Origin of the sequence: Pseudomonas sp. AF03-9, from assembly GCF_020515815.1 — a bacterium.
Classification (GTDB): domain Bacteria; phylum Pseudomonadota; class Gammaproteobacteria; order Pseudomonadales; family Pseudomonadaceae; genus Aquipseudomonas.
Genome location: NZ_JAHPJF010000022.1, coordinates 1 through 57,671, shown reverse-complemented (window position 1 = coordinate 57,671; position 57,671 = coordinate 1). Strand labels below are relative to the sequence as shown.

The 57,671-nt window shown below is 63.9% G+C and carries 45 protein-coding genes and 3 pseudogenes (1 of these 48 running past the window's edge); 16 read left to right on the top strand and 32 right to left on the bottom strand.

Annotated elements, in window-relative coordinates; genetic code table 11:
• From LIY36_RS23810 to gspG, 12 genes and pseudogenes are all read right to left on the bottom strand, one after another.
• Positions 1 to 534, bottom strand: the start of a protein-coding gene (locus LIY36_RS23810; RefSeq protein ID WP_226457391.1) for a DUF2341 domain-containing protein. Its footprint begins 1,266 nt before the window's first position; 534 of the gene's 1,800 nt are visible here — the first part of the coding sequence; its start codon is at positions 532 to 534; its stop codon lies beyond the left edge, outside the window.
• A gap of 24 nt (positions 535 to 558) precedes the next feature.
• On the bottom strand, positions 559 to 2,142 hold the full coding sequence (locus LIY36_RS23805; protein WP_226457390.1) for a ShlB/FhaC/HecB family hemolysin secretion/activation protein: 1,584 nt from the start codon (positions 2,140 to 2,142) through the stop codon (positions 559 to 561).
• Positions 2,143 to 2,407: 265 nt separating this feature from the next.
• A pseudogene (locus LIY36_RS27965) lies at positions 2,408 to 2,504 on the bottom strand (transposase); the annotation flags it as partial.
• A gap of 686 nt (positions 2,505 to 3,190) precedes the next feature.
• Complete coding sequence (locus LIY36_RS23795) at positions 3,191 to 15,766, bottom strand: filamentous haemagglutinin family protein (protein WP_226457389.1); 12,576 nt, start codon at positions 15,764 to 15,766, stop codon at positions 3,191 to 3,193.
• A 182-nt stretch (positions 15,767 to 15,948) separates the two neighbouring features.
• Complete coding sequence (locus LIY36_RS23790; protein ID WP_226457388.1) at positions 15,949 to 17,124, bottom strand: substrate-binding domain-containing protein; 1,176 nt, start codon at positions 17,122 to 17,124, stop codon at positions 15,949 to 15,951.
• 473 nt (positions 17,125 to 17,597) lie between these two features.
• Complete coding sequence (gene gspF, locus LIY36_RS23785) at positions 17,598 to 18,806, bottom strand: type II secretion system inner membrane protein GspF (RefSeq protein ID WP_192301113.1); 1,209 nt, start codon at positions 18,804 to 18,806, stop codon at positions 17,598 to 17,600.
• Positions 18,806 to 20,224, bottom strand: a complete 1,419-nt coding sequence (gene gspE / locus LIY36_RS23780; RefSeq protein WP_226457387.1) for a type II secretion system ATPase GspE — start codon at positions 20,222 to 20,224, stop codon at positions 18,806 to 18,808. Before gspE ends, gspF begins: the two co-directional genes overlap by 1 nt.
• 442 nt (positions 20,225 to 20,666) lie before the next feature.
• Entirely contained in the window at positions 20,667 to 22,958 is a 2,292-nt protein-coding gene (gene gspD / locus LIY36_RS23775; RefSeq protein WP_226457386.1) for a type II secretion system secretin GspD, read from the bottom strand.
• Entirely contained in the window at positions 22,955 to 23,458 is a 504-nt protein-coding gene (gspM, locus tag LIY36_RS23770) for a type II secretion system protein GspM (RefSeq protein ID WP_192300942.1), read from the bottom strand. The genes gspD and gspM overlap by 4 nt, the downstream gene beginning before the upstream one ends.
• On the bottom strand, positions 23,451 to 24,497 hold the full coding sequence (gene gspL / locus LIY36_RS23765; RefSeq protein WP_226457385.1) for a type II secretion system protein GspL: 1,047 nt from the start codon (positions 24,495 to 24,497) through the stop codon (positions 23,451 to 23,453). The genes gspM and gspL overlap by 8 nt, the downstream gene beginning before the upstream one ends.
• The gene (gene gspK / locus LIY36_RS23760) at positions 24,494 to 25,363 is read right to left on the bottom strand and encodes a type II secretion system minor pseudopilin GspK (RefSeq protein WP_226457384.1); all 870 of its coding nucleotides are present in this window, start codon (positions 25,361 to 25,363) and stop codon (positions 24,494 to 24,496) included. Before gspK ends, gspL begins: the two co-directional genes overlap by 4 nt.
• Positions 25,364 to 25,371: 8 nt before the next feature.
• On the bottom strand, positions 25,372 to 25,821 hold the full coding sequence (gene gspG, locus LIY36_RS23755) for a type II secretion system major pseudopilin GspG (protein WP_226457383.1): 450 nt from the start codon (positions 25,819 to 25,821) through the stop codon (positions 25,372 to 25,374).
• A 149-nt stretch (positions 25,822 to 25,970) separates the two neighbouring features.
• Here gspG and gspI point away from each other — a divergent pair, with 149 nt between their 5' ends.
• A complete protein-coding gene (gene gspI, locus LIY36_RS23750) occupies positions 25,971 to 26,336 on the top strand; it encodes a type II secretion system minor pseudopilin GspI (protein ID WP_192300938.1) in 366 nt (121 codons plus the stop codon).
• Here the strand turns inward: gspI and LIY36_RS23745 are convergent.
• Complete coding sequence (locus tag LIY36_RS23745; protein ID WP_226457382.1) at positions 26,323 to 26,754, bottom strand: type II secretion system protein N; 432 nt, start codon at positions 26,752 to 26,754, stop codon at positions 26,323 to 26,325. The two genes, gspI and LIY36_RS23745, sit on opposite strands and share 14 nt — an antisense overlap.
• Before the next feature lie 91 nt (positions 26,755 to 26,845).
• Here LIY36_RS23745 and gspH point away from each other — a divergent pair, with 91 nt between their 5' ends.
• Positions 26,846 to 27,298: a type II secretion system minor pseudopilin GspH gene (gene gspH / locus LIY36_RS23740; RefSeq protein WP_192300936.1), complete on the top strand. Its 453-nt coding sequence runs from the start codon at positions 26,846 to 26,848 to the stop codon at positions 27,296 to 27,298.
• Complete coding sequence (locus LIY36_RS23735) at positions 27,295 to 28,020, top strand: type II secretion system protein GspJ (protein WP_226457381.1); 726 nt, start codon at positions 27,295 to 27,297, stop codon at positions 28,018 to 28,020. The genes gspH and LIY36_RS23735 overlap by 4 nt, the downstream gene beginning before the upstream one ends.
• 6 nt (positions 28,021 to 28,026) lie before the next feature.
• On the opposite strand, the gene LIY36_RS23730 is transcribed toward LIY36_RS23735, so the two are convergent.
• From LIY36_RS23730 to LIY36_RS23720, 3 genes are read right to left on the bottom strand one after another with little or no spacing between them, the layout of a single operon-like run.
• Positions 28,027 to 28,953: a FecR family protein gene (locus tag LIY36_RS23730; protein ID WP_192300934.1), complete on the bottom strand. Its 927-nt coding sequence runs from the start codon at positions 28,951 to 28,953 to the stop codon at positions 28,027 to 28,029.
• A gap of 37 nt (positions 28,954 to 28,990) precedes the next feature.
• On the bottom strand, positions 28,991 to 29,536 hold the full coding sequence (locus LIY36_RS23725; RefSeq protein WP_192300946.1) for an RNA polymerase sigma factor: 546 nt from the start codon (positions 29,534 to 29,536) through the stop codon (positions 28,991 to 28,993).
• On the bottom strand, positions 29,533 to 30,159 hold the full coding sequence (locus tag LIY36_RS23720) for a secretin and TonB N-terminal domain-containing protein (RefSeq protein ID WP_226457418.1): 627 nt from the start codon (positions 30,157 to 30,159) through the stop codon (positions 29,533 to 29,535). The genes LIY36_RS23725 and LIY36_RS23720 overlap by 4 nt, the downstream gene beginning before the upstream one ends.
• A 216-nt stretch (positions 30,160 to 30,375) precedes the next feature.
• Between LIY36_RS23720 and LIY36_RS23715 the strand changes: the two genes are divergently transcribed.
• Both LIY36_RS23715 and LIY36_RS27960 read left to right on the top strand, forming a co-directional pair.
• A complete protein-coding gene (locus LIY36_RS23715) occupies positions 30,376 to 30,687 on the top strand; it encodes a hypothetical protein (RefSeq protein WP_226457380.1) in 312 nt (103 codons plus the stop codon).
• Between the two features lie 156 nt (positions 30,688 to 30,843).
• Positions 30,844 to 30,951, top strand: a pseudogene (locus tag LIY36_RS27960) (manganese efflux pump); the annotation flags it as partial.
• A 159-nt stretch (positions 30,952 to 31,110) separates the two neighbouring features.
• Here LIY36_RS27960 and LIY36_RS23705 read toward each other — a convergent pair.
• A complete protein-coding gene (locus LIY36_RS23705) occupies positions 31,111 to 32,178 on the bottom strand; it encodes an NAD(P)-dependent alcohol dehydrogenase (RefSeq protein ID WP_226457379.1) in 1,068 nt (355 codons plus the stop codon).
• Positions 32,179 to 32,325: 147 nt separating this feature from the next.
• Here LIY36_RS23705 and LIY36_RS23700 point away from each other — a divergent pair, with 147 nt between their 5' ends.
• Entirely contained in the window at positions 32,326 to 33,144 is an 819-nt protein-coding gene (locus LIY36_RS23700) for an alpha/beta fold hydrolase (protein ID WP_192300930.1), read from the top strand.
• Positions 33,145 to 33,203: 59 nt separating this feature from the next.
• Here the strand turns inward: LIY36_RS23700 and LIY36_RS23695 are convergent, their stop codons facing one another.
• Both LIY36_RS23695 and LIY36_RS23690 read right to left on the bottom strand, forming a co-directional pair.
• Positions 33,204 to 33,599 carry a DoxX family protein gene (locus tag LIY36_RS23695; RefSeq protein ID WP_226457378.1) on the bottom strand — a complete coding sequence of 132 codons (396 nt, stop codon included), beginning with the start codon at positions 33,597 to 33,599 and terminating at the stop codon, positions 33,204 to 33,206.
• A gap of 83 nt (positions 33,600 to 33,682) precedes the next feature.
• Complete coding sequence (locus tag LIY36_RS23690) at positions 33,683 to 34,558, bottom strand: LysR family transcriptional regulator (RefSeq protein ID WP_192300928.1); 876 nt, start codon at positions 34,556 to 34,558, stop codon at positions 33,683 to 33,685.
• 112 nt (positions 34,559 to 34,670) lie between these two features.
• On the opposite strand from LIY36_RS23690, the gene LIY36_RS23685 reads away from it, so the two are divergent.
• Together LIY36_RS23685 and LIY36_RS23680 are read left to right on the top strand one after the other, a co-directional pair.
• A complete protein-coding gene (locus LIY36_RS23685; RefSeq protein ID WP_226457377.1) occupies positions 34,671 to 35,903 on the top strand; it encodes a YbfB/YjiJ family MFS transporter in 1,233 nt (410 codons plus the stop codon).
• Positions 35,900 to 36,886, top strand: coding sequence for an NAD(P)H-quinone oxidoreductase (locus LIY36_RS23680; protein ID WP_226457376.1), 987 nt, complete (start codon positions 35,900 to 35,902; stop codon positions 36,884 to 36,886). The genes LIY36_RS23685 and LIY36_RS23680 overlap by 4 nt, the downstream gene beginning before the upstream one ends.
• Before the next feature lie 183 nt (positions 36,887 to 37,069).
• Here LIY36_RS23680 and LIY36_RS23675 read toward each other — a convergent pair whose 3' ends face one another.
• Together LIY36_RS23675 and LIY36_RS23670 are read right to left on the bottom strand one after the other, a co-directional pair.
• Positions 37,070 to 38,191, bottom strand: coding sequence for an alkene reductase (locus LIY36_RS23675; RefSeq protein WP_226457375.1), 1,122 nt, complete (start codon positions 38,189 to 38,191; stop codon positions 37,070 to 37,072).
• A 79-nt stretch (positions 38,192 to 38,270) separates the two neighbouring features.
• The gene (locus LIY36_RS23670; protein ID WP_226457374.1) at positions 38,271 to 38,948 is read right to left on the bottom strand and encodes a type 1 glutamine amidotransferase domain-containing protein; all 678 of its coding nucleotides are present in this window, start codon (positions 38,946 to 38,948) and stop codon (positions 38,271 to 38,273) included.
• 157 nt (positions 38,949 to 39,105) lie between these two features.
• Here LIY36_RS23670 and LIY36_RS23665 point away from each other — a divergent pair, with 157 nt between their 5' ends.
• Positions 39,106 to 40,050 (top strand): GlxA family transcriptional regulator, encoded by a 945-nt coding sequence (locus LIY36_RS23665; RefSeq protein WP_226457373.1) that lies wholly within the window; start codon positions 39,106 to 39,108, stop codon positions 40,048 to 40,050.
• Here LIY36_RS23665 and LIY36_RS23660 read toward each other — a convergent pair.
• The gene (locus LIY36_RS23660; RefSeq protein WP_192300922.1) at positions 40,028 to 40,534 is read right to left on the bottom strand and encodes a GNAT family N-acetyltransferase; all 507 of its coding nucleotides are present in this window, start codon (positions 40,532 to 40,534) and stop codon (positions 40,028 to 40,030) included. The two genes, LIY36_RS23665 and LIY36_RS23660, sit on opposite strands and share 23 nt — an antisense overlap.
• Before the next feature lie 178 nt (positions 40,535 to 40,712).
• On the opposite strand from LIY36_RS23660, the gene LIY36_RS23655 reads away from it, so the two are divergent.
• Complete coding sequence (locus LIY36_RS23655; protein ID WP_226457372.1) at positions 40,713 to 41,585, top strand: undecaprenyl-diphosphate phosphatase; 873 nt, start codon at positions 40,713 to 40,715, stop codon at positions 41,583 to 41,585.
• Between the two features lie 150 nt (positions 41,586 to 41,735).
• On the opposite strand, the gene LIY36_RS23650 is transcribed toward LIY36_RS23655, so the two are convergent.
• From LIY36_RS23650 to LIY36_RS23630, 5 genes are all read right to left on the bottom strand, one after another.
• Complete coding sequence (locus LIY36_RS23650) at positions 41,736 to 42,698, bottom strand: Dyp-type peroxidase (protein ID WP_226457371.1); 963 nt, start codon at positions 42,696 to 42,698, stop codon at positions 41,736 to 41,738.
• A 50-nt stretch (positions 42,699 to 42,748) separates the two neighbouring features.
• Positions 42,749 to 43,567 carry a sugar phosphate isomerase/epimerase family protein gene (locus LIY36_RS23645; RefSeq protein WP_226457370.1) on the bottom strand — a complete coding sequence of 273 codons (819 nt, stop codon included), beginning with the start codon at positions 43,565 to 43,567 and terminating at the stop codon, positions 42,749 to 42,751.
• A 1-nt stretch (position 43,568) separates the two neighbouring features.
• Positions 43,569 to 44,768, bottom strand: a complete 1,200-nt coding sequence (locus tag LIY36_RS23640; protein ID WP_226457369.1) for an NAD(P)/FAD-dependent oxidoreductase — start codon at positions 44,766 to 44,768, stop codon at positions 43,569 to 43,571.
• 2 nt (positions 44,769 to 44,770) lie between these two features.
• Positions 44,771 to 45,091 carry a MocE family 2Fe-2S type ferredoxin gene (locus tag LIY36_RS23635; protein WP_017735293.1) on the bottom strand — a complete coding sequence of 107 codons (321 nt, stop codon included), beginning with the start codon at positions 45,089 to 45,091 and terminating at the stop codon, positions 44,771 to 44,773.
• Between the two features lie 75 nt (positions 45,092 to 45,166).
• A complete protein-coding gene (locus tag LIY36_RS23630; protein WP_226457368.1) occupies positions 45,167 to 46,300 on the bottom strand; it encodes a fatty acid desaturase family protein in 1,134 nt (377 codons plus the stop codon).
• 161 nt (positions 46,301 to 46,461) lie between these two features.
• On the opposite strand from LIY36_RS23630, the gene LIY36_RS23625 reads away from it, so the two are divergent.
• Positions 46,462 to 47,511, top strand: a complete 1,050-nt coding sequence (locus LIY36_RS23625; protein WP_226457367.1) for a LacI family DNA-binding transcriptional regulator — start codon at positions 46,462 to 46,464, stop codon at positions 47,509 to 47,511.
• Positions 47,512 to 47,535: 24 nt separating this feature from the next.
• On the opposite strand, the gene LIY36_RS23620 is transcribed toward LIY36_RS23625, so the two are convergent.
• A complete protein-coding gene (locus LIY36_RS23620; protein WP_226457366.1) occupies positions 47,536 to 49,497 on the bottom strand; it encodes a sigma-54 interaction domain-containing protein in 1,962 nt (653 codons plus the stop codon).
• A gap of 186 nt (positions 49,498 to 49,683) precedes the next feature.
• Between LIY36_RS23620 and LIY36_RS23615 the strand changes: the two genes are divergently transcribed.
• From LIY36_RS23615 to LIY36_RS23605, 3 genes are read left to right on the top strand one after another with little or no spacing between them, the layout of a single operon-like run.
• Positions 49,684 to 50,688 (top strand): Gfo/Idh/MocA family oxidoreductase, encoded by a 1,005-nt coding sequence (locus LIY36_RS23615; protein ID WP_226457365.1) that lies wholly within the window; start codon positions 49,684 to 49,686, stop codon positions 50,686 to 50,688.
• Positions 50,685 to 51,464, top strand: coding sequence for a TIM barrel protein (locus LIY36_RS23610; RefSeq protein WP_192300914.1), 780 nt, complete (start codon positions 50,685 to 50,687; stop codon positions 51,462 to 51,464). Before LIY36_RS23615 ends, LIY36_RS23610 begins: the two co-directional genes overlap by 4 nt.
• A gap of 19 nt (positions 51,465 to 51,483) precedes the next feature.
• Positions 51,484 to 52,410, top strand: coding sequence for a sugar ABC transporter substrate-binding protein (locus LIY36_RS23605; protein ID WP_192300913.1), 927 nt, complete (start codon positions 51,484 to 51,486; stop codon positions 52,408 to 52,410).
• Between the two features lie 157 nt (positions 52,411 to 52,567).
• Here LIY36_RS23605 and yghU read toward each other — a convergent pair whose 3' ends face one another.
• Complete coding sequence (gene yghU, locus LIY36_RS23600) at positions 52,568 to 53,401, bottom strand: glutathione-dependent disulfide-bond oxidoreductase (protein WP_192300912.1); 834 nt, start codon at positions 53,399 to 53,401, stop codon at positions 52,568 to 52,570.
• Positions 53,402 to 53,533: 132 nt separating this feature from the next.
• On the opposite strand from yghU, the gene LIY36_RS23595 reads away from it, so the two are divergent.
• On the top strand, positions 53,534 to 54,130 hold the full coding sequence (locus LIY36_RS23595; RefSeq protein ID WP_226457364.1) for a glutathione S-transferase family protein: 597 nt from the start codon (positions 53,534 to 53,536) through the stop codon (positions 54,128 to 54,130).
• A gap of 152 nt (positions 54,131 to 54,282) precedes the next feature.
• Here the strand turns inward: LIY36_RS23595 and LIY36_RS23590 are convergent, their stop codons facing one another.
• Entirely contained in the window at positions 54,283 to 55,050 is a 768-nt protein-coding gene (locus LIY36_RS23590; protein WP_226457363.1) for an SDR family NAD(P)-dependent oxidoreductase, read from the bottom strand.
• A 137-nt stretch (positions 55,051 to 55,187) separates the two neighbouring features.
• Between LIY36_RS23590 and LIY36_RS23585 the strand changes: the two genes are divergently transcribed.
• Positions 55,188 to 56,336 carry an aldose epimerase family protein gene (locus LIY36_RS23585; protein WP_192300909.1) on the top strand — a complete coding sequence of 383 codons (1,149 nt, stop codon included), beginning with the start codon at positions 55,188 to 55,190 and terminating at the stop codon, positions 56,334 to 56,336.
• A 116-nt stretch (positions 56,337 to 56,452) separates the two neighbouring features.
• On the opposite strand, the gene araH is transcribed toward LIY36_RS23585, so the two are convergent.
• The gene (araH, locus tag LIY36_RS23580; protein WP_192300908.1) at positions 56,453 to 57,421 is read right to left on the bottom strand and encodes an L-arabinose ABC transporter permease AraH; all 969 of its coding nucleotides are present in this window, start codon (positions 57,419 to 57,421) and stop codon (positions 56,453 to 56,455) included.
• A 9-nt stretch (positions 57,422 to 57,430) separates the two neighbouring features.
• A pseudogene (gene araG, locus LIY36_RS23575) lies at positions 57,431 to 57,671 on the bottom strand (L-arabinose ABC transporter ATP-binding protein AraG); the annotation flags it as partial.

Here is a 57,671-nt window from a genome sequence, read left to right as displayed (position 1 = left end):
GCGGCCGATCACGCCATCGATGCTCGCGCCGGTGGCGTTCAGCGCGGTGTTGGCATAGGCCGTGGTGTCACGGGCCGGGGTGCCGTTGGCATCGTCGAAGTGGTAGAGCGCGGTGTAGTTGGGGTCGAACGCCAGTTGGCCGTTGCTGGTAGCCGCAGCTTTCTGGTTGCCGTAGTACATCCACAGGTCCTGGCGCTGGCCGCCTTCAACCTTGGGCACATCGACCCAGATCAGGGCCATGCCCATCAGCGGGTCGAAGCTCTCGATCTGGTGGTTGAGCACGGTCTTGTCATCGGCGCTGACAAAGCGCAGGTCGGCGCCGTCGTCCTTCACCCCGTCAAAGGTGAAGTTGCCGGTGTGCAGGCGCACCAGCAGCGCGGTGCGGCCCAGGGCCTGGCTGATCGCGGCGCCTTGGGCGGTGGTGTCCACGGAAATCTGTTTGCGGTAGTGCCAATCGTCTTGCCACCAGGCATGGGCAGTGGCCGGGAGCGCGAGGCCCAGGCAGATCAACAGGCTCAGGAATAGGCGTTGCATGGGTGGAGTCTCCGGAAGAAAAAGTCAGAAAGTCGCCTGCACACTGAAGTGCAGTCGCGAGTCCTGTTTCTGGGTGTTCGGTCCATCGAGCAGCGGGTAGCCCCAATCCAGGCTGCCGGACAACCATTTGCTCAAACTGGCGCGGGTGCCGAGGCCGACGCTGGCCAGGCTGTATTCGTCTTCTTGCTCGGGCATCGGGTCGTGCAGACGCAGGCGTGCGCCTTCGGCAAACGCGTAGAAGCGCCAGTCCTTGACGTAGCTGCCGACGTACTTGGCCAGGGACGGCGTGCGCAGCTCCTGGGAGAGCAAGTAGCCCTCGTCCCCAGTGCGCTCCGCTGCCAGATAACCGCGCACCGAGGTGGCGCCGCCGGCCGAATATTGCTCGTTCGACACCAGCGGCCCCGAGGCCAGCTGGAACGCGGCCTTGGACGCCGACTGCCAATCGCCAGTAAAGGTGTAGGTGTAATTCAGGTCGCCCTTGAGCACGGCGAAACTGGGGCTGGCTTTGTAGCGCTTGTAGTCGAACGCTTCGGCATCGCTGCCATAGCCGAAGAACGCGCGGGTGCCCACCACCAGGTTCAAACCCAGGCCGAGCTGGGATTGCTCGGTGTAGCGATAGCCGTTGTAGCCGAGGGTGAACGGCGCGTACTTGAGCGGCACCTGGTCGCTGCTGGCGCCGAATTTCATTTCTTCGTCGAAGTCTTTGAAGTCGATACCCACCGACAACGAATTGGCCCAGACGCCCGCGCCCGGAAAGCTGTAGATCGCCGACACGCCATAGGAATGCCCCTTGCCCAGCACGTTGCTGCCGCCGAGGGTGGCGATATTGCTATCGGACTGGTAGCCGGAGAACTGCAACGCCCAGCGATCATCCAGCGGCGCAGTGTAGGAGCCCGACCAGACCTTGGCGTTGGCGCTGTCCTGGGGCGCGGTGAAGTAGGTCAGGGAAATCGCGTGGCCCAGTTGCCAGAGGTTGTCGTAACTCAGGGTGGCGACCGAGCGCAGCTTTTCAGTGTCGGCGCTGTAGTCGTTGTTCAGGCCGATGCTGGCGTGCCAGGGATTCTGGTCTTCCACCTGCAAGTCCACATCCATGGTGCCCGGACGCTGGCCCTCGCGTACCAGTGGCGTGACCTGACGTCCGACGCCACGGTTCAGCCCGGCGAGCTGGGTTTGCACGGTGGCGAAGTCCGGCACCGCACCTTCCTTGAGCGCCGACACTTCGTCGCGGATTTCCACTGGCGAGTAATGCTTGGCACCGACCACGCGTACGCGGCCGATCTTGGTTTCGCTGACTTGCAGGTAGACGATGCCGTCATCGACCTTCTGCTCCGGCAGCTCGACAAACACCGACTGGTAGCCCCGTGCCTGGTAGATCTTTTGCAGCGCGTCGCGGGCGCCTTCGATGTCGCCCAAGGTTTTTTGCGGGCCGAGAAACGGGTACACCGCCTCTTCAATCGCCGCCGCATCGAGCACGGTGTTGCCGCGCACGAAGTACTCATTGACGTCGACCCGGCGTGCTGCGCCCTCCTCCTCGGCCTGCGCAGGCTGGGCTTGGGCCCACAGCGTCAGGCAGCACAGCGCCAGCGTTGACTTGAACAGATGCTCCACACCGCCCCCTAACTTTCCAAGTTTTTGCACCGTCGCCGTTTGCACGGCGTTTGGCCTGCTCAATTGCTGGTTGTCGAAAGATGGCTGTGCCGGGCCAGCCAGGTGTGCAGCAAGGCGAAATTCAGCGAGAACTCCGGCATGTGCAGCAAGGCGCCACAAAACACGTCACCGATGATGGTCTGGATCAACTGCACCGCCCGCGGGTTGCCCAGCACGCTGGCGATGTCCCGTTGCAGGACGTGAATGCCCCACACCTTCTGGTTCAGGTCGAGGCCGACGAACCAACGGAACAGCAGGTTGTAATTGAGCTGCTCGTGCAGTTGCTGCTCGCTGGGCACCGAATACAGCAGTTGCAACAGGAGGATGTGCACCACGGTGTGCGGCGCAATCAGCATGCCCGGCTCGGGCTGGAGCCAGTCGCGATGGCTGTCGAGCACCTCATCGATCTGCGGGCGCAGCAACACCAGCGAATGCCCTGCCGGGATAAAGCTGGACACTTCCTTCAAGGCGCCCTGCCAATCGTCCTGGGAGACGATCCACACCCACGGCGCGCCATAGCGGTACACCGAAACCGGCTTCTTGCGCGCGGCTTCGACGATCTTCGACAGGCGCTGATCGAGCTCCTGCATGCCGACTTTCGAGTAACGTTCCATAGTTCCCATTGCCCCACTCCTGGCGTCCTGCTGACGGCTTCGACAACGACTTTTGATCGTATCCAGCGCGTTACATAGGACAGACAGGCGCGGGTGGGAGCTACCGAACTTTTGTCATGAAAGCTTCATTTGGGATTGATTCGCAGGCAATTTTCGGGACCGGGCACGGCAGGACATGTGTGCATGGGTTCTGTGGGAGCGGGCTTGCTCGCGAATGCGGTGTATCAGTTGATGCATGTGCTGACTGACCCACCGCATTCGCGAGCAAGCCCGCTCCCACACAAGCCCGCTCCCACATCTGGATCTGCGCCCACCCTCTTGCTTCACATCGCCCACAAAAAAACGGGGCGATCAGTGATCGCCCCAAAGGTACATCGAGAGGTCCTTCAAAAAGTCTACAAACTGATCTGCTTGCGCTCCTCATCCGTCAAGCGCGCCCGCGCCTGGTCGCTCAGGGGGCCGGCGCCCAGCACCTGCACGGGGCTGTTGGGGTTGTAGCCGCTGGTTTTCGGCGCGTCTTCGGGGCCGCGTTCTACCGGCTCGGTGCCAAAGCTCAGCACCTCCACGGTGACGATGGACGGCCGCCCTTGCTTGGCCGCCGCCTGCTGGCTGCGCGCCGCCTCTTGCGCCGCCTGGGACGCCGCCGCTCCGGCCGCGCTGGCCGAACTCATGGCGCCGGTGTTGACCGCCGCCGCCACCGGCACCCCGGACGACTTGCCCTGGGTCTGGATGTTCGCCGCGTTCACCACGCGCAACGCGGCGATGTTGACGTTGCCCGACACCCGAATGCCCGCCTCGCCCGCATCGATGGTGCCCAGCGGTGCGATCAGGTCGATGTCCCCCGCCGGTATTTCCGGGATCGGGTTGAGCGTGGCGATCCCCGCGCCGGTACTCGGCACGGACGGCGACAGGCTGACGTTACCCCAGTTGTCATAGACACGCTTGGGCGGCGTGTACACCACGGTGGTCTTGGAACCGCGCCCGGCGTTGATGTCGCCCTCGGCGGTCCAGCCCATGATCGAGCCACCAAAAGTGGTCATGATGCGGCTCTGGCCGAGCAGGATGCTGCCCATGGAATACAGCTGGATATCGCCAGCACCCTGGGTGATCACCCCCGCCGTGGACGGTGGCGCCTCGCCTTCGATACCGAAGGTCTGGCTGCCGCCTGGGGTGAGCATCTGGATCGCGCCACCGAAGTTGGTGTGCACGCCCGAACTGCCGAACAGGGTGATGTCGCCCTTGTAGGTGATCGGGTTGCCGGCCACGTCCTTGTCCGGGAACAGCGCGGCGATGGCGGCACGCCCACGCAAGTAGCTGCCCTGGCGCACGCTGCCATCGGTGTTGTACTCGCGGCCGGCGGCCTTGAGTTCGGCGAAGTACACGTCACGGGCGAACACCCGTTGTTGCTCCGCAGGCAGCGCCTTGTAATAGGCCAACGCCTGCGTGCTATCGCCGACAAAACCGAAGCGCTCGGCGAGCCAGGTGACCAACTCGTTTTCGTAGGTCTTGGCCACCTTGGCGCCCTGGATCGACTCGCCGGCTTGCGCCAGATTGACGGGGTCCAGGTAGGGCTCGACGAAACGCAGGTAATCCGGGCCATTGGGGCCGACACCGGCTTGCATCACGATGCTTGCGCCTGGACGGTTATCGCCTGCCACGACTGCTCCGAGGCTGGTGACACTGACCTCGCCACCTGTCGCCGCATCCCGCCCGGACATCAGGATATTGCCGCCCGCCGTCACCTCCAGCAGACCAGGACCGGCGACCTGGAAGTTGCTGTAGAGAATGTCGCGGCCGGCGGAGACGATGGAAATATCGTTGGGGTTGTTGTGGATGAACAGGTTGCCGGTTTGCCGCTCCGAGTCCGGTCCCCTGGTGTTGTTGAACGCGCTGCCGCTGCTGACGACATCGCGCCCGGCCATCATCCACACCGCTCCGTTGCCCTCGTACCAGACCTGCCCCGCATTGCGCGTTCCAGCCGTCGTGGAGAAAGTAATCACCCTGCCGCTGCTGACGCCAATCAGGTCACCGCTCAACGCGTAGAAGCGCGCCGGGGCACTCGGCACATACCCCGCCGCAGAGGCCGTCGGGGCTCCAAAGGTGAACAAGGGACGCGGAATACTACCGATAACGCTACCCCCCGACACCAGGCCGCTGCTGTCGGAGATATTGTGGCTATCGGCGTCTGTCTGGCCGTTGATCGTGCCGACGAATGCCGGCCGCCAAGGGGTGGCCATGATGCCGGGGTTGGCCGCAGACGGCGTGACGAACATGCCGCCCGCGTAAATCGAATCGCTGGCCAGGAACTGCAACTCGCCATTGGCGCCTGGGGCGAGCAGAAGGCTAGAGAGGTAGCCAGCATCAATCGAGGATTCTCGCACCGCTCGTCCATAGTAGAGACTGCCACCGGCGGCGGTTGCTCGAAGGATCGAGGGATACACGATTGCCAGATCAGAAGGAGTGCCGCTGACATTCGGCGTCACATTGCCGCCAGCCGAAAAAAGATCAATCGCGGTGTGATCCGTCCATAACGTGAACCAGCTGTCCCCTACACCCCGCTCGGCTCCCCGTGTAAACGCGGACTTGTTCGCCACCGAGCCCCGGCCCGGGTCGAGCACATTCTGCACCACCAGATCGCCGGCCGCCGCCAGGTTGAACGTGGCGTCACCCGGCACCAGGGTAATTGCGCCCAACGGCAAGCCACGGGTGGCCTTTAACGGATCGTATGCGCGCGTTTCGCCAGGGCTGTGCTGTGTGGTCGTGCTGCCGTAAGTCAGATTGATACCACCCACCGCGCCGCTTTGCACCTGTGCATTGCCACGCACGTTGACCAGCACCCCGTTGCGCAAATCCGTCGTCTGCACCCCAACCGGGTTGAGCGTGCCGCCGACACGCAACCGCAAGTCGCCCCCGCCGTTCAGCACCAGGCTGCCGTCGTTGGCCATCCGGCCGGTGCTGCCCACCGCCAATACCAGGCCTTGGGTACGCGGGTTCAAACCGGGATCAAGCGCGCTGTTGGTCCGGCTGTCCAGCAACCCGGCGTTACCGCGCACGTTGACATCCAGGTCACCGCCGCCAAGGGTGCCAAAGCCGGTGAAGCCGAGCATCTGATCGACCGAAGGGGTGCTGGCATAGGTGCCGAAGTTGATCCACCAGGCCGTGGGTTGGGCCTGCCCGCCGGTGGCCACATCGGCACTGCCTTGACGCCACAACCAGTTGCCGACGCTGGCGGAATCGTAGCCACGGTCCTTGGGATCAGGCCGCCCGGCGATGCCCTCGGAGATACCGGTGATATTGCCCGTCAGGTTCCCGCCGACGTTCAGCGTGAGGTTGCCGCCGGCATCGGGATACCAGGCGCGGTACAGGCTGTCGGCAGAACCATTGACAAACTTTTCGTAGGCGCTGGCAGGATCGGCCAGGACGGTGTTAGTGCGGCCCAGGGTCCGCGCTTGATTGTAGGGATCGCCCGCCTGGGTCGCGACGGAGGACGTGCCTGCGGTATAGACCCCATAAAGTGAGTCCATGCTCAGGTCGCCAGCAGTCAACAGCTCCAGGTCGCCCGTGCCGGTACGCAGCACACTGAAGCGGGTACTGGACGGTGTCGAGGCATACTGCTTGCCGCCTTGGGCGAGGCAGTAGGCGGGCGAGCCCCCGCAGAATTCGTCTACGGAAGGTATGCCGAACAGGTCCAGGATGCTTTGCTCGATCACGGTACCCACCGTCACGACCACGCCGTTGGCGGCCAAGTCTTGGACCGCATATTCGGTCCAGACGTAGCTGACCTTGATCTTGCAATAATTCGGGGAGCTCGCGCAGAAATCGGCAATCGCTCCCAACTGGAAATCATCCAGGATCTTCTGGTCGATCGGGTCGCCTTCCTTGACGATCACGCCGTTGGCAGCCAAGTCCTGGACCGCAAACGCGGTCCAGGTCTGCACCCCGGTAGCTGGCAGTTCCTTGGCGAACATGCCGTAGTGACTGTCCGCCAGGCGCAAGTCGCCACTGCGCGGATGGGCTTGCAGGATACGGCTGTCCGCCGCGTCGGTGTCGGCGCCTGCCACCAGACGCAGTGACCAGGATTGCGAACCCTCGGCCAGCATCGGTGCGATGGCCCAGAGCTTGCCCTGGCGCCCCGCCACTTGCGGACGTAACTGGATCGAGTCCACCCCGCTCGGCAACTTGACGTTGGTGCCAGCGGGAATCAACGCCCCGCGTGGCAAGGCGCGAGCGCCGTCCAGCAACACGATGCTGCTGGTCAGCGAGCCCTGGTGAACCTGGGGTAATGGCACGCCTTTAGGCCAGACCATGCTCATCAATTGCGTGCCCTGGCTGAGCAACGTACCGGCGTCCAGTTGAGTACCGGCTTGCAATGTGATCGTCGCGCCAAGCAGGGTGCCAGCGGCAAACAGCACATTGCCCGAAGCGTCCCGTACAGCGGCCGCCAACACCGTGCCCGCCGGCAAGACCAGGTCCTGATTGAGTACGGCGCTGACCGGCAAGCGCGTGCCGGCTGCCACCGTCAGGCCCTTGATCGGCAGGTCGTAGTTCAACGTACTGCCCGCCGGGAACGCCGTGCCATCGGCCAGGGTCACGCCGTTGCCCGGCACGACGATATCGCCGCCGCTGAAGTCTTTGCCGGGCAACAATACCCAGCCCTTGTCATCCACGGTTTCCGGCGGCGGTGCAAAGCCATCGTTGATGCTGCCGTAAACGCTCAGGTCGCCGCCCGCGCGCAGGGTCAGGCTGCCAGATTCACCGGAACCGTACACCGAGGTCTGCCGGGTGTGCGGGTTGAGGCTGGCGTAGCGATAGCCGGACAGGTCCAGGTCGCCCTGTACCACCAGGTCACCGTCCGGGGTGCTGCTGACGATTTGCACCCCTGGGCGCAGATGGAACGTATCGGCATACGTACTGTTGTTGAGCCCGGCGAGCTTGTTGTTGAGCAAGTCCGAGTTGAGCAAGGCCGCGTTGATAAACGCCGTGCTCAGTGCGTGCTTGCCATCCAGGTAAGCCTGGTCGATCTGCTGATAAGGTCGCCCGCTGGCCGTCGGGTCGGTGATCACGGGCGCATCATCGTATGTGGCCATGCCGTTGAGCGTGATCGAGCGTGCACCCTGGATTGCCAGGCGGCCACGGGCGTCGATGTCGATGTCGTCGCTGCTGCCATCGGCATTGATCAGCCGTGGCGCGTTCAATTCAAGGCTGCCACGCGCGAGCCCGTCGTTGTGGGTCGAACCGGCGGTGCCGTGACGCAGGTCGATGCGCACGCCATCGGCGAGGGTCAAGCGCCCGTCGCCGGAGCCGAGCACCACCATGGCACGGTTCGGCGAGTCGATGATCTTGCCGTAGCTGTCCACCCGCAGTTTGCTGCCGTGGGCATCCAGCACGGCACTGCCGTCCAGGCTCAAGCCGTGCTTGCCGGCCAGGTTGATGCTGCCCACGCGTTCACCGCTGGCATCCACCAGGCCAGTGACACGCAGGCTGCCGTTGTCTACCGAGACGCTGATGTTGCCGGCCTTGAGGCCGTTGCCGATGGTCAAGTTGCCTTGCTTGAGTTGGAAGCTGCGCGCGCCGAACACCTGCCCAACGTTGAGGCGGCTGTTGAGGTCGGCAAACTGCTGGTCCAGCGCACCGCTGCTGCCCAGGCGCTGGGCCTGGATCTGCACGCCGCCCGCCAGATACGGCATCAAGGTGCCGCCCGCGTCGTAGTAGCCGCTGCTGCTGCCCAGGAGTGTGCCTTGCAGGTCGACGATCCCGCCCGCCGCATCCAGCGCCACGGCCCGCAGCGTGCCCGCCTGGTTGTACTGGGCCGACAGGTCGATGGTCGAGCCTGCCGCTTGATGGATATTGCCGGTGCGGCTGTCGAGGGTAATGTCGCCGCCCCAGCCGTACTTGGTCACGTCGTTGAAGGTGATCGCACGCCCGGCGACATCAATCAACGCCGCGTCCGTCAACTGCACATCACCCCGCGCTGCAAGGCTGACCTTACCGCTCGGCAGCACCACGGCGCCCGCCAGACGAATGCTGTCGCCGTTCAAGGACAATTGGGCACCCTGCCCCTCGGCCTTGCCGCGTGCCCCGGCAGACGCCGCCACATCAATCGCGCCACCGGCAGTGATGCGGTTGACTGAGCCAGCGGCACCGGTCATCAGCGGCGTGAGGATATTCAGGTTACCGCCTGTGTAGGTGAAACCCTTCACCGCGTCATAGGCACCCTGCTGTTGATAGACCGACAGGCTGCCCTTGTGGTTGGCGGTGATGCGTTCGCTGGCGTTCAGATTGACGTTGGCAAAGCCCAGCGCCAGGCGGTCGAAGTTCAGGGTCGTGCTCGGCTGGGCAAAGCTGCCGTAACCGAATTCGATGCGGTCGGCGTTGATGTCCAGGCGCCCGCTGCCGGTGCCCGCGCCGCCGCTGACCACGGCACCCGCCGGGTTGGTCGCGCCTTGCCAGATCAGGTTGGCGGTGTGGATGCTGGCCACATCGTTTGCACCGCCGGCGCCATAGATCGCCGGCGTGGAGATCATCAGGTTGCTCAACCGCGATTTGCCGGTCAGGGGGTCATAAGTATCCAGCGAGGTGCTGCCGTAGAAATTGAAGCTGTCACGGGCCGAGAGTTGCAGGGTCTCCAGGGCCGGCGCGCCGAACTGGGTATCGCCCTGCAGCAGACGGTCGAGCAGTGCCTGGGACAACGTGAGGCCTGCCGGCCGTTGATTCGCGGCTTCTGCGGCGGCGAGCGCAGCGGCGCTGCCAAGGTTGATCGCACTGACCCCCAGGTTGAGGTAACGCGTGCCGTAGCGCACTTGATCGCCCAGTGCAAACGAGGCGTCGGTCAAAGCGACGATACTGCCTTCGGAATACAGCCCGGTCTGCCCACTGCAAGGGCTGGTGCTACAGGTGCCGATGCTGATGCCCCCACTGACCTCGCCACCAACGCCCGGCGCCGCGATCACATTGAGCAGGCCGTTGGACACCGCCAGCATGTTGGTGACCTTGTAGATAAAACCGTCACGGGCGTCGTAGCCCGCGTTGCCTCGGCCGATAGTGTTGATCGAAGCGCCCTGCTCAACGACGATCGAGCCGGTTTGACTGACCAGGAACACTTCAGGCGCAGCCAACGTCGCGCCTTCACGCAGCACAATGTTGCTGCCGGCGCCGTTCACCCCATCCACCAACGTGATGAAGTTGCCAGACTGGCCATACGTGACGCTGGTCATGCCCCCGACGACCAGGCGCGATGCCCCCAGTGCATTGAGGCTGTCAGCCCGCAAGGTGATCCCTGCAAAACCCTGGGTCGCCGCCCGATCTGCGCCCACTACTTCAATGCCACCACGGGTCGTATCGACTACCGTTACCGTACCGCCATAACCCCCCTGCGCTGCACCGAAGCGGCCAATACCCTGGAATGAAAATGCATCCGCACCACCACCGGTGCGCAAGGCCAGTTTCAAGGTCTTGGCATCCACCTCAAGCATGGGGCGTGGCACGCCGTTTTTTGCCGCGTCCGCCCTGGCGAACTGCGCATAGCTGGTTTCGTTGTACTGGGAATAGCGGCGCAGTGTATCGGCCGACGTCAGGATCAATTGACTGGCAACGTTGTCGCTGATTCCGGTATTGGCAATCGACAAGCGCCCGGCCGTGCTCCACGAACCGTTGCGCATCAATTGGGCCGCGCCATCGCCGCCCAAGCCAGCCAAACCGTTGATTTCAACGCGATAGGCCCCGGGCAGTAACGCGTAGGTCGATGGCATCAGCGTGTAAGTTCCGGCGGGCAGCCCCGGTATACCGGCGCCGATCGTGACTTGCTGGCCAACCAACGGCGTGACCGCCCCGGCCTCCCCCGCCACAGGCGCGGCAACGGGCTGCACCCCCGGCACAATCGCGTAGATCGGGTTGGTGGACAGGCCCGGCAGGCTGAACCCACCGTTGGCACCCACTTGCACCAGCGGGTTGTAGCGCGCATCGGTGGAGCCGCCGCGCCCGGACACAAACCCGGCACCCAGCAATTCGCCGCCGCCGGACAGGTCCACGGTGGCATCGGGCAGCACGGCGACGGTCTTGCCGCCCAGGATCACGCCAATCCCCAGATCCTGACCGCTGGCACTGAGCCCGCCTTGCCCGACAAACACCACTTGCTTGCCGTTATAGCGGTAGACCTGGCCGTCCACCGTGCCGCCAAACGGCATCACCAGGCCCTTGCCACTCGCCGACGTGAGGCTGCCCGGCAGCAACTGCACGCGCTCGCTGCCCGTGCTGCCAATATCGATCAGCCCCAGCGGAGCGCGTACCACGCCCCCCTGGATAATGTTTGCGGCACCCAGTTGCAGGTGGCCGAACACCGAATAAGGCAGCGGTGCATCGGTGCTGCCGACACGGCCGATGGTCAACGTGCGCAAGGGGTCAAAATCCAGGCCAAGGGCAACGGTGGATGAATCGCCCAAATAGCCGGCGACGATACGCGCACCGACTTCGGTGGCCGGGTAGAGTTGCGCAGCGCGCAGAGTCATGTCGCCTTGGGTCAGCAACTGCGTGTTGATACCGGCGACGATAGCGTTTTCAACGCTACCCGCCAGGAAGCGCAAGTCGCCCTGACTGGTGAGGTTCACCTGATCAAAACCACGCCGCTCGACGGTGAGCAAGCTGGCGTCGGCCTGGAGCAGGCTACCCTTCATGCCAAATATCACGTTGTCGCGCACATCAATCAGAGCACCGCCAGCATTGAACTGCGCCGCCGTGGCGAGCTGGGACGGCTTGCCCAGGTTGATGGTCGGGCGCACGTTCGGGTCCAGGGTCTGCGTCGTCAGACCGGCCAGCAACAGATACGGCGCCGACAGGTTGATCCGTGAACCAGCGGCGGCACCTTCACTGAGGTTATACGCGGCGCTGAACAGGCGCAGGCTCTGCCCCATGGCGATGTTCACGTCGCCATCGAAGCTCATCAGGCCATTGCTCATCAGCGCCAGGTTGTCAAAACCACCCGCGCTGATTTGGTCCGCTCCGACACGCGCATGCCCATAGACCAGGCTGTCGGCGGCGGCCTCGGCGGTGTCCGCCAGATTCAGGGGCTGGTGGGTCTGGCTGATGCTCAACTCGCGGCCGTTGAGTACCCGGTTACTGGCGTACTGCTTGAGGTAGTTCGGGCTCTGCAACGCGACGACCAGGCTACCACCCGCCGCCCCCACGCCACCGGCGCGGGCGACAAAACTGCCATCCAGGTACAGGCCGTTGTTGGAGGCCAGGCTGATGGTGCCGCCGTTGCTGGCGACCTGCACCGTGCCCTGCCCCGCAACATTCAGTGTGGCCTGGGTGCCGGACGCTTCCAGGCGCGCCCCGTCACGCACCACCACAAACAGGTCGCTGGCGCTGGCGACGCCGGTGGTCAGGTCAAGATCGCCACCGATGCGGATCTTGCCACCGGCGTCCACCACGCCGTAGCGGCGCCCTTGGTTGTCCACGGCGCTGACGGCGCGGGCCGACACATCGACCACGGCCTGTTCACCCAGCCAGATCGAGCGGCCATGCCCTTCGGCATTCGCCTGCAACAGCACCTGCGGGGTCACCGCCAGGCCGCCCAGGCTGACGTTGCCGCCCCAGGCGTTGAGTGTGCCGTTGAGGGTCAACTGGCCAACGCTGCGCAGGTTGATGGCCTGGCGCGGGTCGACGTTGATCACCGCACCCTGGCCGACGGTCAGGGCCGTGGTCGCCAGTTTGTCAGCCGTGATGTACGGGTTGCCGGCGGTCAGGTTCAAGCTGGCGCCGCGCCGTGGGGTCAGCACGCCTTTGACGGCGTCCGGCTGATACAACTCGGGCAGCCAGCGCGCCATGGCGCTGGCGGGGTCACTGCCACTGGGCGCGGTACTCGCCTGGTCACCCAGGTGCAAGACCGGCACCGTCACGTCAACCTGGGTGCCGTCGGCGACGAGCAGCCCTTCATTGCCAGTGATGTCGTAGGCCGAAAAGCCCTTGTTGAAAAAGTCCCCGGCCAATTGCAACGTGCCGGTGGCGAGGGGATCGGCACTTTCGCCAATCAACACCTTCTGGCTCTGCAAGGCCAGGGTGCCGCCGCCACTCACACCGTAACCGCGCACCTCGCCCTTGAGGCTCAACGCGCCCAGGGCGCTCAGGGTGGCGCTGCCGCCTTTGCCACCGTTGACACTGCGATCGACGCCAAGTGTGGCCCCGGAGGACACCTCCACCAGGCTGCCCGCACCAAGGCTCACATCGCCGCTGCTGCGCAGCGAGACCTTGCCGCCGTTCACGTACGCCACACCGTTGCCGCCACCGGCAGGGTCCAGCAGCAGATTGTTCCAGCGCCCCGAGGCGTCCAGCTTGACGCCCTCGGCCACGTCGATCTGCCCGCTGCCCGCCAGGATCACGTCGGCCACGGCGTTGTTGCCGTTGAGATTGACCTGGTTGAGCACGTTGCCCAGATTCAGGCTGCCGCCGTGGGCAGTCAGGTTTGCGTTCACCTCGACACGCGGTGCGTAGAGGGTGATGTCGCCGCCATCGGCGACGTTGAGTGCGCCATTGACGGCGATGCCCTGCTTGGCGCCGAGCTTGATCGCGCCCAGCTGGAAGCCATTGAGTTGATCGGCGTCCAGCACCACCGCGCCTTGACGCTCGGCGGGCAATGCCGTGCTCAAGTCCATACCGGCGGCGATCTTTTGCGCGGACTGCTCGATCAGCACCTGCTCCGCCATCGGCGTCAGACCATAACGCAGGGTGCCGGTGGTCTTGTCATAGATCGGCGTGTATTGCCCGATGATCAACTGCGCCCGCTGGGCCAGCGCTTTCTGCGACTGCTGGTAACCGTCGAGGTTGAGCGCCGGTGCCCGGGTCTGGCGATCACCCTGGAACACGTCGCTGAGAATCTGGCCTTCCAACACCGCGCCTGACGTGCCGACCACCAGCTTGCCGGCATCGCGGCCCACGGTGTAACCGGACTCCTGGCGGCTTTGCTGGGCGATCAGGGGGTTGTAGTAGTAATCGGTCTGGCCCCAGCGCGCACTGGTGTCTTCAAACCCCTTGTAGACGCCGGAGTAGAGAATGTCGCCCGGTGCCTTCGACAGTTCGTACAAACGCCCGTCCGGCCCCTTGAGCCAGGTCAGGCGGATCTTGCCGGCCTGCACATCCACGGTGCCGCCCGACAGGTTGATCTGCGCGCCCTGCTGGGTCACCACGTCCTTGCCGGTAAACGTCACGGTGCCGCCCTGGGCCATCCACTCGCCCACCGAGTGGCCCTGGGTGCCGAGGTAGCCACCGACTTCGAGCAAGCCGCCCGCGGTGTACCAGCGATCCGTCGTATAGCCGTTGGTGCCGGCCGGGACAAACACCAGCTCACGCAGGTCGACCCACACGTCGTTGTTGATCAGTTGCCCGCCATCGCGGTTGACCACCGCATCGCGCTGCTCGTTGCCCTGCACGTTGATCTTGATGTTGTTGGCTTCCATCGCCACCTTGACGCCGACCGCGCCCGACACATCGATCTTCGCGCCGTCGCGCACCAGGCTGCGTTGCCCGGCGCTGACGGCGACCTGCCCGCCGGTGGCGAGGGTGATCGAGCCGTTCTGGAAGTCCACCGTGCCGCCGCTGACGATCTCGACCCGTGATTGGTCGCTGCGGTCGGCCACGGCGCTGAGGTGATTGAACTGCCCGTTGATCAGGTTGGCGGCCAGGCCATCGAACTTGCTCAGGCCGTTGGCCTGCTGGCTGTTGAGCGCGGTGCTGGCGCTGGCATCCAGCAGGATCGCGGTAGTGCTGCCTTCGCCCAGGGTGACACTGCCAGTGGTGTCAGTGGCCGCGTTGAGCAAGTGGATGGTCCCGCGCGTATCCACCGAGGTACTGGCCAGGGCCACGCCGTTCTGCGCGACCTGGTGGCCGGTCAGGGTGATGTCGCCGGTGGAGGCCATGATCAGGCCGCTGTTGCTGACCTTGCCCGCCGTGCTGCCAGCGTTGAGGCCAGCCACCACTTCGTTGCCACGGGTGGTGGAACGCTCGTTGCCGGCGGTGCCGACACCTTTGCGGATGTAAAAGCTGTCACCCGCCGCCAGGGTGGTCTGGCCCTTGGCGGTGATGATCGTACCGGCGTTGTCCACCTCGGAACCAAGCAGCAAGGCATAGCCGCCGGCATCGGTGGACGTGGCGGCGTTGTGGGTCTGGATCACTGCGCCGCGCTGGACTTCAACCTTGCCGGCCGCATCGGTAAACGTCGGCTGGGTGCCGTTGGCATCGACGTAAATGCCGCGCTGGGTGAACTGTTCATCGGTGATGTTCGCCGCCGCCGCCACCAGGTTGCGCACATTGACCTGGCTGGTGCCGCTGAACACCACGCCGTTGCGGTTCATGATCATGACCGTGCCGGCGCCGTTGATCTGGCCCTGGATTTCACTCGGGCGCGCATTCGGATCGTTGACGCGGTTGAGCAGCGCCCAGTTGGACTGCTGCTGGAAGTCCACCGTGGTGTTGCGCCCGACGTTGAACGTCTCCCAGTTGAGGATCGCCTTGTCGGCGGTCTGCTCGATGTTCACCGTGGTCTTGCCGCCGGCCTGGGTCTGGGTCGGGCCCTTGGCGTTGGTCCAGCCCTGGGTCAGGCTGTTGTCGACCTGCAAGCCGCCCTTGCCCAAGCCATCGGGAATCGTCGACACCTGCCCCAATGCCGCCTGCCGCCCGGCCGCTTGCGCCGCCTGCTGCGCGGCAATCGCCGCGACGCTGGTATTCAGCGTGCTGATCGAACGCGCCAACTGCTGATTGGCCCGCGCCTGCTGGTTCAAGGTCGGAATGCCCGACACCTGCCCACTGGTACGCGCCGCCGTGGCCGCCTGGGACGCGCCCTTATCGGCAAACCAGCCGGAACTGAACGCCGACGCCGCCTGGGCGTTGCCCGCCACCATCAACAAGGCAATGGCCTGCGCCAGGGGCTTGAGCAACAACACGGGCTGGGCTTTGCGGTGAACCGTTGGTTTGCAGCGGACCATCTGGATCTTCCTTCTTTGTAGTTGCCCAGGGGCAAGACACGCTCACGTATGAGGGTTAGGCGGTTGGCGAGGGGCGCGACTGAACTTCTGTCATGCAAAGTTCATAAAGGGCTGCTAACGCAAAAAAAATCAGCAACGGCACAGGCCGTTGCTGATCGGTGTTGCGGGTCGTTGAAGCGGGGTTACAGCGGACGACCGATGCCGTTGCACACGTTGGACTTGCCGATGCTCAGGGCGCTGGTGGCGGTCAGGAAGTTATCGTTGATCGCGGTTTTCCAGGAGTCTGGCAGAGGCACGAAGCGGTTGTTGCGGATCGCGGTATCGTTGCTGCCGAACGCGCTGAGGTTGTAGTGACGGGTGAAGAAGTTGCGGACCTGGGTGGTCTGGTCAGCGTTGGCGTAGCACTGGCTGAAGATCACGTTGGTGAAGCCCAGGATTGGGTAGCCCGAAGTCGGGTAGGCGACGACGCTTGGGTCGGTAGTGCTGGCAGCGGCGGCGAAGGTTGGAACCCAGGCGTTCTGGTTGGCGACGTTGGTGCCAGTCGGAACCGGTACAAGGGCGATGGCGGCAGATACGTTGGCAGGTGCTGGGGAAACGCCGTTGACCTTGGCAACCTTGGTCGCGTCATCCAGACCGGCCAGAGTGGTGGCCGCGTAGTCCGGGCTCATGTAGGTGATGGCACCGTCGGTGGAGTTCAACAGAGTCATTACCGCTTGGCTGCCCGAGGCAGAAACGGAACCGGCTGGAACCTTCTTGGTCACGTTGCCGTAGCTCTGGGCAAAGTTAGTGGTCACAGCGAATGCCTCGGTCTCGGCGCACTTGGCGTTGAGGAAGCGCGTGAACAGTTCGGTGGTGCCGCTCGCTTCGCTGCGGTAAACAACCTTGATCGTGCCGGTACGGCCCGAACCCGCGATCTGGCTCCAGTCGGTCAGACGGCCGGAGAACACGCCGCACAGTTGGTTGACACTCAGGTCAACGGCAGCAGTCCCTGCCTTGTTGAACGGAATGGCCACCGAAGTCGCCACCGAAGGTACCTGGATCAGCTTGCCCCACGCGGCTTCATGACCGTTCTTGTAATTGAGCAGTTCATCGACCGTCAGCTTGGAGTCGCTGCCAGCCCAGTGCACGTTCTTGGTGCCGGTGCCGAATTGGCTGTAGTCGTTGTTGAGGAACGCCGCTTTGCCTTTGCCGCTGCCAACGCCGATGTAAGGGGCAAAGCCGGTGGTGAGTACGCCAGCAGTCTGGTACAGCGGCTGAGGCAGAGTGGCGCCGCCGCCGTTTACGTCTGCGAATGCAGCTTGTGCCGAGCACAGTGCAGCGAGGGTCATGGATACCGCGAGAACGTTGCGCTTAAACATGAAGAAGCTCCTTTCGTCGTGTTTGTACGTTTGGGGTAGATGGCTCTTGCATGACGCCATGGCTTCGGTCCCAAGCCGTCGTGCGGGGGTGGCCAGGGGTGAAAACCATGGGAGAGAAATTCGCAGTTTCCGATGACGGTTGTAGGAAAAAAACTCGGGAGGAACGCCTTGATTTTTAAAAAGATTCTCGGGTGTTTTGGTCATGATTTTGAGCGGTTTGGGCGCAGGTGACAGCGAGGTTTCAGCGGGTGGGGCTGGAGGCCGTATAGACCTTGGGATGTGACGGAATGAGGAACCCGAGGTAGAACGGGAGCACGATAAATGTGCTGAACACACATAACCCATGTGGGAGCGGGCTTGCTCGCGAATCCGGTGGATCAGTCAATGAATTCATATCTGACCCACCGCATTCGCGAGCAAGCCCGCTCCCACACAAGCCCGCACCCGCATGTGGATTGGGTTTCGCCAGTAGGTCAGGTGACGAGTTGGTTGATCTCGATAATTGGCAGCAACACCGCCATGACAATGACGAGTACGACGGCGCCCATCACCACAATCATCAGCGGCTCCAGCAACGCGGTCATGCCCATCGCCCGCCGTTCAATATCCCGCGACAGCGTCTGCGCCGCACGCTCCAGCATCGGCGGCAGCGAGCCGGTCTTTTCGCCGCTGGCGATCAGGTGGATCAGCACCGGCGGAAACACCTTCTCCACCGCCAGCGCCGGGGCCAGGTTGACGCCTTCGCGCACTTTGGCGGTGGCCTCGCAGACGCACCGGTCGAGGCGGTCGTTGGACAGGGTCTGGCGCGCCGCCTCCAGGGCGCGCAACAGTGGCACGCCGGCACCGCCGAGGATCGCCAGGGTCGAAGCGAAGCGCGCGGTGTTGAGGCCCAGCACAAACCGCCCGATCAACGGCAAGCGCAGCACCCGGCTGTGCCAATTCAGGCGTGCCACGGGATTGCGCAAATACAGGCGCCAGCTCCAGAAACCAGCGACGATCCCGGCAAAACACAGCCAGCCCCAGGCGCGGATAAAATCGCTGGCGTTGAGCATCGCCAAGGTCAGCCCCGGCAAATCCTGGCGCGCCTGGGAAAATGCGCTGACCACCTGGGGCACCACGTAGCTGAGCAAAAAAATCACGATACCGATGGACACCAGCCCCACCACGCCAGGGTAGATAAACGCCGTAAGGATCTTGCCGCGCAGGTTGTTGCGCTCCTCGATGTAGTCGGCGAGGCGCTCCATCACCTGGGCCAGGTCGCCGGACTCCTCCCCCGCCGCGATCAATGCGCGGTAGATCGAGGGGAAGTCCCGTGGCCGCGCAGCCAAGGCATCCGCCAGGCGCATGCCGCCACGCACATCGGCACGCACTGCGCTGAGGGTCTGGGCGATGTGTTTTTTCTCGGCCTGCTCCACCGTTGCGCTCAACGCCGCTTCCAACGGCAGGCTGGCACCCAGCAGGCTTGCCAGTTGGCGCGTGGCCCAGGCCAGGTCGTTGTCCGAGAGCTTGGGGGTGAACAGGCTGCTGCCGGCGACCTGCTGGTTGCTCTCCAACTGCACCAGCAACGCGGTCAAACCGCGCCCGCGCAAGTTGGCAAATGCGGCGCTCTGGCTGTCGGCCTCCACATGCCCGGTCTCGACGTTGCCGCTGGCATCGGCGGCCTCGAAGCGATAGCGATTCATCAGGCGTCCCGTGTCACACGCAGGATTTCTTCAGGCGCGGTGGCGCCGCTGCGCACCCAGCGCTCGCCGTCTTCACGCATGCTGAACATGCCGGCGCGGCGGGCGGCCAGGCGCAGGTCCTGCTCGCCGGCGCCCTGATGGATCAGGCTGCGCACGGCGTCATCGACGCAGAACAACTCGTGGATACCGGTGCGGCCGCTGTAGCCGACCTGATTGCACTGCGCACAGCCCACCGGGCGCCAGGTACCGGGCGCGGCCGGATCTTCCTGCTTGCAGTGCGGGCACAGGCGACGCACCAGGCGCTGGGCCAACACGCCCAACAACGACGAAGCCAACAGAAACGGCTCGACGCCCATGTCGATCAGCCGGTTGACCGCCGACACCGCATCGTTGGTGTGCAGGGTCGCCAGCACCAGGTGACCGGTCAGCGAGGCCTGCACGGCAATTTGCGCGGTCTCCAGGTCGCGGATCTCGCCAATCATGATGATGTCCGGGTCCTGGCGCAGGATTGCGCGCAGGGCGAGGCCGAAGGTCATGTCGATCTTGGCGTTGACCTGAATCTGGCTGATACCCGGCAGGTCGTATTCCACCGGGTCTTCCACGGTGAGGATATTGCTGGTACTCGCATCCAGTCGCGCCAGCGCCGCATACAGGCTGGTGGTCTTGCCGCTGCCGGTCGGCCCGGTGACCAGCACGATGCCGTGGGGCTGGCGGATCAGCGTGTCGAGGCGCGCCAACAGCTGCGGTTCCATGCCCAGGGTCTCCAATTGCAGGCGCCCGGCCTGCTTGTCCAGGAGCCGCATCACCACCCGCTCGCCATGCCCGGTGGGCACCGTCGACACGCGAATATCAATCGGCCGCCCGGCCACCCGCAGTGCGATGCGGCCGTCCTGGGGCAGGCGTTTTTCGGCAATGTCGAGCTGGGCCATGATCTTGATCCGCGACACCAGCGCGCCGTGCAACGCCTTGCGCGGTGACACCACATCACGCAGGGTGCCATCGACGCGGTAGCGCACCACCGAGTGGGTTTCATAGGGCTCGATATGAATATCGCTGGCCTCGTCGCGGGCGGCCTGGGTCAGCAAGGCGTTGATCATGCGGATCACCGGCGCGCCGTCCTGGGTGTCGAGCAGGTCGGTGACTTCGGGCATGTCTTGCATCAGGCGGTCCAGATCCACCTCGTTTTCTGCCGCGCCGACCACGGCGGCGGCGCTGCCGGTGTCGGCATAGGCGCTGGTGAGCAGGCCGTCGAGTTCGTCGTCGCGCACTTGTTCGATGGGGGATTGGCCGAATTGGCGGTGGACTTCGCTGATGGACCAGCCGGGGGTTGAGGGGCATACCGTCAGGAGCAGGCCTTCGGCGTTAGTGCGCAGGAGGATGCGTTGGGATTTGGCCCAGGCGTAGGGGAGTAGGCTCATGTTGTTGGCCCTGTTTGTCGGTGTACATATCCGTTTTTTGGGCAACGGCGGCTTATGGTTCCGCTCTTACAGCGGCTCACTTTTGAAAAGCGCAAAAGTAAGCAAAACGCTCTTGCCCCAACACTCGACACCTCGCCTAGGCTCGGTGTGCCCGTAATCCATGTCGAATTCCGGCCAGCGTGTTTAACGGGGCGCCTAAGATCAAAATCAAGAGCCAGAGCACAGTTCCATCTGAATACATGGAGATCCAAATGTGGGAGAGGGCTTGCTCGCGAATGCGGTGTGTCAGTCAACTGATTCATTGGCTGATCCACCGCATTCGCGAGCAAGCCCGCTCCCACAGTTTTGACCCAGTTCATCCCGCCCATTTCGGTCGGCTCTAAGGCCGCCGCGCTCTGGCTTTTGATCTGGGATCGCCCCGTAAAACCACGCTGGCCGAAGATCACTGCGGCACCGCCCGAATCACCGCCCGCGGCCCCTGCTGCCCGCCCGGGATCGCCTTCTCCACCGACGGTAACTGCGGCGCCTGCACATCCGGCATCGCCCAACTATGCTCCGGCTGCAACCCACCCTGTGCCCGACGCATGAATTCATAGCGGTTCAGCGTGATACTGCGCCCCGCGCCACTGTCACGAATGATGTAAGGCCGCAAAAACACCATCAGGTTGGTCTTGTTCACACTGCGCTTTTCATTGCGAAACAGCGCACCCAACCCGGGAATATCCGACAACCACGGCACCGCATCATTGCTCTGGCTGTAGCCATCCTGCAGCAACCCGCCAAGCACCATGATCTGCCCGTCATCCAACAGGATACTGGTATCGATCGCCCGCTTGTTGGTCACGGTGCCCGCCTCCACTGAGGCCCGCGAGTCGACGCTGCTGACTTCCTGGTAGATGTCCAGCTTGACCGTGCCGCCTTCGGAAATCTGCGGCCGCACATTCAGCTTGAGCCCGACTTCTTCACGCTGCACGGTCTGGAACGGGTTGTTGCTGGTGCCGCCACCGCCGGTCACATAGCTGCCGGTGACAAACGGGATGGTCTGGCCGACAAAGATGCTTGCCGCTTCGTTGTCCAGGGTCAGCAGGTTCGGCGTCGACAGCACGTTGGTGCCGCCCTTGCTCTTCAAGGCGCGGGCCAGGACCTTGAGGTCGAGAACCTTGCCGATGCCGGGGATGTCCACGCTGCCGTTGACCAGGCCGATGTTCAGGCCCTTGGGCAACACGTCGATGCTGGTCTTGCTGGTGGGCGTGGCGTTCACACCGCTGCCGCCCAGGTTGACCCCGCCAAAACCGCCCTTGCCCCCCAGGTTGCCGGCCTGCCACTGCACCCCGAACTCGCTGGCATCGTCTTCGCCGACCTCAACGATCAGGCTTTCGATCACCACCTGGGCGCGACGCTGGTCGAGCATGTCGATGACTTCGCGCAGGTTGCGGTACAGCGGGTCCGGGGCGGAAATCAGCAAGGTGTTGGTGGTGGCGTCGGCCTGGATGGTCACACCGCCGGCACTGAAGGCGGTGTCTTGATCCTTCGTAGTGCCGGTGCCGCTGGTTTGTTTGTCCTGGGCATAGCTGGACTGCACGCCACTGCCAGTGGGCGTGCCGCTGCCGTTTTGCGCGGCGCCGCCCTGGGTGTTCTGGCCATTGCCACCCATTGCACTGAGCTTGCCCCGCGCTTCGTCGCTGACGCCGGACTCGCTCTCGCCGGTCAACAACCCACGCAGCGACTGGGCCAGCTTGCCCGCCTGGGCATTGCGCAGGTACACCACGTGCATATTGCTCGGGTTGCTCTGGGCATTGTCGAGCTTATAGATCAGGTTGCGCGCCAGCTCGGTGCGCTCGGGGCTACCGGAACGGATGATGATCGAGTTGGAGCGCGGGTCGCCGACCACGTTGATCTTCTGGGTCTGGTCGGCGCCTTGGGTGTCGAGCAGTTCGGCGACCATCGCGGCGATGTCCACGGCGATGCCGTTCTGCACTTTCACCACGTCGGTATCGATGGCGCTGGGGGTGTCGATGCCGTTGATGATCTGCGCCACGCGCGCGAGGTTTTCCGCGTAGTCGGTAATGACAATGCTGTTGTTGCCGGGGTAGGCGTTGATCGGGTTGTTCGGCGACACGATGGGGCGCAGCACCGGGATCAGGTTCACCGCGTTTTCGTACTGCAAGCGGAAGGTGCGGGTCTGCATGCCACTGCTGCCGGCGCTGTAGATCGGCCCGCCGAGTAATTTGGCATCGGCTTCGGGCACCACCTGGGCGACGCCGCCCACGTCCACCACGCTGATGCCCTGCATGCGCAGCGCCGCCAGCAGCATGTCGTAGGCCTGGTGCGCCGGCACCTGGCCTTCGCTGACCAGGGTCAGGTTGCCCTTTACCCGGGGGTCCACCAGGAACTGCTGGCCGGTGGCACGGGACAAGGCGCGCACCACTGCCTGGATGTCGGCGTCGACAAAATTGAGCTGCACCGGCTGGTCACCCAGTGGGTTGCGTGCCTTGAGCACCGCCGGGGCATGACCACGGGCGCTGCTGGTGATCGGATGTTGCACGGCGGGCTTGGGCGCCAGTTCGCGCTGGCGCTCCAACGCGCTGTCGCCGCCGCTGCGCCGGGTGTCGGCCAGGGGCTGGCCGAGTTCGCTGTCCACCAGCAACGGCTTGGTCGATGGGCTGTTGCATGCACTCAGGGCCAGCAACAGCAACGGCGCGGCCAAACGGAAAGGGGGGACTGACCACTTCATGAAGCTTCCTTAGCGCCAAGCGCCTGATCCATGCGAACGGTCCCGGACACAGTGCCGGCCGAGTTGTCGAGGGCGTCCGGGGCACGCTGTAAGCGCGCCGCGGACACCTCCAGGGAAAACGAACGGGGGCTGCCCAACAGCCAGTCCACCACGGCGTCGGCCGGGGCGTTGTCGAAGGTCAGTTGCCAGCCGCCGGGGGCCTGCGCCTGCAAGTGGTAATGACCTTGCAGACCCGCGCTGTCGAGGGCCTGGCGCAGCGTCGCTTCATCGGCCTGGCGTGGCGCGGCGACCCCTTGCAACAACACTTGCAAGGCTTCGGCCTGGGCGCGCAGCTTGGGGGTTTCGACCTGCCAGTAAGCGATCTTTTTCAACGCTGGCTGGACCAGCACCAGCCAGGTCAACAGGCTCGCCAGCACCAGCCCGGCGCCACTCAGCAAGCGTTTTTCGCGCAGGGCCAGGCCGCTCCAGAACACACGCCATCGAGCCTTCCACTTATTCATCGCTGGCTCCCGCTACGGCCGGGCCGATGCTCCAGCCGTGTTCTTCGCGAGTCGCGGCAAACCCGGCCTGGGCCAGGGCGGCCTGCCACTCGGCCTGGGCTACCGGGTTGCGGATGTCGGCGAGCAATTGCAGGTGCAGGCGGCCCTGTTCAAAGGTCAGGCGCTCGACGCTGGCGACCATAAATGGCAGGTTGCTGCCCGCCAGTTGCAGCAGGCTGGAAAAGCGCTGGCCAGCATCGGCACCCGCGCCGCTCTGGCGCGCCGCCAATTGCTGGCGCGCCTGCTGCAACGGGTTGAGCACCACCGGCAATTCGGGAAACGCCTGGCGCACCTGCTGGCTCATCAACCCCTTGAGCCGCTGGCCTGCGTCGGCCTGGCGCGCCGCGTAAAGGTTGAGGCCCAAGGTCCAGATCGCGACAGCCAGCGCAACACACGCCAGCGCCCTGCCCCAGCCGCCGCTCGGCGTATGACTGAGGCCTGCGTGCAAGCCCCAGCCGGGCACGGCGCCGCTCCAGCGTTGCGCGGCGTCCACCAGCGGCCTATCCAACGGTGGCTGGCCCAACGGATGCACCGCGCCTTGTTGCAGGCTGTCACGTGTCAGCAGGTAGCCTTCGTCCAGCGCCGCCGTGCCGACCGGCAAGGCATAGGGCGCCGGGTACAGGCCGCGCAGTTTCAGTTGCAATTGGGCCAGGCGCTCCAGCCCGGCCTTGGGCAGCCACGCCACCTGCACACCGCCGTCGCTGTCACGCGGGCCGTGGGCCACGTGCATCTGTTCCACCGCACCGAGGATCAACGCCTGTGCGGCGCAGGCCACGGCGGCGGCGGTTTTCGCCGCGGGCAGTGGTGGCAATTCCAGGCGGGTGAGCAGGCTGTCACGAGGATGCAGAAAGCACTCCAGCGCCTGTCGACGATTGCGCAATTCGGCCAGGCTGGCGTAGCCCTCATCAATCACCACGCCACGCTCAAGCGAGGCGAATTTGACCTGGCTGTCGGCGCTCAATTGCTCCAGTGGCGGCAAGCCAATGCGCAGGCGCTTCATACGCCCACCCGCGACCAGATCACTTGCGGTTGGCGGTCTTCGGGGCGGTGCAGCAACGCATCGATCGTGACCCGGCGTTGCTCACGCCGCGCCTGGCCCTGCACGCGAAACCACTCACTGGTAATCCCCACCAGCACCGATTCCACAGCGACCTGCGGCAAGTGCAGGCGGTTGACGAAATCCCCACGGTTGATAAACCAGCGCCCGCTGTCGCGCTCGGCCACCAGCCCCTGGGCCTGGGCCAGGCTCAGTTGCGGCACCACTGCACTGAGCACTTCGGCGCTGGCGGTATTGCCGTTGACCCAGGTCTGGCCGGGCAGCACGCTGATATACGCCTGCAAGCGGCGCAACAGTTGTGGATCGAGCCCTTCGATTGCGCTCAACTCGTCCAGGCTGCGCAGCATCGGGTATTTGGCCGGTACTTCATACGAGCCGATCACCCGCTGGCTGATGCGCCGGCTCACGGCAGGGTCGACGCCCAGCGTGCGGCACAGGCGTTCAAAGCCCTGCAACTGCTCGGTATCCACCTGCTGGCGATTGACCAGGTTGCGCAGGTTGAACTTGCCCTGCTCGTCGTCGATGCGCCCTTCGAACACGCCGCCCTGCACCCGTGCCCACGGCTGGTCGAGACGGGTCAGCACATCCTTTTGCCGCGCCTCCCAGAGCATCTGCCGGCTGCGCTCCAGGCTGCCCTGCAACAGCCATGTGCCCTGCAGGCGCAACTGCTCGGCCTCCAGGCTGCGGGTGAACACGGTCTGGCGGGTGAGCATGGCGCCGGCCAGCACTGCCACCACCGCGGCGATCAGCAACGCGCTGATAATCGCCATGCCGCGCTGCTTCGCCGCTGTGGGCGAATGCCGTTTCATGGCGCGCCTTACAACTGCCAGGAGCCGATGTCGGCGTTCACGCCGTCGCCATCCGGTTGGCCATCGGCGCCGAGGGAGAACACGTCGATCTCGCCGTTGGCGCCCGGGTTGAGGTAGTGGTACGGATGGCCCCAGGGGTCGTTGGGCAAGCGGTCGAGGTAGGCGCGCCAGCTGCCGTTTTTCGCATCGGCCGGGCGCTCCACCAACACGTTGAGACCCTGGTTCATGCTCGGGTAGGTGCCGTGGTCGAGGCGATAGAGTTTCAGCGCCTGCATCAACCCGCCGATGTCCTGCTTGGCGGCTGTGGCGCGCGCCTGGTCCGGGCGGTCGAGCACCTTGGGCACCACCATCGCTGCGAGGATGCCAAGGATGACCACCACCACCATGATCTCGATCAACGTGAAGCCACGCTGGCTGCGACGGCTCTGCATCGGGGACTTCAGGGGCGCGATTTCCATCTCGACATTCCTTGGCTTGAGTGCATTTCGAGGCCGCAGTGTTGCAAGAACACATGTCAGTCGTATTGAAAATCCTCGGGAGTTTCGGTCGCCAATCGGTCAACTCGCGGCGTTAGTCTGCGGGCCTGTTTCCCCGGTTTGAGAGCGCCATGCACGGCCGTCGCAACGAGAGCGGTTTTACCCTGATTGAAGTGCTGGTGGCGCTGGCGATCATTGCCGTGGCCATGGCTGCCGCCGTGCGCGTGGCCGGCTTGATGACCCAGAGCAACGGCCTGCTGCGCGACAAGTCCATGGCGTTGCTGGCGGCGCAGAGTCGCCTGGCGGAGCTGCGCCTGGAAGGCGGGCTGCGCAGCGGCAAGAAGACGTTCGAGTGCGATCAGGGCCGCCTGAAGCTGCGCTGCGAACAAACCATCAACGCCGATGGCCGACTGTTTCAGGTCGCGGTACGAGTGCTTGATGCCAGCCGCGAAGCACCGCCGCTGGCGTGGTTGCAGACGCAGGTCATGGCCGAGTGAGGCGCGGCAACGCGGGGCCGTCCGGCAGCTTTTCGAGGTGGACGCGAACCTTCTCGCCCGCACGTTCGATCTCCACGGCATCGCCCTCGATGGCCGTCAACCGCACGCCGGGGCTGAGGCGTTCACCCAGTAAAAAGCTGCGCGGCGGGCCGTCGTTGAGGCTGAGGATCGCCACCGCACCACGGGCCCCGGCAAGCACGCCGGTGACTTTGACCTGGGGCGTCGTCGCCACATTGGAAAACCACTGCAACGCCGGATTATCGCTGCGGGCGGCCAGTGCCTGGGGTGTGGCCGGTGGCGTGCTGGATTCGGCGGATGTGAGCAGCAGCGGCGCCCAGATGGCGACGCCAGCCAACGCCGCCAACACGCCCAGGGCCTGCACGCCATGGGCGGGTGAAACACGAAGGGGAAATGCCATGGGGGACCTCCTGTTTGTCCGTGGCCTCAGCCTACAGGCCAATTCGCACTTTTTTATTTCACAACCTCGCCAGTTCTCCAGGTGCCGACCGATGAAACAGCAAGGCTTCACCCTGATCGAACTGATGGTGGTGCTGGTGATCATCGGCATCGCCAGCGCCGCCATCAGCCTGACCATCAAGCCCGACCCGCTGCAGCGGCTGCGCAAAGACGCCGAGCGCCTCAGCCAACTGCTGCAAATCGCCCAGGCCGAAGCCCGCGCCGACGGGCGGCCGATCACCTGGCGCGCGGATGCCAAGGGTTATCGCTTCAATCGGCGCAGCGATGATGGCGCGGGCGTGGACGCGTTCCAGGGCGACAGCTCATTGCGCCCGCGCCTGTGGGACAGCACACCGATGCAGATCAACATCGAGCCGCGACAAACCCTGGTACTCAACGCCGAATGGATCAACCCACCCCTACGCGTAGTGCTGTCGGACGGGCAACACAGCCTCAGCCTGCAACGCGACCCCGCCGGCCTGCTGCGCGTGGTGAGCCAGCCATGAATAAGCCTGTCGTGAGCGGGCTTGCCCCGCGCTGGGTGGCGAAGCCGCCCCAAACCCAGGCACCGCGGTGTTCCCGAGACGCCGCAGCGCGGGGCAAGCCCGCTCACTACAAAGGCAATTTGTCGGTTCATGCAGTGCAACGGGGCTTCACCCTGATCGAAGTGATGGTGGCGATCATGCTGATGGCGCTGGTCAGTGTGATCGCCTGGCGCGGGCTCGACAGCGTCACCCGTGCCGACCAGCACTTGCAGGCCAGCACTGAACAGACCGAGGCGCTGCTGCGGGCGCTGAACCAGATGCAACGCGACCTCAGCCTGCGCGCCAGCGTCGAACTGACCGCGCCCGAGGCGCCAAAAGCCGAGGGGCTGGCCGCGGTGACTGTGCGCAGCTCCGACAGCAAGGGCTTTCGTCTGGAGGTGATCCGCAGCGCACCGGCGTTGGGGGACGGCCTGCAACGCGTGCGCTGGTGGCTCAAGGGTGACGCGCTGTACCGCGCCGCCGCACCGGCACGGGATCGCTTCCCGCTGCCGGCGGCAGTGGATGGGGTGATGGTGCTGGCGGGCGTCAGTGACTTGCAGGTGCGGGTGTGGGAGCAGGACAAGGGCTGGCGGCAGTTGAGCGGCAATCGGCGGGACGACCCATTGGGGCTGGAGATCAGCCTGGTACGCCAGACGCCCCAGGGGGTTGAGCGCTATCGGCAGGTGGTGGGGCCGCTGAAGTAAGGCGGCTCAGCTCAACAACACCACGCCACCCGGCAGTTCCGTGCACTTGGCGCCGTACGCATCGCGAATCAACAAGGCCACCCCGGCCAGTTGCTGCAAGCTGAAGCGGGCCTGCACGCGACGCTGGCCCAGCTGCTTGTTGAGCAGCACCAGCATGCCCGGCCGGTAGCGGTTGATCTCGTCCACCACCGTGGCCAGCGTGGCGTTGTTGAACACCAGCACCTGCTCGCGCCAAGCCACCACAGCCTGGGTATCCACCGCCACCACAGCACCGATACCCCCTGCGCCATAGGTCAATTGCCGGCCGCTGCCCAGGCTGACGCTGTTGCCGCCCACGTCCACCGACAGCGAGCCTTCGATGCAGGTGACGCACACCGTCTGGTCAGTGTTGCGCACATTGAACCGCGCCTGGGCCGCACTCACCCAACCGGCGCCGGCCTGGACCTTGAGCGGCTGCGCCAGGTGGGCGACCACTTCGACTTCGCCTTCGAGCAATTCAATGCCCGGCCCGATCCGGCTGATGCGTGTCTGCGTGTTGAGCTCCAGGCTCACGCCGTCGCTCAACAGCACTTGGCGCTGCTCGCCGACTTCGGTGCGATAGTCCGCCGTGAGCCCGGCAAAGCCGCCCGGCGTCCCCACCCGCACCATCACCACGGCGGCCGAAGCGGCAATCGCGCCACCGAGGAATGCACGACGGCCGAAGCGACGCGGCTGCGTCGCCTGCTCAAGGGCCGGGGCGAGTTGCTGCCACAGCACTTTGGCCTGCTCGAACGCCTGGGCATGTTCCGGGCTCTGCTCGCGCCAGGCCTGCAAGGCCTTGGCATCGGCCACGGTGGCGCGGCCCGAGGTCAGCAGGAGCAGCCAATCGCGTGCTTCGTCATGCAGGGGGCTGGCGGATGTTTCCCGGGCGGTGGAGAGGCTAAAAATGTTCAAGCGCGCACATACTCACGGTTTTATCAGGGACTCGACACTAAGACGGTTTTCCGGCCCCGGGACCGAACCGCTGAATCACTTTTCTTTCCAGACGCTTGGCGCAATGGCCAAGGGCGGCCTTGATTTCCTTCTCGACCATGCGCGTGGAGATGCCGAAACGCTGGGAGATTTCCAGGTGCGGCGCTTCTTCCAGGCGGGCGGCGATCAGGATTTTGCGCCGGCGGGCCGGCAGCTCGTAGAGCGCCTTGACCAGGGACTGGATCTCACGCTGGCCCCCCACCACCCGCGACGGGTCCTGGGCTTCGTCGGCGGTTTGCAGCAACTCTTCGACCTCGCTGCCGGTGAGCAGCCGGGCGTCGGCCTGGCGGCGGTCGGCGGCGATGTTCAGGGCCATGCGGTACAAGTAGGCGTTGGGTTGCGCAAGGTTCGGCGGCATGTCCATGCGGTCGACCCGCAGGTAGGTTTCGTGCAGCACGTCGTTGGCCAGGTCCTCCGAACCCAGGCGCTTGCGCAAACGCACCTTGAAGTCTTCATAGGACGCCAGGAACAAGCTGACCATCGTACTGTGCCCGGTATTTTTCATCCGCCCGAGGCTCCCTTCGCTGCTGTGCATTCCATGCGTGTTCCTGTTGTGTCGGGCATCAAAAGTAAAGTCACCGGCTGGCGCAGCGAGCTGGGCGCCGGGCGTTCGACCCGCGCCGCACCCAGGTTGCGCACCAGTGCTTCATCGCGTTGTGCGTCGCCGGTGGAGCTGACCAGCCGGCTGTATTGGATCACCCCGTTCGGGCTGACCCACACCTGGACCAACGCCCGGAAACTGCCAGGCCGGGTCAGCGGCGAACGGCACAGGCTGGCCTCGATGGCTTGCTGCAAGGCGGTGGCATAGCTGTTGTTGATCCGCGCTGCATTACGCCGCGCGGGGGTGTGACTGACCTCGGGCACCTGCAAGGTGAACGCGTCACTGCGCGCATAACGCGCCATCAGGCCACTCCCGGTGAGCAACATCGCCAGTGCCTCCTGCGCCGTGAAGCGCCCATGCACGCCGATGGAACGCCGACCCCGGGTGAGTTCGCGATCAACCAGCACCGCCATGCCGGTAGCGCGGCTGTAGGCTTGCAGGGCGTGTTCCAAGTCTTGGGGCGGCAGGTCCAGCAGCAACGCTGGCTCTGCCTGTGCGGACGCCGCCCCCGTCAGCAGCAACAGCAGGACCCAGGCGCAAACGGCGCGCCTCCAGCCCCCCTGTTCACCTCCCGCTCTGCATCGCTGCACGGCCGACGTGTCCTCGAAAACCGTCATCCTGAGGCCAGTTTATGAACCTGATGTTACGGTGATAGCAAAAAAAACATCACGGTGACGACAAGCCCGCTGCATTACACTTTCAAACCTAACCGGCCCACCCCTCGGGCCTGCCAGGAGGCCCCGATGAAGCTAGTCCCGACCCTCGCCAGCCTGCTGCTGTGCACCGCCCTGCCCCTGCTCGCCCACGCCGACAACGCGGCACGCACCTGCACCGAGGTGTCGGTGGATGGTTACAAGGCGCCCGACTATGGCTGCCTGAGCCGACAGATGGGCGGTGACACAGACGCGACCAGGGCGGCGAAGAAAAACCGCGAGGCGCAACAGATCCCGATCGAAAAACGCCCGCCGAACGCGGTGGGTCTGGCCACCCCGGCCGCCACGGGCGTGCGCATGGGCAATACCTTCGGCAACTCGGTCAAGCCGCAACGGCCCTGAGCCTTTTGACGAAATAATCATCTTTGCCTGCCTATGATCGCCCCCCTCGTTGGGGAGTAACCGTGTCCACCGACGCCTTCGCGGCGGCCTGATCTTTGGTGTGATTGAAGCCATCACACCGATGATCGGCTGGGCCATCGGCCATGCCGCCACGCGCTGGGTCGAAAGCTGGGCACCGTGGTGGGCAAGCGTGCGGAGATGGTTGGCGGGGTGGTGTTGATGCTGGTGGGTGCGACGATTCTGTATGAGCACTTGTCGGTCTAAGCAACAGCGCTGAGCAAACATGTGGAAGCGGGCTTGTGTGGGAGCGGGCTTGCTCGCGAATGCGGTGGATCAGTCAACATATCTGTGTCTGATACACCGTCTTCGCGAGCAAGCCCGCTCCCACATTAAGCCCGCTTCCACCTGGGACTTACGGTGTTACTAGGCAGCGTTGCGCTCTTTTTTCAGGCTGTCCATATCGATCACAAAGCGGTATTTCACATCACCCTTGAGCATCCGTTCATACGCCTCATTGATACCCTGGATGTCGATCATCTCCACATCCGAGACAATCCCATGCCTGGCACAGAAATCCAGCATGTCCTGGGTCTCTTGGATCCCGCCGATCAACGAGCCCGCCAGGCTGCGGCGCTTGAAGATCAGGTTGAACACCGACGGCGACGGGTGCGGGCTGTCCGGCGCGCCGACCAGAGTCATGGTGCCGTCACGCTTGAGCAGGTTGAGGAAGGCATCGAGGTCGTGGGGCGCGGCGACGGTGTTGAGGATGAAGTCCAGGCTGTTGGCGACCTTGGCCATCTCGTCCGCGTTCTTTGACACCACCACCTGGTCGGCGCCCAGGCGCAGGCCGTCTTCGCGTTTGTTTGGCGAGGTGGTGAACAAGGTCACGTGGGCGCCCATGGCGTGGGCGATCTTTACCGCCATGTGGCCCAGGCCGCCGAGGCCGACCACGCCGACCTTCTTGCCGGGGCCGACCTTCCAGTGGTGCAGCGGCGAATAGGTGGTAATGCCGGCGCACAGCAGCGGCGCCACGGCCGCCAGGTTGGAATCGTCGTGGGAGATGCGCAGCACAAACTTCTCCTTGACCACAATGCTGTCGGAGTAGCCGCCAAACGTGTTTTCGCCACCAAATACCGGGCCGTTGTAGGTGCCGGTGAAGCCGTTCTCGCAGTACTGCTCTTCGCCCTCGGCGCACGACGCGCAGTGTTGACAGCTGTCGACCATACAACCGACACCGGCGAGGTCGCCGACCTTGAAGTGCTTCACGCTAGCGCCCACCGCCGTGACGCGGCCGACGATTTCATGGCCCGGCACCGACGGGTACAGGGTGTTGTTCCATTCGTTGCGCGCGGTGTGCAGGTCGGAGTGGCAGACGCCGCAATAGAGGATGTCGATCTGCACATCCTCGGCCCCCGGCGCGCGGCGTTCGAAGGTGTAGGGCTTGAGGGCATCCTTGGCGTTCTGCGCGGCGTAGCTGTAAGTCTTGGCCATTTCGTTCACCTGTGTGATCGGACAGTGGAAGTCAGTGGACCAGCATAGACGCTGAACCGTTCAACCGAGCACACCCGTACAAGCCCTTTGTCCGGTTTCACGCAATAGTGAACTACAGTTCTCGTCCCACCCACCCAGGAGTTTTCCATGAGCACATTCGTTGCCAAAGACGGCACCCAGATCTACTTCAAGGATTGGGGCAGCGGCCAGCCCGTGTTGTTCAGCCACGGTTGGCCGCTGGATGCGGACATGTGGGAATACCAGATGGAGTACCTGAGCAGTCGCGGCTACCGCACCATCGCCTTCGACCGCCGTGGCTTTGGCCGCTCGGACCAGCCCTGGACCGGCAATGACTACGACACCTTTGCCGACGACATCGCGCAGTTGATCGAACACCTGGACCTCACAGACGTGACCCTGGTCGGCTTCTCCATGGGCGGCGGCGACGTGTCGCGCTACATCGCCCGCCATGGCAGCGCCCGTGTGGCCGGCCTGGTGCTGCTGGGCGCGGTGACGCCGATCTTCGGCCAGCAAGCGGATTACCCCCAAGGCGTGCCGCTTGATGTATTTGCCGGGTTCAAGGCCGAGTTGCTCAAGGACCGTGCGCAATTCATCAGTGATTTCAACACGCCGTTCTATGGCCTCAACAAGGGCCAGGTAGTCTCCAACGGCGTGCTGACCCAGACCTTGCAGATCGCGCTGATGGCGTCGCTCAAGTCGACCGTGGATTGCGTCACCGCCTTCTCCGAGACCGACTTCCGCCCGGACATGGCCAAGATCGACGTACCGACCCTGGTGATCCACGGTGACGGCGACCAGATCGTGCCGTTCGAAACCACCGGCAAAGTGGCCGCCGAACTGATCAAGGGTGCCGAGCTGAAAGTCTACAAAGACGCGCCCCACGGCTTTGCCGCGACCCACGCCCAGCAGTTGAACGAAGACCTGCTGGCCTTCCTCCAGCGCTGAACCTGGGTCAACAGCCTACCTGTGGCGAGGAAGCTTGCTCCCTCGCCACAGGCAATGCGCTACGTGTTGACTGCCTGGCGTTGGCCCAACGCCAGGCGCCCCGGCCCGCTGATCAGCAACGTGATGAAGATGATCAGCAACAACCAGCCAAACTGCGCCTCGAACAGCGTCCACTCGGGATGCACCACCAGCAACGCGATCAACAGCACCGCAAGAATCGGCAGGCACGCCAGCCGCACCAGCACCCCGGCAATGATCAACAACGGGCACAGCACCTCGGCAAAAATCGCCAAGGCCAGGGTGATAGGCGCACCGAGGTGGAACGGGTCTTCGATCAGCTTCAACTGCTCGCTGTAGTTGAGCAACTTGGGCAGGCCATGCACCCACAGCAAAAACAACGCCCCGCTGGCCCGCAGGAACAACAGCCCCAGATCCTGATACTTTGATTCGTGCATATGCGCTCCGGTGTGAGTTGACCTTCTGTCGCGGTCGATTCTGTCGACAGGCGCGCGCGCACGCTTGCAAGCCTGTGCTGACCTCACTCCCCCGTGCCGGCAAACGCCGCGACGATTTCATCGATCACCACCCGCACCCGTGCGGTGTGGCGCAGGTCGGCGTGGGTCACCAGCCATACGTCGTAGGGCGTCGGTCGCGTGCGCTGCGGCCACAGGCGCACCAGGCCGTCGCGCTCACCGCTGGCCACCGGGATTTCACCGATGCCGATGCCGGCGGCAATCGACCGGCGCACCAGCAGGCTGGAACTCAAGGCGGCGACAATGCGCCCACGGCCCAGCGGCTCGGACACCAGCGTCAGGTCCTTCTGGTGTTGCAGATAGGGTTGATAGACCACCAGATCGTGGCCGTCGAACAGGCTGCCGGGCTCGGGCACACCGTGACGCTCGACGTAGCCTTGGGAGGCAAACAAGCCCACCGGCCAACGGGCGATGCGCCGGGCGATCAGGTCGGGGTTGTCCGGGCGCGTGTTGCGCACCGCGATGTCGGCTTCCCGCTTGGCCAGGCTGAGGATCTGGGTGGACGCGTCCAATTGCACGCGTACGTCGGGGTGTTTGTCGTGCAAACAGGCAATGGCCGGGATCAGGAAGTCGATGGCCAGGGAGTCGGTGGTGCTGACCCGCACAGTGCCGGTCAGGCGTTCATCCAGGCCCTGGATCTGGCGTTGCAGATCAAGGGCCGAGCGTTCCATTTTTTCCACCGAGAGCAAGGCCGCCTCGCCAACGGCGGTCAGTGCGTAGCCCTCGGAGGTGCGCAGGAACAGCGTCGCGCCCAGGGATTTTTCCAGGGCATTGACGCGCCGGCCAACGGTCGCCTGGTCCACCCCCAGCACCCGCGCCGCCCCGCGCAGCGTGGATTCGCGGCAAACCGCGAGGAATACCCGTGCATCGTCCCAATTCATGCGTTTCTCCAGTGCTGCATATATGCATCAGTATGAAGCTTAATCGCAGCATTATTGCATCGATAATCCTGGCTATGCTGGGCGCCAGAGAAAAATACCCAGGACCGCCCCCATGCATGACCTCCACGCTTGTGCTCGTCGCTCGATCTGGCTGCCGATCTTCGCCGGCCTGTGTGCCAGCCTGGTCAGTATTGGCCTGGCACGTTTCGCCTACACGCCACTGATCCCAAGCCTGATCCAGGCCCACTGGTTCAGCGCCAGCGATGTGGTGTACCTCGGCGCCGCCAACCTGGTGGGCTATTTGATCGGTGCGCTGATCGGCCGGCCCCTCGCCCAACGGACCTCCAACACCACCGCGTTGCGCCTGATGATGGTCGCGGTGACCCTGGCGTTCTTTGCCTGCGGCTTTCCGTTGTCGGTGGCCTGGTTCTTCGGCTGGCGCCTGCTGTCGGGGGTGGCCGGTGGCGCGATCATGGTGCTGGTGGCGGCGACGGTGCTGCCCCATGTCCCGGCAGCGCGGCGGGGCTTGGCAAGCGGTGCGATCTTCCTCGGGATCGGCCTGGGGATTGCCGGTTCAGGCACCCTCGTGCCGCCGCTGTTGCGCCTGGGCCTGCAGCAGACCTGGTTCGGCCTCGGCCTGTTGGCATTGGTGCTGACCGCCGCAAGCTGGTTGGCATGGCCCCACGGCGCGCAGCAGGAACCCGCACCACCGGCACACGCGCCGCTACCCACCCCCGCCGGTGTGTACCTGTTGTTTGCCCAATACGCCTTTATGGCGGCGGGCCTGGTGCCGGCCATGGTGTTCCTGGTGGACTACGTGGCCCGTGGCCTGGGGGATGGCCCGCAGGTCGGCGCGATGATCTGGGTGATGTACGGGCTGGGCTCGATTATCGGGCCGGTCACCTATGGGTACCTGGCTGACAAACTCGGGGCCCGCGCCAGCATTCGCCTGGTCCTGGTGGTGCAGGCGCTGGCCGTCGGGCTATTGCCCTTCGCCAGCTCGTTCACCGCCCTGGCGCTGCTGGCGGTGATCCTTGGCTCGTTCCCACCAGGCATCGTGCCGCTGGCCTTGGCGCGGGTGCATGAATTGCTGCCCGACCATCACCAGCAACAGCTCGCCTGGAGCCGTGCAACGGTGTCGTTCGCGACATTCCAGGCGCTGAGCGGGTTTGCCTATTCAGCCTTGTTCAACAGCAGCGGCGGCGACCATGGGTTGTTGTTCATGATTGCCGCCGGGGCGATCGTGGTCGCGCTGATGCTGGAACTGGGTACGTTGCAACTGAACCGCCGACCGTTCGCTACGGTCCCAACCCATACGCTTACCGCTACAGGACTTGCAAAATGACCCTGCCTACCGACATGACCCTGATTGAAATCACCACTCCCGGCGGCCCCGAAGTGCTCAAGCCACGCCAGGTCCCCGTGCCCACCCCGGGCGCCGGCGAAATCCTGATTCGCGTGCACGCCGCCGGGGTCAACCGCCCCGACGCCTTGCAACGCGCGGGCAAGTACCCGATGAAGCCCGGCATGAGCCTGATTCCCGGCCTGGAAGTGGCGGGTGAAGTGGTGGCACTGGGCGACGGGGTCAGCGCCTTCGCCCTCGGCGACAAGGTTTGCGCCCTGACCAACGGCGGCGGCTATGCGCAATATTGCGCGGTGCCTGCCGGCCAGGCGTTGCCGATTCCCGAGGGCCTGTCGTGGCTTCAAGCCGCCGCGATCCCGGAAACCTTCTTTACCGTGTGGGCCAACCTGTTTGGCATCGGTGGCGCGCACAAGGGTCAGCGCGTGCTGATCCATGGCGGCACCAGCGGCATCGGCACCACCGCGCTGATGTTGTGCCGCGAATTCGGCATCCAGGCATTTGCCACCGCCGGCAGCGCCGAGAAATGTGCGGTCATCCGCGACCTGGGCGCCGAGGCGATCAATTATCGTGAGCAGGACTTCGCCGAAGTGATCGGTGCCCAAGGCGTGAATGTGATCCTCGACATCATGGGCGCCTCGTACCTCAACACCAATCTCAAGGCCTTGAGCATGGATGGCCGCCTGGTGATGCTGGGCTTTCTCGGCGGCACCAAGGCCAATGACGTGGACTTGCTGACCATCCTCGGCAAACGCGCGATTGTGACCGGCTCACTGCTGCGCACGCGGACTGCGGATGAAAAAGCCGCCATCGCCGCACAACTGCGCGAACACGTGTGGCCGGCGCTGTCAGCCGGGCGTTGCCTGCCGATGATCGATCAGGTGTTTAAGTACACCGACGCCGACAAGGCCCATGCGCGGATGGAAGGTGGGGAGCATATCGGCAAGATTGTGTTGCGGGTGATCTGAACCAGCACAAACCCAATGTGAAAAGCAGGCTTGTGTGGGAGCGGGCTTGTGTGGGAGCGGGCTTGCTCGCGAAGACGGTGTATCAGACACAAATACTTTGACTGAACCACCGCTTTCGCGAGCAAGCCCGCTCCCACATTTGATCTCCCACATTTGATTTGCTGTGTATTGAAGGCCGCCGTTTTAACGGTAAGTCGGGTAATCGATATAGCCCTGCTCCGAACCCCCGTACATGCCTTCGACCCGCAGCGGGTTCAGCGGCCAGCCATTGAACAGGCGTTGCGGCAGGTCCGGGTTGGCAATGAATGGGCGGCCAAACGCGATCAGGTCCGCCAGCCCCGCTTGCACCAGTTTCTCGCCACGCTCGGCGGTATAGCGTCCGGCGTAGATAATGCGGCCGCTGAAGCTGTCACGCAGCGCACGCCGGAAGCTTTCCGGCAATTGAGGTGCGTCGTCCCAATCCGCCTCGGCAATGGAAACGTAGGCGATGCCCGCCGCCTCGAGCATTTTGACGGCTTCGATGTAAGTGTGATGTGGGTCTTCTTCCACCAGGCCGATGTACACGCGGTCCTGGTCGGTGCCACTGAACAACGGCGAAAAACGCACGCCCAGTCGATCCGCCCCGACCGCATCGCTGACCGCCGCGACAATCTCGCGCAGGAAACGCAGGCGGTTATCCAGCGAACCACCGTATTCGTCATCGCGCTGATTGGAATGGGCCGAAATGAACTGGTTGACCAGGTAACCATTGGCCGAATGAATCTCCACCCCATCGAACCCCGCCGCCATCGCGTTGCGCGCGGCCTCGGCATACAAGCCGACCAGGTCCTTGACCTCTTGCGTATCCAACGCACGCGGCACTGGCGGTTGCACCAGTTCACCAGCGCCCGGCGCGGTTTCGATGAACGCCTTGACCTGTTTCGGCTGGATCGCCGACGGCGCCACCGGAGCTGCGCCGCCTGGCTGCAACGCGTGATGGGAGACGCGCCCCACATGCCACAGCTGAGCAAAGATCACCCCGCCGTCAGCATGCACGGCGTCGGTGACGGTGCGCCAGCCATCGACCTGCGCCGCGTTGTAGATCCCCGGCGTCCACGCATACCCCTGGCCACGTGGCTCGATCTGCGTGCCCTCGCTGACCATGAAGCCGGCCGACGCACGCTGGCGGTAATACTCGGCCATCAAGGCGGTGGCGATGTCACCGGGTTGGGCGCTGCGCTGGCGGGTCAACGGCGGCAGCACAATGCGGTTGCCCAGTGTGTGCCGACCCAGTTGCAGTGGGGTGTTGAGAATATTGTCTGTCATGTGCGGTTTTCCAAATCCTGGACGAGCAAAAGCCTTGGCGACTCCTCGGGAGCCGCCAATCAAAAGGTAATGAATGAACTTACGCGGTGAGTTTCAGCAGCGCCTTGGCCACATCGCTGGAGCTGCCCGGGTTCTGCCCGGTGACCAGCAAACCATCGACGATCACAAAGGATTGCCAGTCGGCGCCCTTCTCGTACTTGCCGCCGAGTTTCTTGAATTCGTCTTCCACCAGGAACGGCACCACATCGGTCAATTCCACCGCGGCTTCTTCCGAGTTGGAGAAGCCGGTGACGCGACGCCCCTTGATCAGCGGCTCACCGTTGACTGCCTTGACGTGACGCAGCACACCCGGTGCGTGGCAGACGAAACCAATCGGCTTGCCGGCGCGTTCGAAGGACTCGATCAGCGCGATCGACACCGGCGACTCCGCCAGGTCCCACAACGGACCGTGGCCGCCTGGGTAGAACACCGTGTCGAAATCGGCGGCGTTGACCGCATCCAGCTTCAACGTATTGGCCAAGGCCTGCTGCGCGGCCGGGTCGGCGGCGAAGCGGTGGGTCTGTTCGGTCTGGAAGTCCGGCAGGTCGCTGACCGGGTCCAGCGGTGGTTGCCCGCCGGCCGGGGATGCCAGCACCACCTCGGCACCGGCGTCCTTGAACGCGTAATAGGGTGCCGCAAACTCTTCGAGCCAGAAGCCGGTCTTGCGGCCGGTGTCTCCCAACTGATCGTGAGAGGTCAAAACCATCAATACTTTCATTGTCGAGTGCCTCGGGATGAGTGTGGGTTGAAGCTTAGGAGCCTGGGTTGCACGGCACAACGTCATATCCGCAAGGTTTTCGGACATGCACGGTGGCGGTTGCCGTTTGCCCGCCGCGCGCGGACAATTCCACCTCCCCTGCCCTTGGAGAGATGCGATGCACAGCGTGGCGCTGCTGGTTTACCCGAATTTTGAGTGCCTGAGCCTCAGTGTCGGCTCGGTGTTCGAGTGCGCGAACCTGCTGCGTGGCGAGCCGGCCTACGAGTTTCACCTGGTGTCGGAGCGTGGCGGCGCGGTGATGACCTCCCAGGGGTTCTCGGTGAACACCACGCCGATCCGCGCCGAAGGCTATGACACGCTGATCGTCGGCGGCTACATGGAGTTCCGCCTGCCGGAGGCCAACCTGCTGGAATTGGTCAAGGCCGCTGCCGTCCAATCGCGGCGTGTTGCATCGCTGTGCATGGGCATTTTCGTGTTGGCCGACGCCGGCCTGCTGGAAGGCAAGCGCACCACCACCCATTGGATTCACGCCCCGGCATTTCGCAAGCGCTACCCGCAGATTCAATTGGAAGAAGACCGCTTGTTCGTGATCGACGGCCAGATCTGGACCGGCGCCGGCATGAGCGCCGGCGTGGACATGGCCCTGGCCATGGTCGAGAACGACCTGGGCAGCGACCTCGCGCGGCGCATCGCCCGCAAACTGGTGATCGCCCAGCGGCGCGGCAGCGAACAGTCGCAGCTGTCGGCCCTGCTGGAGCTGGACCCCAAGTCAGACCGCGTGCAACTGGCCCTGGCCTATGCCCGCGAAAACCTGACCCACGATCTGTCGGTGGACGCCTTGGCCGATGTCGCACGGCTCAGCCCACGCCAGTTCAGCCGGGTGTTTCGTGAAGAAACCGGCCAGACCCCGGCCAAAGCCATCGAATCGCTGCGGGTGGAAGCCGCGCGGACGCTGATGGAGACCAGCCGCCACCCGGTGGAAGTGGTCGCCCGCGAAACCGGCTTCGGTGATCGCGAACGCATGCGCCAGGCCTTCCTGCGCGCCTTCGGCCAGCCGCCGCAGGCAATGCAGCAAGCGTTTAATGCAGCGCCACCCGCGTGATCAGGTAGTTCACCAACTGCGGTTCGTCATCCAGTTCAAGCAGTTGCACCGGGCGCGGCAGGTTATCCAGCACCGTGCGCCAGAACGCCTGGGACACTTCGTCCTGGTCATAAAAACGCACCAGCCAGTTGGATGCGCCACTGCACAGCACCTGGGTGGCGATAGCGCGCCCGATGCCTTTGCGCCGGTAGCGCTTGAGGATAAACAGGTCAGCCAGTTCCAGCGCATCAATGCCGGGCAACTCGCTGCCTTCGATCAGCAGGAAGCCGGCGATAAAACCATCCACCAACAACAGGTTGGCGCTCCACTGCGGGTCTTGCCAGTAGCGCGCCAGGTGTTCGTCATGGATGTAGAAACGGCCGTCCCCTTCGACATCTTCCTGTTCCCAGTCCGACGACTCATAGGCGTAGTACTGGTAGAGATTGCGGATCAGCTCGGCGGCTTCGGGGCCGGTCTGGATCAGTTCGACGGTGGTTTCGGACATGGGGCTCTCGGTGAAAAAATGCAGGGCGCCATTGTTCACAAAACCTTCGCGCAGGCCAATACATTGTCCAACCTTTCTGTTTGCTGAACCGATTGCGGATTTACCCTGGCCTGGCCAAACTCCTGAAACATTTAGAATAGACTTCGCGCAAATCCCCCTTTTCTCAAGGACACGCACCGTGACCAACGTCTGTTCCGCCGGCCTGGATGTGGGCTTTGCCTCCCTGGACTACTTGCAGATCTTCATCCTGGGCGTGATCCAGGGCATTACCGAGCTGCTGCCGGTGTCGTCCACCGCCCACATGCGCGTGGTCCCCGCCCTGCTCGGCTGGCAGGACCCAGGCTCGGCGTTTTCGGCGGCAATGCAGTTGGCGGCGCTGGCGGCGGTGGTCAGCTATTTCTGGCGCGACGTGCGCCAAGTCACCACCGGCAGCATCGGCGCAGTGCGTCGGGGCGACTACAACGACCGCTGGTTCAAGCTGGCCGTGGCGATTGTGCTGGCGACGATTCCCATCGGGATTGCCGGGTTGGCGCTGTCTTCGACCTTGAACGCATGCAACTCGCCGTTGCGTGGGTTGATGGTGATCGGCATTTCCTGCGTGGTCATGGCGGTGCTGCTGGCCGTCGCGGAAGTACGCGCACGCCACACCCGGGAGATGGGCGAGATGCGCCTGCGCGATGCGTTGATCGTCGGCATTGCGCAGATTGGGGCTTTGATTCCGGGGGTATCGCGCTCGGGTTCCACCCTCACCGCCGCACTGTTCCTCAACTTCAAGCGTGAAGAAGCGGCGCGTTTCTCCTTTCTGCTGGGCCTGCCGGCCATTGCCCTCGCCGGGTTGAAGGAGCTGTGGGTACTGCTGCGCGCCGACTTGCCCGCGCATGCCTGGCCGCATCTGTTGTTTGGCCTGGTGGTGGCGAGCGTCTCGGCGTTTTTTGCGATCTGGGGGCTGATGAAGTTTTTGGAGCGGTTCTCGACCTGGCCGTTTGTGATCTACCGGGCGTTGTTGGGGGTGTTTCTGATTGTGGCGGTCAGCACTGGCCTGCTGAGCTGACTCCATTGCGAAAGCATATCCAATCCAATGTGGGAGCGGGCTTGCTCGCGAAAGCGGTGGATCAGTCAACCTATTCAGCGACTGGCACACCGTCTTCGCGAGCAAGCCCGCTCCCACAAAAGCCCGCTCCCACAGTTGGACTGAGTGGTTTTAGAGGCCGCCGCTGCGCTCGGCCAGCTCTTCCAGCAGGTCAGCCGACGGCACAAAAAACAACCCACCCGTCACCGCCGTACTGAAATCCAGCAAGCGGTCATAGTTGCCTACCGGCCGCCCGACAAACATATTCTCCAGCATCAATTCCAGCGGCTGCGGCGAGCGCGCGTAGCCGATGAAATAGGTGCCGAACTCCCCCGCCCCAGGCCGCCCAAAGGGCATGTTGTCGCGCAGGATCTTCACCTCATTGCCGTCCTCGTCGGTAATCACCGTCAGCGCACTGTGGGCGTTGCTCGGCTTGGCCTGGTCATCCAACTCGATATCCGCCAGCTTGGTGCGCCCGATCACCTTCTCCTGGGCCTCCACCGTCAGGCCGTTCCAGGCGTTCATGTTGTGCAGGTACTTTTGCACCAGCACGTAGCTGCCACCGCGGAATTCGCTGTCTTCATCACCGACAAGGGTGAAGCCTTCGGCCTTGCGCCCCACCGGGTTCTCGGTGCCGTCGACAAAGCCGATGATGCTGCGCATATCGAAGTAGCGGAAACCCTGGACCTCGTCCACCACCTTGACGCTATCCCCCAGCGCCGCCATCAACTGGGTGGCCAGTTCGAAACACAGGTCCATCTGCTCGGCGCGGATATGCAGCAGGATATCCCCCGGCGTCGCGACGGCCATGCGCCCTTGCACCCCAAACTCGCGAAACGGATGCAGCGCCGCCGGGCGTGGCGCACCGAACAGCCGGTCCCAGGCATCCGAGCCAAACCCGCAGACACAGGTGAGATTGCCGTCCGGCACGCGCTTGCCCACCGAGCGCACCAACCCGGCGATGTCGGCGCACCAGGCGCGCACCGTATCGACATTGCCGGGCGTCAAGGTAGCGACCATGAAAATTGCGCTGCGGGTGATCGGGTGGCACACCGACTGCGGTTCCAGAGGTGGCAAAACAGAGGATGGGGTCATGGTGAACGTCCAGACTAAAGGGCGAGATTAAACCCGCGCAGATTAGCAGATCATTTCTGACAGTTGCGCCACACTTCGCGGATCAACGCTTGCAGCTTCAAGGCCTCGCTCCAGCGATCACTGATCTCGCGACCGTCTGCGCCGGTGATGGCATACGGCGGCGGGCCCAGCTCGCAGGTGAAGGACAGGCTGTGCGGCGTGTCGGGCCGCGCCAGCCAGTCTTCGATCCCGTAGCGCCACCACTCGGTGAAGCGCTGCACCCAGGCTTGGTGCTGGGGAAAGTCCAGCGAAACCTGCACCTGTTCACTGCTCGCCACACGCCCATGAAACCCCCAACTATGGCGCAGGATCGTGCGGATCTGTTCATCGTCTTCCACGGCACCCGGCTCCGGCAGTTCGCGCCCGACCACGTAGTGGGACAGGTCGGCCAGCAGCTGCAAATCCGGCATTTGCGCGAGCAGATCGAGGGTGAAGTGCAGGTCGTTGGTCAGCCGATAACGGTGGGTTTCCAGCAGCACCGGAAAGTCCACCTGCTCGGCCAGGCGCTGCCAGCCTTCGACCAGGCGTGCCGCCTCGGACTGCGTACGCGGGCGCACGTCGGCCTGCAAAGTGAGATGGTGACAGCCGTAGCGGCTGATCACATCCAGTGCGGCGGCCAGGTCATCCACCGATTGCGGGAACAGTTGGCCCTCGATCTGCAAGCCCCTGGCCGCGGCGGCGGCGTGCAGGCGGGCGACATCGGCGGGCTTCCAGTAGTGGTCGGTGATGCCGTCGAAACCCGCAGCTTTGATGCGGTCCAGTTGCACTTCCAGAGGGCCGGGCTCGGTTTGCATCGCCCACAGGGATTGGAATACCAGAAATTGGCGCATCTCAGCCTCGCAGCAACTGTTTGAGGGATACTTCGGAGTCGGCCAGGCTGGCCGTGTCGAGCGCGATACGCGCGCCGATCAGGCGTTCGCAGAGCTTGATGTCCTTGGCCGCGCCGTTGCCGGGCGCCCAACCGCAAGCGCCTTGCATGCGGGACTCGGCGTCCAGGTAGAACAGCAACAGTGCGCCGCCGGGCAATGGCCGAGTGACCACAGTCGGCGTCATCACGCCCACGGTGAGCAAGCCCCAATCGTATTGGTCGGACCAGAAACCGGGCAGCGCATCGAAAGGCAACTGGCGCCCGAGCAGGTTCAACGCCGCATGCCGCCCCTGGGCTTCGGCATTGCGCCAGGTTTCCTGGCGCTGGTACAGGCCGTCGAGGCGGAACTCACACACATCGCCCGCCGCATAGATATGCGCCGCGCTGGTGCGCAACTGCGCATCGACACGAATGCCCTGCCCCACTTCCAGCCCGGCCGCCGCCGCGAGTTCGATGTTCGGCTGCATGCCGATACCCACCACCACCAGGTCGCACGGCAACAACTGCCCATCGACCAACTGCACGGCATCGGCCTGGATCGATTCCAGTGCCACGTTCAAGCGCACATCCACCCCGTGCTGGCGATGCAACGCCAACAGCGCCGCCGAGATCACCGGCGGCAATACCCGCCCCGCCAGGCGCGGCCCGGCTTCCAGCAGCGTCACCTCGCAGCCCAGGCCACGGGCGGTCGCCGCCACTTCCAGGCCGATAAACCCGCCACCGACCACCACCAGCCGTGTGCCGGGCCGCAGCGCGCTGCGCAAGGCCAAGGCTTCATCGTGGGTGCGCAGGTACAACACGTTGGCCTGTGCCTGGGGCAAACGCCGCGCCCGGCCGCCGGTGGCCAGCAACAGGCCGGCGTAGGCCAGCCACTGGCCGTCGGCGAGTTGCAGGCGCTGTTGCTCGGGCTGCAAATGAGTCACCGGGTTGGCGGCGATATGTTCGATGTTCAACGCGGCCAACCGCTCGCGGTCGCACAGGCTGTAGCCGGCCAGGTCCACGGAGCCTTGCAGCAACCCCTTGGACAGCGGCGGCCGTTCGTAGGGCAGGTGCGGTTCATCGCCGATCAGGATCAGGCGTCCGGTGTAGCCTTCTTCGCGCAGGGTCAGCGCCGCACGGCCGCCGGCATGGCCGGCGCCGACGATAATCAAGGGCGCGTTCATCGTCACACCGTGACGGCGAGCAACACCCGCCCCGCTTCGACCCGTACCGGGTAGGTCTTGAGGTTGACGCACACCGGCGCGCCCATGGCTTTGCCGGTACGGTAATCAAAGCGTCCGTTGTGCTTGGGGCATTCGATCACGTGGTCCATCACCAGGCCGTCGGCGAGGTGGATTTTCTCGTGGGTGCACAGGCCGGCCGTGGCAAAAAATTCATTCTCGGCCGAGCGATACACCGCGTAGGTGTGAGCGCCATGGTCGAAGCGCAGCACGTCTTCTTCGTCAATTTCGCCCACGGCGCAGACGTCGATCCATTGATCGTTCATGGTAGTTCCTCGTGGTGAACGAGCTTGTTGTAGTGAGCGCGCTTGCTCGCGCAGAGCTGCGAAGCGGCCCCAGGATCAGCTATCGGGATTTGTCTGAAAAAACGCGGGGGCGTCATTGGCGCTGCTTCGCTGCCCAGCGCGAGCAAGCTCGCTCACTACAACAGGCGCGCCGGGAATCGGGCGTTGGATGAAGTAGGTGGGGTCGCTGCGTTGCTTCCAGATCGTCGGCAAGATTTCCTTGTAGGCCTCGAAGAGGTTGGCGTACGGCGGCGGGCAGTCACCGCGGATCTCTGCGTGCAGTTGCTCGAGGGCGTGGTACGGCACCATCGGGTACATGTGGTGTTCGAGGTGGTAGTTCATGTCCATGTAGATAAAGCGCAGCACAGGGTTCATGTAGATGGTGCGGCAATTGCTGCGGTGGTCGAGGACATCTTCGGCGAGGCCCACGTGTTGGGTCAGGCCGAACAGGTAGCCGAGCCAGGCACCGTAGATGCTCGGCAAACCGATCAGCATCAGCGGCAACCAGCTGTGCAGGTACAGCGCGGTGCCGATGACCACGGCGTAGATCGCCAGCCAGACACGGGCGGCGCGGAATACCTTGGGCCACTCGGACTCAGGAATGAAGTCGGCCTCCTGGGCACTCATCTTGCCGGCGGCGTGACGCGCCACGCCGCTGAAGGTTTTCCAGGCCAGGGGCAGGTTGAACAGGCTCAGGCACATCATCAGAAAGCTCGGCGGGCGCGGCTCGACGATCTCCGGGTCGCGGCCGACGACGATGGTGTCGGTGTGGTGCCGCGCATGGCTCCAGCGCCACACGTGGGGCTCGAAGATGCACATGAAGCTGGCGACCTGGTAGAGCACGTCGTTCATCCAGCGGGTCTTGAACGCGGTGCCGTGGCCGGTCTCGTGCCAACGCGGGTTGGACGCCGTGCCGTAGAGCACGCCATACACCATGAAGAACGGCACGCAGGCCCAGGAGCCCCAGAACCAGTAGCCGCCAAAGCCGCTGGCGAACAGCGCGACGAACCACAGGGCGGTGTCGCGCAAGGCCGGGCCGTCGCGGCGTTGCATCAGTTCTTTCATGCGTTTACGGGAAATCGGTGATTGATACCAACTGGCCGAGACCAGGCCTTTTTCAGCGGCGCGGGCGGCTTCGGGGCCAGTGAGGCTGTAGTCGCGCCGGGCAGTGTGAGCGGTGTGTTCAGGCATTGTTATTGTTCTCCGCAAGCGTGGGGTTCAGGTGCCTTGCCAAACCCACGATAGAGAAGCGCTAAATCGCCCTCAAGGCCTTGAATCCATTCCCTATCAAGCTATCATCCAGGCCCAGCGGGGCTTGATAGTTTTCTATCAAGACGCATCAAGGGCTTGCCATGAACAACCATAAACGCCCAACCATTGCCACCGTGGCCGCCCAGGCGGGCCTCAGCGTGGCCACCGTCGACCGGGTCTTGAATGCGCGTGCGCCGGTCAATCCCGATACCGCCGAGCAGGTGTTCCAGGCGGCCGAAGCCGTAGGCTATTTCGCCGCGCGGCTGATCGGCCAGCGCATTCGCGAACGGCGGCCGACCTACCGTTTCGGCATCCTGCTGCTGGCCACCGCCCAGGCGTTCTACGCCACCCTGGCGCAGTCGATTGCCGAGGCGGCGCAGCAACACGCCGGGGCCAACCTGACCTGCCAGTTCGAGTACATCGTCGAGCGCACACCGAGCGTGATCGCTGCGCAGATCGAACAACTCGCGGTGCAGTGCGACGGCCTCGCCGTGGTCAGCTTCGCCCATCCACTGATCAATGCCACGTTGGCGCAGATCCGCGCCGCCGGCGTGCCGGTGGTGGCGCTGCTGTCGGACATCCACGAACAAGCCCTTGAGCCCTACGTGGGCCAGGACAACCACGTGGTCGGCCGCACCATGGGCTGGTTGCTCGCGCGCACCTGCGGCGCACGCAAAGGCAGCGTCGGGATCTTGCTCGGCGGCCACCGTTTCCTCGGCCACCAGGCCCGCGTCGAAGGCCTGCACAGCTACCTTGCCGAACACGCGCCGGGGCTCAAGCCGTTGGAGCCGCTGATCAACCTGGACAACTGCGACATCACCGAAGAGGCCACCCTCGACCTGATCACCCGCCACACCGACCTGCGCGGCCTGTGCGTGGTGGGCGGCGGTGGCGACGGCATCATCAGCGCCCTTGCGCAACTGCCCAAGCGCCCGGCGCTGTGCTGCATCTTGCAGGAGTCCACCGAGCTGTCGCGCCAGGCGTTGAGGCAGGGGTTGATCGATGTGGCGATGGACTCGCAACCAAAGCTGACGGCCACGGCGCTGGTGCAATTGATGGTGGAGTTGCAGACCGCCGAGGCGTTCGATCCGGTGCGGCATCGAGTGCACATACCGCCGCAGATTGTCACTTCGGAAAACATCTGCACCTGACACACAGTTTGATCGGTGCGAGGCTCAATGATTGCGAAAATCCGCGGCATTGAGCCCGAACCGGCTCATCTTGTTGTACAGCCCGCCCCGCGACACATTGAGCTGCCGCGCCGCCAGGCGGATGTTGCCGCCGGTGCTCTGCAGCGCGGCGACGATGGCGTGCATCTCGAAGCTGCTCAGTTGCTGGGCAGGTGGCGGCTCGGGCAATCGCATGGGCGTGCGCGGGCGGGTGTCCAGGGGCAAATCAATCGGCTGGATCAACTCGCCCATGGCCAGGTTGGTCGCGCGCTCGATGCTGTTTTCCAGCTCCCGCACATTGCCCGGCCAGCTGTAGGCCGTGAGCAACGCCAGCGCATCCGGCGCAAACCCCTGCACCGATTTACGCAATGAGCGAGCACAGCGCGCGAGGAAATGCCGTGCCAGCAAGGGAATGTCTTCGCGGCGCATGCGCAACGGCGGCACGGTCAGGTTCAACACGTTGAGGCGGTAGTAAAGGTCTTCGCGAAATGCGCCTTCGGCCACCGCCTGGCTGAGGTTGCGGTGGGTCGCGGCGATGATGCGCACGTCGACCTGCCGCGAATTTTTCGCGCCAACACGGGTGACTTCGCCCTCCTGCAATACCCGCAACAGGCTGACCTGGGCATCGAAGGACATGTCACCAATCTCATCCAGAAAAATCGTGCCGCCATCCGCCAACTCGAACTTGCCCGCCGAACCGCCCCTCGTCGCGCCGGTGAATGCCCCTTCGACATGCCCAAACAGTTCGCTTTGCACCAGGTCACGAGGGATCGCGCCGCAGTTGACCGCTACGAACGGGCCGTTGTGGCGCTCGCTCGCGTTGTGGATCGCCTGGGCGAACAGCTCCTTGCCGGTGCCGCTTTCACCGAGGATCAGGGTGGTGGCGTCACTGCGACTGGCGATGCGCCCCAGGTGCAGCGCGTCCTGGATCGCCCGCGAGCTGCCCTGGATGGTGTCGAAGGTGTAGCGGGCCTGGGTGCTGATGATGCGCCGGGTGATTTCGCGGATACGCCGGTTCTCGCGCAGCGACACGATCACCCCGCCCTGCTCCAGCGGGCACACCGAGACCAGGCAGGCGAGCTGGCTGCGGTCGTGCAGGTGGAAGGTGCAGTCGAGGTCGCGCACCGGCTCACCCAGGGAGTCGCTCAATTCACTGCGGCCCAGGTGCTGGAACGGGCGGCCGATCAGCTCCAGGCCGACCCCGAACAATTGCCGGGCATAACGGTTGAGCGCCTTGATGCAGCCGCGTTCATCCAGCACCACCAGGCCTTCGTTGAGCACTTCGAGGACGGTTTGCTGTTCTTCCAGCAGCGCTTGCAGGGCCATCTGCCGCGACACGGCTTCGGCCGCCGCTTGCACGGTGCCCAGGGTGTGGAAGTGAAACCAGCCGGGCTCGGCGGTGAGGGTCAGCATGGCCAGGGTCGTGCCTTGGGCATTCTTGATCGGCGCGGCAGCGCAGTGCATGCGCCGCTCGCGCAGGCCGCTGGCGAAATTTTCTTCGGCCAGCACGTACACCAGACGATCCTCGGCCAGGGCCAGGCCGGTGCAGTTGGTGCCTTGCACCGACTCCAGCAGGCGGCTGCCCACCGGGGTGATGTCCAACCCGCAGAAATACAGAGTGGTGCCGTCGGCGTCGGTGAGGTTGATGTGCCCACGCGGGTTGTAGGCCAACAGGCCGTGCATGACTTGCGCGGCGGCGGTGATCAGCACGCGGTGGGCAGCCAATGTGGCGGCCAGGGCGTCGGCGCCGACAAAACGATAGCTGGCGTCCGCCGGGTCGATCCCCGCCGCGACGCTGCGCCGCCACGAATCCCAGATCACCTGCCGTACCGCCGCCGGGCGTTCGCCTTCGCCGCCCTGGCAAGCGCGCCACGCCTGCTCCAGCGCCGCGACGGGGCCATCGTTCAGCGCGGCGGGCCCCAGGGCGGTGAGGTAATCGAGGTCTTGCACGCTGAACGTCATGCTCATGGGGAGGGGTCCGTGTTCATAATTTCGACATGTCAGTATAGGCATGTCATTTAAATCAACACATTTTGTTTATTTGTAATATTTAATCGTTAATTATCAACACGTTATAAATTGGCACAGGCTTTGCTCTTACCTCCTTGCCGATCAGGACCGTCCTGAGGCCAACAATAAAAAAGGGGTAATTGCATGACTACACAGAACATCCGCCTGGGCTTGATCGGTGCCGGCCGCATGGGCAGCTTCCACGGCCTGACCGCCGCACGGCACATCCCCGGCGCCAGCCTGGTGGCGATTGCCGATCCGACGCCGGGCCAAGCCGCCCGCCTCGCCGCCGAGCTGGGCGTGGCCAAGGTCTACACCGACCCGCAACAACTGCTCGACGACCCGGACATCGACGGCGTACTCATCGCCGCCCCCGCCCGCAGCCACGCCGAACTGGTGATCAGCGCCGCCCGCGCCGGCAAGGGAATCTTCTGCGAAAAACCCATGGCCATCACCCTCGATGAAGCCGACCGCGCCATCGCCGCCGCGGCCGATGCCCGTGTGCCGTTGCAGGTTGGCTTCAACCGGCGCTTCGCCAAGAGTTTTCGCACCGCCCACCTCGATGTCGTCGCCGGCCGTATCGGCACCCCGCAGCTGCTGCGCTCGCTGACCCGCGACCCGGCGCTGAACAACCCAGCGGCCTCGCCGCAATGGGTGATCTTCCTCGAAACCTTGATCCATGACTTCGACACCCTGCGCTACCTCAACCCTGGCGCCGAAGCCGTGCAAGTGCACGTGATGGCCGACGCCTTGATCGCGCCTGAGTACAAGAGCAAAGGCTTTCTTGACACCGCCGTGGTCACGATCCGCTTCGACAACGGTGCGATTGCCACCGCCGAAGCCAACTTCCAGGCCGTGTATGGCTACGACGTGCGCGGCGAAGTGTTCGGCAGCGCGGGCATGCTGACCATGGGCGGCGTCAACGAGTCCGACCTGGTGCGTTACCTGGTCCAGGGTATCCAGGCCGATACCCAGCGCCTGGACACCGACCTGCTGCGCGACGCCTATATTGCCGAGCTCAATCACTTCGCCGATTGCCTGCGCAGCGGCGCCAAACCCCTGGCTAGCGGTGAAGATGCCCGCGCCGCCCTGGCGATTGCGCGGGCGTGTATCGAGTCGTTCCAGCAAGGCCAGGCGGTGGCGGTATGAGCCCGTTCAAACTGGCGATCAGTGCCGAGATGGTGTTTCTCGAACTGCCCTTCATCGAGCGCGTAAAGCGCATCCATGCACTGGGTTTCAGTGCCGAGATCTGGAACTGGACCGACAAGGACATCAGCGCCCTGGCCGCCACCGGCGCCGACTTCACCTCGATGACCGGCTACATCAGCGGCACCCTCACCGACCCCGACGGCATCCGCCGATTGCTCGACAGCGCCCGCGAATCCCTTGGCGTTGCCGAACGTTTGAAGTGCCCGAGCCTCAACCTGCACGGCACCGGCCTGGGTGACGGCGGCCTGCCCGTGCAGCCGGTCAGCCACACCAGCGGGCGCATGTGGTTGAGCGCCTGCAAGACCCTGGAAAAAATCGCCCGCCTGGGCGAAGACGCCGGCCGCGTGTTTCTGCTGGAAAACCTCAACACCGCGGTTGACCACCCCGGCACGCCGTTCGCCCGCGCCGAGGACACCCTGGCGCTGATCGAGGCGGTGGGCAGCCCGCACCTGAAGCTGAACCTGGACCTGTACCACGCGCAGATCGGCGAAGGAAACCTGATCGAGCTGATCCAGCGCGCCGGCAGCGCGATCGGCGAAATCCAGGTCGCCGACGTACCGGGGCGCAAGGAGCCCGGCACTGGTGAAATCCACTACCCTGCGATTGCCAGGGCCTTGCATGCCATGGGCTACCGCGGCGTGGTCGGCCTCGAAGGCTGGGCCAGCGGCGACAGCGAGCTGGCCTTGGAGCGATTCCGCCAAGCGTTCACCCTATAACAATAAAAGGAACCCCCCTATGAACCGCTACTCGTTGATTGTTGCCTCGCTGTTGCTGCTGGTCAGCCCCTGGTCATTCGCCGATTACCGCATCGGCGTGAGCATTGCCCGGGTCGACGACAACTTCATGACCTACGTGCGCAACGGCCTGGAAACGGCCGCCAGGCAACAGGGCGTGCAGATCCAGTTCGAAGACGCCCAGGGTGATGTGGTGCGCCAGCTCAATCAGGTCGAAGGCTTCCTGAACCAGAACGTCGACGCAGTGATTGTGCTGCCGGTGGACACCTCCGCCACCGCCAACATGACCCGCGCCGCCGTGGCCGCCCACAAGCCGCTGGTGTACGTCAACCGCCACCCGGATGAGCGCAGCCTGCCCAAGGGCGTGGTCACCGTGGCCTCCAACGACATCGAGGCCGGGCAGTTGCAGATGCGCTTTCTCGCCGAGAAACTGGGCGGCAAGGGCAATGTGGCGATCATCATGGGCGACCTCGCCCAGAACGCGACCCACGACCGCACCGAAGGCGCCAGGCAGGTGCTCAAGGACTATCCCGGGATTAAGGTGGTGGAGCAGCAGAGCGCCGAATGGCAACGCAACAAGGGCATGGACCTGACCAGCAACTGGCTGCTGGCGGGGACGCAGTTCGATGCGATTGTCGCCAACAACGACGAAATGGCGATCGGCGCCGGGATGGCGTTGCAGCAGGCGGGGAAAGCCAAGGGCGAAGTGGCGATTGTGGGGATCGATGGCTTGCCGGATGGCTTGGCGGCGGTGAAGCGTGGGTTGTTGGCGGCGTCAGTGTTCCAGGACCCAAAAGCCCAGGCAGCCAAAGCCGTGGAGTCGGCGATCAGGATGATCAAGGGTGAAGCGATTGAGTCAGAGGTGTGGGTGCCGTTTGAGCTGATCAAGCCCGAGCAGGTCGCGATCTACGAGCAACGCTACCAATAGATTGATATGTGCAGATCCAACTGTGGGAGCGGCGGTGCGACGATTCGACTTGCTCGCGAAGACGGCGTGCCAGTCAGCGGATTTGTCGACTGATACACCGCATTCGCGAGCAAGCCCGCTCCCACACACAAGCCCGCGCCCACCTTTTACAACTGCGTTAATCAAGATCGCTGGCATCATGGCGCTCGGCCAGTTGCTCATGGGGCTCACCGGAAACCCGGTTCACCCGACGCCCACGCTGCACCGCCGGCCGTGCATCAATCGCATCGGCCCAACGTTGCACATGCTTGTATTCATGCACCGACAAAAACTCCGCCGCACCGTACAAACGGCCTTTGACCAAACCACCGTACCAAGGCCAGATCGCAATATCGGCGATGGTGTATTCATCTCCGGCAATGTACTCGCTGACTGCCAGGCGCTGGTCCAGCACGTCGAGTTGACGCTTGGTTTCCATGGCGAAGCGGTTGATCGCGTATTCCATCTTGCTCGGCGCATACGCATAAAAATGCCCGAACCCACCGCCCAGGTACGGCGCGCTGCCCATCTGCCAGAACAACCACGACAGGCACTCCGCCCGGGCCGCCGGTTCAGTGGGGAAGAACGCACCGAACTTCTCGGCCAGGTATTGCAGGATCGCGCCGGACTCGAACACACGAATCGGCGTGGCGCCGCTGCGGTCCTGCAAGGCCGGGATCTTGGAGTTCGGGTTGAGGCCGACAAACCCGCTGCCGAACTGGTCGCCGTCACCGATCTTGATCAGCCAGGCGTCGTATTCCGCACCGCTGTGCCCCAGGGCCAGCAGCTCTTCGAGCAGGATCGTGACCTTCTGCCCGTTGGGCGTGGCCAGGGAATACAACTGCAGCGGGTGTTTGCCCACCGGCAGTTGTTTCTCATGGGTAGCACCGGCGATGGGCCGGTTGATGCTGGCGAAGGTGCCGCCGTTTTCGGTGTCCCAGGTCCATACTTTCGGGGGTACGTAGTCGGTCATGCTGACTGCTCCATAGGCGTTTACGATCAACGAATTCGTAGGCCATCTTACCCATTGACGTCAGATATTGCGCAGGCCTATCGCCTGCCCTTACTCTCTTGGGCCAATGACGTTGTGAGCAATGGAGGCTTCATGAAATTGATCGGCATGCTGGACTCGCCCTACGTACGCCGCGTGGCCATTTCCCTGGAGTTGTATGGGGTGGCATTCGAGCATCAATCGCTGTCGGTGTTCAGCACCTTCAACGAATTCTCCCAGATCAACCCGGTGGTCAAGGCCCCGACCCTGGTGCTGGACGATGGCACGGTGTTGATGGATTCCAGCCTGATCCTGGATTACCTGGAAAACCTGGCCCCGGCCGACAAAAAGCTGCTGCCCCAGGCCCCAAAGGCACGCGCCCATGACTTGCAAGTGCTGGGCCTGGCGCTGGCGGCCTGCGAGAAGAGCGTGCAGATCGTCTATGAACACAACCTGCGCCCCGCGGAGAAGTTGCACGCGCCATGGCTGGAGCGGGTCACGGGGCAATTGCTCGCGGCGTATTCGTTGCTGGACAAGCACGTGGCCGACAGTGACGCGCTGAACCAAGCCAGCCTTACGGCTGCGGTGGCGTGGTCGTTCAGCCAGTACACCGTGGCGTCGGTGGTCGATGCCCAGGCATTCCCCAACCTGCAACGCCTGGCAGAGCGACTGGAGCAACACCCTGCCTTCAAGAAATACCCCATCGAATAAACACCCCCTATCCACCTGTAGGAGTGAGTTTGTGTGGGAGCGGGCTTGCTCGCGAAGGGGGAGTGTCAGTTACTGGATTTACCGACTGGTACACCGCCTTCGCGAGCAAGCCCGCTCCCACATGAGTGCTTTGTTGACTGGAAGATTGAAGATCAGACCCACCCACCATCCACGATAAAGTTCTGCGCCGAACACATCGCCGACGCATCCGAGGCCAGAAACAACGCCATGTCGGCGATATGTTCCGGCAGCACGCTGCCCGGCAGGCATTGGCTGCGGCTGATCAGTGCCTTGGCGTCATCATCGACCCACATCGCCAGTTGTTTCTCGGTCATCACCCAACCCGGCACCAAGGTGTTCACGCGGATCTGGCTCGGCCCCAGCTCTCGCGCCAACGCACGGGTCATGCCGTGGGCGGCAGCCTTGCTGGCGGCGTACACGGGGTAGCCGGCCGAGGCCATCATCCAGCCGACCGAACCGAGGTTGATGATCGCCCCGCCGCCCGCGCCTTTCATCATCGGCACTACGGCCTTGGCGGCGAAGAAAGCGTGCTTGAGGTTCACCGAGATGAGCCGGTCGAAGGTGTCCGAGTCGACCTCTTCCAGGGTGTGACGCACGTCATTGGCGGCATTGTTCACCAGCACGGTGATCGGCCCCAGGGAGTGTTCGAAACGCGCGATGGCGGCCTTATAGGCGATCTCGTCAGTGATGTCGCACTGCACGAATTCCACCGTATGCCCCCGTGAGCTCAACAACGCCGCCAGGCGTTCGCCCTGGCTTTGGGCGCGGTCCACAAAGCCGACCTTGGCACCCTGGGCGGCAAACGCGCGCACCATGAATTCACCAATGCCCGAGGCGCCGCCGGAAATCAGCACGGTCTTGCCTTCAAGGTCGGGGTAAACGGCGTGTGTGGTGGTCATAAAATGCTGCCTCGTCTAATTAGTCTTATTTTATTTTGCAAAAACCTGTTTAAAGGCTATAAATTCGCTGTCCAACAGACAAAATATCGCACATTAGTAGAACTATTCCACTCAAAACAACAAAAGGAAGTTCGACCATGAAGCACCCTCGATACCTGCTTTCGGGCCTGGCCATGTCCATGCTGATCGCCAGTGGCGGCACCCAGGCGGCAGGCCTGAGCAGCGAGCACAAACCCTTCGGTAAAACCAACGACGGCACCGCCGTCGAACAGTACATCCTGCGCAACAGCCATGGCATGCAAGCCACGGTGATCACCTACGGCGGCGTGTTGCAGGCGCTCAAGGTGCCGGACAAACACGGCAAGGTCGAAGACGTGGTGCTCGGCTTCGACGATGTGCAGGGCTACCAGGCCGGCACGGCGTTTTTCGGCGCGACCATCGGGCGCTTCGGCAATCGCCTGGCCGGCGGCGCGTTTGAACTCGACGGCAAGCGCTACCAAGTGCCGCTCAACGACGGCCCCAACGCGTTGCACGGCGGCGCCCAGGGCTTTGACAAACATGTGTGGACCGCCACGCCAATCAAGGCCAAGGACTCGGTGGGCGTGACCCTCACCTACCTGTCCAAGGACGGCGAGATGGGCTTCCCCGGCAACCTCAAGACCGAAGTCACCTACCGCCTCAACGACAACAACGAACTGCACATCGACTACAAGGCCACCACCGACAAACCCACGGTGCTCAACCTGACCAACCACAGCTACTTCAACCTGGCCGGCGCGGGTAATGGCGACATTCTCAAGCAGGTCGCCACCCTGCACGCCAGCCATTACACGCCGGTGAATGCCACCCTGATCCCGACCGGCGAACTGGCGCCCGTCAAGGGCACGCCGATGGACTTCCTCACGCCGACGCCGATTGGGCAACACATCAAGGACGATCACCCGCAGCTCAAGTTTGCCGAGCCCAAGAGCGGTGGGTTTGATTTCAACTGGGCGCTGGATAGCAAGGGCGACGTGAAAAAACTGGCGGCCGAAGTGCGTGATCCTGAGTCGGGACGGCGCTTGCAGCTGTTTACCACGGAGCCTGGGGTGCAGTTTTATACCAGCAACTTCCTCGATGGTTCGGTGAAGGGTAAAGCCGGCAAGACGTATCTGCATTGGAGTGGGTTTACGTTGGAGACCCAGCATTTTCCGGATGCGCCCAACCAGCCGAACTTTGCATCCACCCGCCTGAACCCAGGCCAGACCTACACCCAGAACACCATTTTCAGATTCACCGCGGACTAAAACTGTGGGAACGGGCTTGCTCGCGAATGCGGTGTGTCAGTCAACACATTTGAATCTGATACACCGCATTCGCGAGCAAGCCCGCTCCCACATTTGGTTCCTCACATGGCTTGGAGTCAGCGTTGTTTCATGCGGTCGATGACGACTGCCAGCAACAGGATCGAGCCACGGATGACGTACTGGTAGAACGTGTCGATGTTCTTCAGGTTCATCGCATTCTCGATGATCGCCAGGATCAACACCCCGGCAATCACGTGACGGATCATGCCCACCCCACCACTCAACGACACCCCGCCCAGCACGCAGGCCGAGATCACGGTCAGCTCGAAGCCCTGGCCAATCATCGGCTGGCCAGAGGTCATGCGTGACGCCAGGATCACCCCGGCCAGCGCGCCGATCAGGCCGTGCACGGCGAAGATCAGGATCTTGGTGCGATCCACGTTCACCCCGGCCAGCAGCGCGGCCTCCGGGTTGCCGCCAATGGCCATGGTGTTGCGCCCGTAGGTGGTGTAGTTGAGCAGCCAGCCGAAGAACAGGAAACACAGGATGGTGATCAGGATCGGCACTGGCACGCCCAGCAACTGGCCGTTGCCGAACACGAAGAACTGTTCCTGGGACACGCCCACCGCCTTGCCATTGGCAAAGATGTAGGCCAGGCCGCGCACGATCTGCATGGTCGCCAAGGTGGTGATCAGCGCGTTGACCCGCAACTTGGCGATGACGATGCCGTTGATCAGCCCGACAACCAGGCCCATCAGCAATGCCGCGCCGATGCCGAGCAACACGCTGTCGGTATCGCGCATCACGATGGCCGCGACCACCCCGGCACAGGCAATTACCGAGCCCACCGACAGGTCGAAGTGCCCGGACGCCAGGCAGAACAGCATGGTGCAGGCGGCGATGCCCACGGTGGAAATCGCCAGGCCCAGGCCGCGCATGTTCAGCGGTGAAAGGAAGTTGTCGATAAGCAAGGCGCACAGTAAAAAGATGCTCACCGCCGCCAGCAGCATCGCCCAGTTGTCGAGCAGTGCGCGCACATCCAGGGGTTTGCGTGCCGTGGGCAGCGCGTTGTGTTGAGTGGTCATGGTTCTCTCTCAGTTCGCCAGGCTGCGCGGCAGGGCCAGTTGCAGCAGGTTGGATTCAGTGGCGTGCGCGCGGGTTTGTTCGCCGCGCAGCGCGCCTTCGCACAGCACCAGGATGCGGTCGCTGATGCCCATCACTTCCATCAGGTCGCTGGACACCACGATCACCGCAATGCCCTGGGCTGCGAGGTTATGGATGATCTGGTAGATCTCGGCCTTGGCGCCGATATCGATGCCGCGGGTGGGTTCGTCA

Coding starts and splice junctions, on each gene's coding strand:
- LIY36_RS23795 (WP_226457389.1), bottom strand. CDS start 15,766: ATGGTCCGCTGCAAACCAACGGTTCACCGCAAAGCCCAGCCCGTGTTG.
- LIY36_RS23790 (WP_226457388.1), bottom strand. CDS start 17,124: ATGTTTAAGCGCAACGTTCTCGCGGTATCCATGACCCTCGCTGCACTG.
- gspF (WP_192301113.1), bottom strand. CDS start 18,806: ATGAATCGCTATCGCTTCGAGGCCGCCGATGCCAGCGGCAACGTCGAG.
- gspE (WP_226457387.1), bottom strand. CDS start 20,224: ATGAGCCTACTCCCCTACGCCTGGGCCAAATCCCAACGCATCCTCCTG.
- gspD (WP_226457386.1), bottom strand. CDS start 22,958: ATGAAGTGGTCAGTCCCCCCTTTCCGTTTGGCCGCGCCGTTGCTGTTG.
- gspM (WP_192300942.1), bottom strand. CDS start 23,458: ATGAATAAGTGGAAGGCTCGATGGCGTGTGTTCTGGAGCGGCCTGGCC.
- gspL (WP_226457385.1), bottom strand. CDS start 24,497: ATGAAGCGCCTGCGCATTGGCTTGCCGCCACTGGAGCAATTGAGCGCC.
- gspK (WP_226457384.1), bottom strand. CDS start 25,363: ATGAAACGGCATTCGCCCACAGCGGCGAAGCAGCGCGGCATGGCGATT.
- gspG (WP_226457383.1), bottom strand. CDS start 25,821: ATGGAAATCGCGCCCCTGAAGTCCCCGATGCAGAGCCGTCGCAGCCAG.
- gspI (WP_192300938.1), top strand. CDS start 25,971: ATGCACGGCCGTCGCAACGAGAGCGGTTTTACCCTGATTGAAGTGCTG.
- LIY36_RS23745 (WP_226457382.1), bottom strand. CDS start 26,754: ATGGCATTTCCCCTTCGTGTTTCACCCGCCCATGGCGTGCAGGCCCTG.
- gspH (WP_192300936.1), top strand. CDS start 26,846: ATGAAACAGCAAGGCTTCACCCTGATCGAACTGATGGTGGTGCTGGTG.
- LIY36_RS23735 (WP_226457381.1), top strand. CDS start 27,295: ATGAATAAGCCTGTCGTGAGCGGGCTTGCCCCGCGCTGGGTGGCGAAG.
- LIY36_RS23725 (WP_192300946.1), bottom strand. CDS start 29,536: ATGAAAAATACCGGGCACAGTACGATGGTCAGCTTGTTCCTGGCGTCC.
- LIY36_RS23715 (WP_226457380.1), top strand. CDS start 30,376: ATGAAGCTAGTCCCGACCCTCGCCAGCCTGCTGCTGTGCACCGCCCTG.
- LIY36_RS23705 (WP_226457379.1), bottom strand. CDS start 32,178: ATGGCCAAGACTTACAGCTACGCCGCGCAGAACGCCAAGGATGCCCTC.
- LIY36_RS23700 (WP_192300930.1), top strand. CDS start 32,326: ATGAGCACATTCGTTGCCAAAGACGGCACCCAGATCTACTTCAAGGAT.
- LIY36_RS23695 (WP_226457378.1), bottom strand. CDS start 33,599: ATGCACGAATCAAAGTATCAGGATCTGGGGCTGTTGTTCCTGCGGGCC.
- LIY36_RS23690 (WP_192300928.1), bottom strand. CDS start 34,558: ATGAATTGGGACGATGCACGGGTATTCCTCGCGGTTTGCCGCGAATCC.
- LIY36_RS23685 (WP_226457377.1), top strand. CDS start 34,671: ATGCATGACCTCCACGCTTGTGCTCGTCGCTCGATCTGGCTGCCGATC.
- LIY36_RS23680 (WP_226457376.1), top strand. CDS start 35,900: ATGACCCTGCCTACCGACATGACCCTGATTGAAATCACCACTCCCGGC.
- LIY36_RS23675 (WP_226457375.1), bottom strand. CDS start 38,191: ATGACAGACAATATTCTCAACACCCCACTGCAACTGGGTCGGCACACA.
- LIY36_RS23670 (WP_226457374.1), bottom strand. CDS start 38,948: ATGAAAGTATTGATGGTTTTGACCTCTCACGATCAGTTGGGAGACACC.
- LIY36_RS23665 (WP_226457373.1), top strand. CDS start 39,106: ATGCACAGCGTGGCGCTGCTGGTTTACCCGAATTTTGAGTGCCTGAGC.
- LIY36_RS23660 (WP_192300922.1), bottom strand. CDS start 40,534: ATGTCCGAAACCACCGTCGAACTGATCCAGACCGGCCCCGAAGCCGCC.
- LIY36_RS23650 (WP_226457371.1), bottom strand. CDS start 42,698: ATGACCCCATCCTCTGTTTTGCCACCTCTGGAACCGCAGTCGGTGTGC.
- LIY36_RS23645 (WP_226457370.1), bottom strand. CDS start 43,567: ATGCGCCAATTTCTGGTATTCCAATCCCTGTGGGCGATGCAAACCGAG.
- LIY36_RS23640 (WP_226457369.1), bottom strand. CDS start 44,768: ATGAACGCGCCCTTGATTATCGTCGGCGCCGGCCATGCCGGCGGCCGT.
- LIY36_RS23635 (WP_017735293.1), bottom strand. CDS start 45,091: ATGAACGATCAATGGATCGACGTCTGCGCCGTGGGCGAAATTGACGAA.
- LIY36_RS23630 (WP_226457368.1), bottom strand. CDS start 46,300: ATGCCTGAACACACCGCTCACACTGCCCGGCGCGACTACAGCCTCACT.
- LIY36_RS23625 (WP_226457367.1), top strand. CDS start 46,462: ATGAACAACCATAAACGCCCAACCATTGCCACCGTGGCCGCCCAGGCG.
- LIY36_RS23620 (WP_226457366.1), bottom strand. CDS start 49,497: ATGAGCATGACGTTCAGCGTGCAAGACCTCGATTACCTCACCGCCCTG.
- LIY36_RS23615 (WP_226457365.1), top strand. CDS start 49,684: ATGACTACACAGAACATCCGCCTGGGCTTGATCGGTGCCGGCCGCATG.
- LIY36_RS23610 (WP_192300914.1), top strand. CDS start 50,685: ATGAGCCCGTTCAAACTGGCGATCAGTGCCGAGATGGTGTTTCTCGAA.
- LIY36_RS23605 (WP_192300913.1), top strand. CDS start 51,484: ATGAACCGCTACTCGTTGATTGTTGCCTCGCTGTTGCTGCTGGTCAGC.
- yghU (WP_192300912.1), bottom strand. CDS start 53,401: ATGACCGACTACGTACCCCCGAAAGTATGGACCTGGGACACCGAAAAC.
- LIY36_RS23595 (WP_226457364.1), top strand. CDS start 53,534: ATGAAATTGATCGGCATGCTGGACTCGCCCTACGTACGCCGCGTGGCC.
- LIY36_RS23590 (WP_226457363.1), bottom strand. CDS start 55,050: ATGACCACCACACACGCCGTTTACCCCGACCTTGAAGGCAAGACCGTG.
- LIY36_RS23585 (WP_192300909.1), top strand. CDS start 55,188: ATGAAGCACCCTCGATACCTGCTTTCGGGCCTGGCCATGTCCATGCTG.
- araH (WP_192300908.1), bottom strand. CDS start 57,421: ATGACCACTCAACACAACGCGCTGCCCACGGCACGCAAACCCCTGGAT.